The 55,638-nt window shown below is 63.1% G+C and carries 53 protein-coding genes (2 of these 53 cut by a window edge); 23 read left to right on the top strand and 30 right to left on the bottom strand.

Annotated elements, in window-relative coordinates; genetic code table 11:
- On the bottom strand, positions 1 to 261 hold the start of the coding sequence (locus tag K3136_RS09865) for a mechanosensitive ion channel family protein (protein ID WP_221430145.1). Its footprint begins 573 nt before the window's first position; only the first 261 of its 834 coding nucleotides appear in the window; the start codon lies at positions 259 to 261; its stop codon lies off the left edge, out of view.
- A 222-nt stretch (positions 262 to 483) separates the two neighbouring features.
- Here K3136_RS09865 and groES point away from each other — a divergent pair, with 222 nt between their 5' ends.
- The gene (groES, locus tag K3136_RS09860) at positions 484 to 771 is read left to right on the top strand and encodes a co-chaperone GroES (protein ID WP_221430144.1); all 288 of its coding nucleotides are present in this window, start codon (positions 484 to 486) and stop codon (positions 769 to 771) included.
- 54 nt (positions 772 to 825) lie between these two features.
- Positions 826 to 2,475, top strand: a complete 1,650-nt coding sequence (groL, locus tag K3136_RS09855; RefSeq protein WP_221430143.1) for a chaperonin GroEL — start codon at positions 826 to 828, stop codon at positions 2,473 to 2,475.
- 89 nt (positions 2,476 to 2,564) lie between these two features.
- Here the strand turns inward: groL and K3136_RS09850 are convergent, their stop codons facing one another.
- The 3 genes from K3136_RS09850 to K3136_RS09840 form a co-directional block, all read right to left on the bottom strand.
- Positions 2,565 to 4,769, bottom strand: coding sequence for a DUF305 domain-containing protein (locus K3136_RS09850; RefSeq protein WP_221430142.1), 2,205 nt, complete (start codon positions 4,767 to 4,769; stop codon positions 2,565 to 2,567).
- A 92-nt stretch (positions 4,770 to 4,861) separates the two neighbouring features.
- Positions 4,862 to 6,154: an acyl-CoA dehydrogenase family protein gene (locus K3136_RS09845; protein ID WP_221432291.1), complete on the bottom strand. Its 1,293-nt coding sequence runs from the start codon at positions 6,152 to 6,154 to the stop codon at positions 4,862 to 4,864.
- A complete protein-coding gene (locus tag K3136_RS09840; protein ID WP_221430141.1) occupies positions 6,154 to 7,518 on the bottom strand; it encodes a phosphotransferase in 1,365 nt (454 codons plus the stop codon). Before K3136_RS09840 ends, K3136_RS09845 begins: the two co-directional genes overlap by 1 nt.
- A 104-nt stretch (positions 7,519 to 7,622) precedes the next feature.
- Between K3136_RS09840 and K3136_RS09835 the strand changes: the two genes are divergently transcribed.
- Entirely contained in the window at positions 7,623 to 8,030 is a 408-nt protein-coding gene (locus K3136_RS09835; RefSeq protein WP_221430140.1) for a baeRF12 domain-containing protein, read from the top strand.
- Positions 8,031 to 8,162: 132 nt separating this feature from the next.
- Entirely contained in the window at positions 8,163 to 9,188 is a 1,026-nt protein-coding gene (locus tag K3136_RS09830; protein WP_221430139.1) for a serine hydrolase, read from the top strand.
- 108 nt (positions 9,189 to 9,296) lie between these two features.
- Here the strand turns inward: K3136_RS09830 and K3136_RS09825 are convergent, their stop codons facing one another.
- Positions 9,297 to 9,548, bottom strand: coding sequence for a hypothetical protein (locus K3136_RS09825; protein WP_221430138.1), 252 nt, complete (start codon positions 9,546 to 9,548; stop codon positions 9,297 to 9,299).
- Positions 9,549 to 9,793: 245 nt separating this feature from the next.
- On the opposite strand from K3136_RS09825, the gene polA reads away from it, so the two are divergent.
- From polA to K3136_RS09810, 3 genes are read left to right on the top strand one after another with little or no spacing between them, the layout of a single operon-like run.
- On the top strand, positions 9,794 to 12,628 hold the full coding sequence (gene polA / locus K3136_RS09820) for a DNA polymerase I (RefSeq protein WP_221430137.1): 2,835 nt from the start codon (positions 9,794 to 9,796) through the stop codon (positions 12,626 to 12,628).
- A 1-nt stretch (position 12,629) separates the two neighbouring features.
- Positions 12,630 to 13,931 (top strand): sensor histidine kinase, encoded by a 1,302-nt coding sequence (locus tag K3136_RS09815; protein WP_221430136.1) that lies wholly within the window; start codon positions 12,630 to 12,632, stop codon positions 13,929 to 13,931.
- Between the two features lie 12 nt (positions 13,932 to 13,943).
- Entirely contained in the window at positions 13,944 to 15,023 is a 1,080-nt protein-coding gene (locus K3136_RS09810; protein WP_221430135.1) for a mechanosensitive ion channel family protein, read from the top strand.
- Here K3136_RS09810 and K3136_RS09805 read toward each other — a convergent pair.
- Both K3136_RS09805 and K3136_RS09800 read right to left on the bottom strand, forming a co-directional pair.
- Complete coding sequence (locus tag K3136_RS09805) at positions 15,020 to 17,344, bottom strand: CDC48 family AAA ATPase (RefSeq protein ID WP_221430134.1); 2,325 nt, start codon at positions 17,342 to 17,344, stop codon at positions 15,020 to 15,022. The two genes, K3136_RS09810 and K3136_RS09805, sit on opposite strands and share 4 nt — an antisense overlap.
- A 293-nt stretch (positions 17,345 to 17,637) precedes the next feature.
- On the bottom strand, positions 17,638 to 18,096 hold the full coding sequence (locus tag K3136_RS09800; protein WP_221430133.1) for a hypothetical protein: 459 nt from the start codon (positions 18,094 to 18,096) through the stop codon (positions 17,638 to 17,640).
- Between the two features lie 73 nt (positions 18,097 to 18,169).
- Here K3136_RS09800 and K3136_RS09795 point away from each other — a divergent pair, with 73 nt between their 5' ends.
- Genes K3136_RS09795 through K3136_RS09780 form a run of 4 tightly spaced genes read left to right on the top strand, consistent with a single transcriptional unit; the run spans position 18,170 to position 21,614 of the window.
- Positions 18,170 to 18,892, top strand: a complete 723-nt coding sequence (locus K3136_RS09795; protein WP_221430132.1) for a CoA transferase subunit A — start codon at positions 18,170 to 18,172, stop codon at positions 18,890 to 18,892.
- Entirely contained in the window at positions 18,889 to 19,794 is a 906-nt protein-coding gene (locus tag K3136_RS09790) for a 5'-nucleotidase, lipoprotein e(P4) family (RefSeq protein WP_221430131.1), read from the top strand. Before K3136_RS09795 ends, K3136_RS09790 begins: the two co-directional genes overlap by 4 nt.
- Before the next feature lies 1 nt (position 19,795).
- Positions 19,796 to 20,461: a CoA transferase subunit B gene (locus K3136_RS09785; RefSeq protein WP_221430130.1), complete on the top strand. Its 666-nt coding sequence runs from the start codon at positions 19,796 to 19,798 to the stop codon at positions 20,459 to 20,461.
- A 4-nt stretch (positions 20,462 to 20,465) separates the two neighbouring features.
- Positions 20,466 to 21,614, top strand: a complete 1,149-nt coding sequence (locus K3136_RS09780; RefSeq protein WP_221430129.1) for a CaiB/BaiF CoA transferase family protein — start codon at positions 20,466 to 20,468, stop codon at positions 21,612 to 21,614.
- A 3-nt stretch (positions 21,615 to 21,617) separates the two neighbouring features.
- Here K3136_RS09780 and metK read toward each other — a convergent pair whose 3' ends face one another.
- From metK to hisS, 6 genes are all read right to left on the bottom strand, one after another.
- A complete protein-coding gene (gene metK, locus K3136_RS09775; protein WP_221430128.1) occupies positions 21,618 to 22,856 on the bottom strand; it encodes a methionine adenosyltransferase in 1,239 nt (412 codons plus the stop codon).
- A gap of 33 nt (positions 22,857 to 22,889) precedes the next feature.
- Positions 22,890 to 24,485 carry an apolipoprotein N-acyltransferase gene (lnt, locus tag K3136_RS09770; protein ID WP_221430127.1) on the bottom strand — a complete coding sequence of 532 codons (1,596 nt, stop codon included), beginning with the start codon at positions 24,483 to 24,485 and terminating at the stop codon, positions 22,890 to 22,892.
- Positions 24,486 to 24,547: 62 nt separating this feature from the next.
- Positions 24,548 to 25,213 carry a DUF4167 domain-containing protein gene (locus K3136_RS09765; RefSeq protein WP_221430126.1) on the bottom strand — a complete coding sequence of 222 codons (666 nt, stop codon included), beginning with the start codon at positions 25,211 to 25,213 and terminating at the stop codon, positions 24,548 to 24,550.
- Between the two features lie 239 nt (positions 25,214 to 25,452).
- Positions 25,453 to 26,289: a peptide chain release factor N(5)-glutamine methyltransferase gene (gene prmC, locus K3136_RS09760; RefSeq protein ID WP_221430125.1), complete on the bottom strand. Its 837-nt coding sequence runs from the start codon at positions 26,287 to 26,289 to the stop codon at positions 25,453 to 25,455.
- Complete coding sequence (gene prfA, locus K3136_RS09755) at positions 26,282 to 27,349, bottom strand: peptide chain release factor 1 (protein WP_221430124.1); 1,068 nt, start codon at positions 27,347 to 27,349, stop codon at positions 26,282 to 26,284. The genes prmC and prfA overlap by 8 nt, the downstream gene beginning before the upstream one ends.
- Positions 27,350 to 27,351: 2 nt before the next feature.
- Complete coding sequence (hisS, locus tag K3136_RS09750; protein ID WP_221430123.1) at positions 27,352 to 28,587, bottom strand: histidine--tRNA ligase; 1,236 nt, start codon at positions 28,585 to 28,587, stop codon at positions 27,352 to 27,354.
- Between the two features lie 222 nt (positions 28,588 to 28,809).
- Between hisS and ppa the strand changes: the two genes are divergently transcribed.
- Positions 28,810 to 29,346 carry an inorganic diphosphatase gene (gene ppa, locus K3136_RS09745; protein WP_221430122.1) on the top strand — a complete coding sequence of 179 codons (537 nt, stop codon included), beginning with the start codon at positions 28,810 to 28,812 and terminating at the stop codon, positions 29,344 to 29,346.
- 42 nt (positions 29,347 to 29,388) lie between these two features.
- On the opposite strand, the gene K3136_RS09740 is transcribed toward ppa, so the two are convergent.
- From K3136_RS09740 to K3136_RS09730, 3 genes are read right to left on the bottom strand one after another with little or no spacing between them, the layout of a single operon-like run.
- Positions 29,389 to 30,777: a mechanosensitive ion channel family protein gene (locus K3136_RS09740; protein WP_221430121.1), complete on the bottom strand. Its 1,389-nt coding sequence runs from the start codon at positions 30,775 to 30,777 to the stop codon at positions 29,389 to 29,391.
- Positions 30,774 to 32,120 (bottom strand): TldD/PmbA family protein, encoded by a 1,347-nt coding sequence (locus K3136_RS09735; protein ID WP_221430120.1) that lies wholly within the window; start codon positions 32,118 to 32,120, stop codon positions 30,774 to 30,776. The genes K3136_RS09740 and K3136_RS09735 overlap by 4 nt, the downstream gene beginning before the upstream one ends.
- 59 nt (positions 32,121 to 32,179) lie before the next feature.
- Positions 32,180 to 32,563, bottom strand: coding sequence for a hypothetical protein (locus tag K3136_RS09730; RefSeq protein ID WP_221430119.1), 384 nt, complete (start codon positions 32,561 to 32,563; stop codon positions 32,180 to 32,182).
- 178 nt (positions 32,564 to 32,741) lie between these two features.
- Here K3136_RS09730 and lptB point away from each other — a divergent pair, with 178 nt between their 5' ends.
- The 4 genes from lptB to K3136_RS09710 all read left to right on the top strand — a co-directional run bounded on the left by lptB (position 32,742) and on the right by K3136_RS09710 (position 36,517).
- Positions 32,742 to 33,527, top strand: a complete 786-nt coding sequence (gene lptB / locus K3136_RS09725) for an LPS export ABC transporter ATP-binding protein (protein WP_221430118.1) — start codon at positions 32,742 to 32,744, stop codon at positions 33,525 to 33,527.
- Positions 33,528 to 33,554: 27 nt separating this feature from the next.
- Positions 33,555 to 35,009: an RNA polymerase factor sigma-54 gene (gene rpoN / locus K3136_RS09720; RefSeq protein WP_221430117.1), complete on the top strand. Its 1,455-nt coding sequence runs from the start codon at positions 33,555 to 33,557 to the stop codon at positions 35,007 to 35,009.
- A gap of 145 nt (positions 35,010 to 35,154) precedes the next feature.
- Positions 35,155 to 35,850: a response regulator transcription factor CtrA gene (gene ctrA, locus K3136_RS09715; protein ID WP_090477376.1), complete on the top strand. Its 696-nt coding sequence runs from the start codon at positions 35,155 to 35,157 to the stop codon at positions 35,848 to 35,850.
- Positions 35,851 to 36,094: 244 nt separating this feature from the next.
- Entirely contained in the window at positions 36,095 to 36,517 is a 423-nt protein-coding gene (locus tag K3136_RS09710) for a response regulator (RefSeq protein ID WP_221430116.1), read from the top strand.
- Positions 36,518 to 36,523: 6 nt separating this feature from the next.
- On the opposite strand, the gene K3136_RS09705 is transcribed toward K3136_RS09710, so the two are convergent.
- Complete coding sequence (locus tag K3136_RS09705; protein WP_221430115.1) at positions 36,524 to 37,747, bottom strand: mechanosensitive ion channel family protein; 1,224 nt, start codon at positions 37,745 to 37,747, stop codon at positions 36,524 to 36,526.
- An 88-nt stretch (positions 37,748 to 37,835) separates the two neighbouring features.
- Between K3136_RS09705 and trmB the strand changes: the two genes are divergently transcribed.
- The 3 genes from trmB to K3136_RS09690 all read left to right on the top strand — a co-directional run bounded on the left by trmB (position 37,836) and on the right by K3136_RS09690 (position 40,834).
- Positions 37,836 to 38,537 (top strand): tRNA (guanine(46)-N(7))-methyltransferase TrmB, encoded by a 702-nt coding sequence (gene trmB / locus K3136_RS09700; protein ID WP_221430114.1) that lies wholly within the window; start codon positions 37,836 to 37,838, stop codon positions 38,535 to 38,537.
- 267 nt (positions 38,538 to 38,804) lie between these two features.
- Complete coding sequence (locus tag K3136_RS09695) at positions 38,805 to 40,172, top strand: NAD-dependent succinate-semialdehyde dehydrogenase (protein WP_247711326.1); 1,368 nt, start codon at positions 38,805 to 38,807, stop codon at positions 40,170 to 40,172.
- An 11-nt stretch (positions 40,173 to 40,183) separates the two neighbouring features.
- On the top strand, positions 40,184 to 40,834 hold the full coding sequence (locus K3136_RS09690; RefSeq protein WP_221430112.1) for an SDR family NAD(P)-dependent oxidoreductase: 651 nt from the start codon (positions 40,184 to 40,186) through the stop codon (positions 40,832 to 40,834).
- Positions 40,835 to 40,846: 12 nt separating this feature from the next.
- Here the strand turns inward: K3136_RS09690 and K3136_RS09685 are convergent, their stop codons facing one another.
- The 3 genes from K3136_RS09685 to K3136_RS09675 form a co-directional block, all read right to left on the bottom strand.
- Positions 40,847 to 41,452, bottom strand: coding sequence for an outer membrane protein (locus K3136_RS09685; RefSeq protein WP_221430111.1), 606 nt, complete (start codon positions 41,450 to 41,452; stop codon positions 40,847 to 40,849).
- A 114-nt stretch (positions 41,453 to 41,566) separates the two neighbouring features.
- On the bottom strand, positions 41,567 to 42,715 hold the full coding sequence (locus tag K3136_RS09680) for an acyltransferase family protein (RefSeq protein WP_221430110.1): 1,149 nt from the start codon (positions 42,713 to 42,715) through the stop codon (positions 41,567 to 41,569).
- A gap of 37 nt (positions 42,716 to 42,752) precedes the next feature.
- Positions 42,753 to 45,017, bottom strand: a complete 2,265-nt coding sequence (locus tag K3136_RS09675; protein ID WP_221430109.1) for an NADP-dependent malic enzyme — start codon at positions 45,015 to 45,017, stop codon at positions 42,753 to 42,755.
- Positions 45,018 to 45,130: 113 nt separating this feature from the next.
- Here K3136_RS09675 and mutS point away from each other — a divergent pair, with 113 nt between their 5' ends.
- From mutS to K3136_RS09660, 3 genes are read left to right on the top strand one after another with little or no spacing between them, the layout of a single operon-like run.
- Positions 45,131 to 47,755: a DNA mismatch repair protein MutS gene (gene mutS / locus K3136_RS09670; RefSeq protein WP_221430108.1), complete on the top strand. Its 2,625-nt coding sequence runs from the start codon at positions 45,131 to 45,133 to the stop codon at positions 47,753 to 47,755.
- A gap of 24 nt (positions 47,756 to 47,779) precedes the next feature.
- On the top strand, positions 47,780 to 48,184 hold the full coding sequence (locus K3136_RS09665; protein ID WP_221430107.1) for a hypothetical protein: 405 nt from the start codon (positions 47,780 to 47,782) through the stop codon (positions 48,182 to 48,184).
- 41 nt (positions 48,185 to 48,225) lie between these two features.
- Entirely contained in the window at positions 48,226 to 48,636 is a 411-nt protein-coding gene (locus K3136_RS09660) for a YidH family protein (protein WP_221430106.1), read from the top strand.
- On the opposite strand, the gene K3136_RS09655 is transcribed toward K3136_RS09660, so the two are convergent.
- The 5 genes from K3136_RS09655 to gluQRS form a co-directional block, all read right to left on the bottom strand.
- The gene (locus K3136_RS09655) at positions 48,637 to 48,984 is read right to left on the bottom strand and encodes a hypothetical protein (protein WP_221430105.1); all 348 of its coding nucleotides are present in this window, start codon (positions 48,982 to 48,984) and stop codon (positions 48,637 to 48,639) included. It abuts the gene before it with no gap.
- Positions 48,985 to 49,050: 66 nt separating this feature from the next.
- The gene (locus K3136_RS09650) at positions 49,051 to 49,923 is read right to left on the bottom strand and encodes a 3-hydroxyacyl-CoA dehydrogenase NAD-binding domain-containing protein (protein WP_221430104.1); all 873 of its coding nucleotides are present in this window, start codon (positions 49,921 to 49,923) and stop codon (positions 49,051 to 49,053) included.
- Positions 49,924 to 49,983: 60 nt separating this feature from the next.
- Positions 49,984 to 50,559, bottom strand: a complete 576-nt coding sequence (locus tag K3136_RS09645; protein ID WP_221430103.1) for a cob(I)yrinic acid a,c-diamide adenosyltransferase — start codon at positions 50,557 to 50,559, stop codon at positions 49,984 to 49,986.
- A gap of 13 nt (positions 50,560 to 50,572) precedes the next feature.
- Positions 50,573 to 50,803, bottom strand: coding sequence for an HIG1 domain-containing protein (locus K3136_RS09640; protein WP_221430102.1), 231 nt, complete (start codon positions 50,801 to 50,803; stop codon positions 50,573 to 50,575).
- A 9-nt stretch (positions 50,804 to 50,812) separates the two neighbouring features.
- Positions 50,813 to 51,643, bottom strand: coding sequence for a tRNA glutamyl-Q(34) synthetase GluQRS (gluQRS, locus tag K3136_RS09635; protein ID WP_221430101.1), 831 nt, complete (start codon positions 51,641 to 51,643; stop codon positions 50,813 to 50,815).
- Between the two features lie 127 nt (positions 51,644 to 51,770).
- On the opposite strand from gluQRS, the gene K3136_RS09630 reads away from it, so the two are divergent.
- Complete coding sequence (locus K3136_RS09630; protein WP_221430100.1) at positions 51,771 to 52,379, top strand: HNH endonuclease; 609 nt, start codon at positions 51,771 to 51,773, stop codon at positions 52,377 to 52,379.
- A 3-nt stretch (positions 52,380 to 52,382) separates the two neighbouring features.
- On the opposite strand, the gene K3136_RS09625 is transcribed toward K3136_RS09630, so the two are convergent.
- The 5 genes in view from K3136_RS09625 to K3136_RS09605 are tightly spaced (at most 36 nt apart) and all read right to left on the bottom strand, a layout consistent with a single transcriptional unit that may run on beyond the window.
- On the bottom strand, positions 52,383 to 52,832 hold the full coding sequence (locus tag K3136_RS09625) for a hypothetical protein (RefSeq protein ID WP_221430099.1): 450 nt from the start codon (positions 52,830 to 52,832) through the stop codon (positions 52,383 to 52,385).
- Positions 52,829 to 54,046, bottom strand: a complete 1,218-nt coding sequence (kynU, locus tag K3136_RS09620; RefSeq protein ID WP_221430098.1) for a kynureninase — start codon at positions 54,044 to 54,046, stop codon at positions 52,829 to 52,831. Before kynU ends, K3136_RS09625 begins: the two co-directional genes overlap by 4 nt.
- The gene (kynB, locus tag K3136_RS09615; RefSeq protein WP_221430097.1) at positions 54,039 to 54,686 is read right to left on the bottom strand and encodes an arylformamidase; all 648 of its coding nucleotides are present in this window, start codon (positions 54,684 to 54,686) and stop codon (positions 54,039 to 54,041) included. Before kynB ends, kynU begins: the two co-directional genes overlap by 8 nt.
- Positions 54,683 to 55,474 (bottom strand): tryptophan 2,3-dioxygenase, encoded by a 792-nt coding sequence (locus tag K3136_RS09610; protein ID WP_221430096.1) that lies wholly within the window; start codon positions 55,472 to 55,474, stop codon positions 54,683 to 54,685. The genes kynB and K3136_RS09610 overlap by 4 nt, the downstream gene beginning before the upstream one ends.
- 36 nt (positions 55,475 to 55,510) lie before the next feature.
- Positions 55,511 to 55,638, bottom strand: partial view of a DUF4112 domain-containing protein gene (locus K3136_RS09605; RefSeq protein ID WP_221430095.1) — the 3' end only. 343 nt of this gene lie beyond the right edge of the window; 128 of the gene's 471 nt are visible here — the last part of the coding sequence; its start codon lies off the right edge, out of view; it ends in the stop codon at positions 55,511 to 55,513.

Below are 55,638 nucleotides of genomic sequence, written 5' to 3'. Positions count from 1 at the left end.
CCCGAACTGGGTCAGTACGGTGACGATGACCATCGCCCAAAGAGCGTATTTGACGAGGTTCGAGAGGAAGTTGGCCACGGTCGCATCGAAACGGGGCGACCGGTTGAGTGCGCGCTCGACCCAGCCCGATATCAGCTTGGCCGCAAGCAGGCCGAAAATCAGGACGGCGAAGGCGCCCGCGATGTCCATCATGTTCAGTCGCAACCAGAGTACGGCCTGCTCTGGAATGGTCAGGGCCGAAACGGCCTTGTCGGTCTGCATGGAGTTAGCTCCTGTAATCTTCGCGAATTGGCGTGTTTGTGCGGCGCGATAGGGTGTCCGGCACGCTCTGGCCACCCCAGCGCACGGCTCGCCCCGGACGATGGAAATTTTTTGCACTCCCACCCGTTGACTCCGGGAAGGCGCATCAACATATCCGCGCCACTGGCACTCTCACCCCGGGAGTGCCAACGAACATTCAAACCCAGTAGAAAGGTCATCACTATGGCATTTCGTCCGTTGCACGACCGTGTGCTCGTGCGCCGCATTGAAGCAGAAGAAAAGACCGCCGGCGGGATCATCATTCCCGACAGCGCCAAGGAAAAGCCCAGCGAAGGCGAAGTCGTCGCTGTCGGTTCGGGCGCGAAGGCCGAAGACGGCACCGTCACCCCGCTCGACGTGAAGGCTGGCGACCGCGTATTGTTCGGCAAGTGGTCGGGCACCGAGATCAAGCTCGACGGCGAAGACCTGCTGATCATGAAGGAAAGCGACATCATGGGGATCATGGGCTGAGCCCGACCCGCATAACGCTTCCAATCACTCAATAGAATTCCAGGAGAAACACACATGGCAGCCAAGGACGTAAAGTTCGGCCGCGACGCGCGCGAAGGCATTCTGCGCGGCGTCGACACCCTCGCCAATGCCGTCAAGGTCACGCTCGGGCCCAAGGGCCGCAACGTCGTGATCGACAAGAGCTTCGGCGCACCCCGCATCACCAAGGACGGCGTTTCCGTCGCCAAGGAAATCGAACTCAAGGACAAGTTCGAGAACATGGGCGCGCAGATGCTCAAGGAAGTCGCTTCGAAGTCGAACGACGCCGCCGGTGACGGCACCACCACCGCAACCGTTCTTGCCCAGTCGATCGTGACCGAAGGCATGAAGTCGGTCGCAGCGGGCATGAACCCGATGGACCTCAAGCGCGGCATCGACCTCGCTGTCGAGAAGGTCGTCGCAGACCTCGCCGGCCGTTCGAAGGAAGTGTCGGGCAGCGAAGAAATCGCACAGGTCGGCATCATCTCGGCCAATGGCGACCGTGAAGTCGGCGAAAAGATCGCCGAAGCCATGGAAAAGGTCGGCAAGGAAGGCGTGATCACCGTCGACGAGAGCAAGGGTCTCGAATTCGAGCTCGAAACCGTCGAAGGCATGCAGTTCGACCGCGGCTACCTGTCGCCCTACTTCATCACCAACCCGGAAAAGATGACGGTCGAACTCGAAAACCCGTACATCCTGATCCACGAGAAGAAGCTCTCGAACCTGCAGGCGATGCTCCCGGTTCTCGAAGCGGCTGTCCAGTCGGGCCGTCCGCTGCTGATCATCGCGGAAGACATCGAAGGCGAAGCGCTGGCGACCCTCGTGGTCAACAAGCTGCGCGGCGGCCTCAAGGTTGCAGCGGTCAAGGCACCGGGCTTCGGCGATCGCCGCAAGGCTATGCTGCAGGACATCGCGATCCTCACTAAGGGCGAGATGATCAGCGAAGACCTCGGCATCAAGCTGGAAAACGTCACGCTGGGCATGCTCGGTGAAGCCAAGCGCGTCACGATCGACAAGGACAACACGACCATCGTCGACGGTGCCGGCTCGGAAGACGACATCAAGGCCCGCGTTTCGGAAATCCGTACGCAGATCGACAACACCTCGAGCGACTACGACCGCGAAAAGCTGCAGGAACGCCTTGCCAAGCTTGCTGGCGGCGTGGCCGTCATCAAGGTCGGCGGTGCGACCGAAGTCGAAGTGAAGGAACGCAAGGACCGCGTCGACGACGCGCTGCACGCAACCCGCGCAGCCGTTGAAGAAGGCATTGTCCCGGGCGGCGGTACGGCGCTCCTTTACGCCTCCAAGGCTCTCGACGGCCTGACCGGCGGCAACGACGACCAGACCCGCGGCATCGACATCGTCCGCCGCTCACTGACCGCTCCGGTCCGCCAGATCGCTGCGAACGCCGGCCACGACGGTGCGGTTGTTTCGGGCAAGCTGTTCGACAGCAATGACGAAACGCTCGGCTTCAACGCCGCAACCGACACCTACGAGAACCTCGTAGCTGCCGGCGTCATCGACCCGACCAAGGTCGTCCGCACCGCGCTGCAGAACGCCGCTTCGGTCGCCGGCCTGCTGATCACGACGGAAGCTGCCGTCGTCGACAAGCCGGAAGACAAGGGCGCCGCGCCTGCAATGCCCGATATGGGCGGCATGGGCGGTATGGGCGGCATGGGCTTCTAAGCTCGCGCCAACCAGCCGACAGGCTACACAGAAAGAGGCCCGGCGGGAGCGATCCTGCCGGGCCTTTTCTTTGCGTTCGCGCGAGCGGGTCAGCCGCCCTTACGGCTATCCTCGGCAGCACGGACCACTTCGTAAGGCCAGGTGACCTGCGTCTGTGTCTGCGGGTTGAAGAGATTGCCTTCGTACTGGGCCGCTTCCGCCGCAGCGATCTCCTCCGCGGTCAGGTACTCGCTCGGCTCGAGTGCGAAGACATCGAGGCCGCGCGCAATCTCGGTCGCGTAGATGCGGCCGTTGTACCAGTAGGCCGACCAGTAGCCGCCAGTGACCAGCTGGTCCTTGTCGACCGGGCCGCGGTCGAAATAGGCGATCTCGAACGGGTTCGCGGCATCGGTAAAGTCGATCACCGAGATGCCGCCCTGGTACCAGGCCTGCACGAAGATATCGCGGCCAGGCACCGGGATGATCGAACCGTTGTGCGCGACGCAGTTTTCCTTGTCGCCCTGCGGTGCGGGCAGCTTGTACATGCCGCGATAGGTCAGCTTGCCATCCTCGATCGCGTAGAATGCATCCGCGCCCCAGTTCTTCGGGTCGCCGGCCTGGCAACGCGGACGGCCGCCCCCGCCCCATTCGTCGGTAAACAGCACCTTGGTGCCGTCATTGTTGAAGGTGGCCGAGTGCCAGTAGGCGAAGCCCTTGTCGGTTACGTCGTCGATACGCACCGGCTTCATCGGGTCGGTGATGTCGAGGATGATGCCATTGCCCGAACACGCACCCGCGGCGAGGTTTTTCGCCGGGAATACCGTGATGTCGTGACACTGGTTCGTGACATATGTGCTCTGCGTGCCTTCGCCATGGTCGCCGCCACGCCACAGGCCGGCGATCTGGTCGCCGGTGGCAAAGACGCGCGGACTGTCAACGACGCGCGCAGCTGCCGGATTGGCGACCGGGATCTCGACCACGTCGATGCTGAATAGCGCAGTCTCGTCACCGGCAGTATCGAAACAGCCTTCCAGCTCCTCGTTGTCGCGCACATAGCTGGTGCCCGAATTGTAGACGATGATCGTCTCGTCATCCGCGCTTACGATCGAGTGCGTGTGGCTGCCGCGACAGGTCTGGACGAGGCCGACCTGCTTGGGACGAGTAATATCGGAGATGTCGAAGATGCGCAGGCCGCGGAAGCGTTCCTCGTTGACGCGTCCGGCAACGCCCTGGAGGCCGCAATCGATACGTGCGCGGCTGTCCTGCACGCTCATCACCAGCAGGTCGCCCACGATCGAGACGTCGCCCTGCCCGCCCGGGCAGACCGTGCTCGATACGAGCTGCGGTACGCCATCCTCGCCGAGGCGATAGGCGTTGAAGCCGTGGTAGCTGCCCGCCACCATGAGGTCGCCCGAGAAGGCGATATCGGTGTTGGCGAAGCTGAGCAGAGACCCGCGCTGGCCGAAGCGCGGCTTTTCTTCCTCTTCATCCTCGTTGGAAGTGTCTTTCTTCTTTTCCTCGCCCTCTTCTTCGTCCTTCTCGATCCGCGGCTGAAGCTGTGCGGGGTTGGCAGGGTCGAAGAAGCCGGTCGGCTTGGGCTGCGAGACGACGAGGCGCAGGTTCGAGATCGCTTCCTCGGCATCGCGGAAACCGGCAGCCAGCGTGGCGCGCGGGTCCTGCGACAGCTCTGCAAGGACGCTGTTCATCCGGTCGATCTCGGCCTGCTGGTCGCTGACCACCTCGTTGGTAAACTCGAACATCACCGGCTCGTAGGCACTGCCCGGCGAGCGATGCAGTTCGCGCACCATGTCGAGCGCCCCCTGGTGGTGCGCGATCATCAGCTGGAGGAATAGTTCGTCGAAGGCCGTGCCGTTGGCAGCGGCAAGCGCAGCCATCTGCTCCTTGCTCGCCATGCCCTTCATCGCGCCATGGCCCTCGTGGCCCATATGCATCGAGTGCGGCATTTCGACCTGTTCGCCGCGCGCCTCGAGCCATTCACGCATGAATTTCATCTCGTCCTTCTGGCCTGCCTCGATCCGATCGGCGGTCTTCAGGATCGCGTCGTTATTAGTGCGGGCCTTCACCAGCCGGGCCATTTCGACGGCCTGCTGGTGATGGACGATCATGCCCTGCATGAAGTTTACGTCGGCGGGCGAATAGCGCGTATCCGAAAGCGCGATGGCCTCGGCCTCGCCAATGACGCGAGGAGCCTCGCCCGGAGCGCCGGGAAGGACGATCGGAACTTCCTGCGCGATCGCGGCAGTAGAGGTCGAGATAAGCAGGCCCGCAGCGATTGCGCGCATCGAATGTGTCATGTTTTGAGTCCCCAAGAATTTGCAGCGTGATTGAGAATGTCGCGGTTCGTCAAGGTCAAGCACCTGTTCTGCGAACGACATGAGCGCAGGGACTAACCGGAAGCGAACTTGCCTTTTCGCGGACCGAGATAGCCGAACAGGTATGCACCCACCTTGCGCATCTGGATTTCCTCTGCCCCTTCGGTGATCCGGTAGCGGCGATGGTGGCGATAGATATGTTCGAAGGGTTTGTGCCGCGAATAGCCGATGCCGCCGTGCACCTGCATCGCGCGGTCGGCCGCTTCGCACACCAGCCGGTTCGCCCAGTAATTGCACATGGAGACCTTGTCGGAGATCGTCTTCTCGATCTCCTCATGCGGCATGTTGTCCATTTCCCAGGCTGTCTTGTAGATCAGCAGGCGCAGCATCTCGCACTGGGTGGCGAGCTCGACCAGCGGGAACTGGATGGCCTGGTTGCGGGCAAGTTCCTCGCCGAACGGCTTGCGCTCGCGAGCATAGCGCACGCTTTCCTCGACACAGAACTGCGCTGCGCCGAGCGAACTTGCAGCCTGCCGGATGCGGTTCTGGTGCACGAAGCTCTGCGCCAGCGCGAGGCCGAGGCCCTCGCGCCCAAGCATCGCGCTTTCGGGCACCCACACATCCTTCACCGAGAGGCGGGGATGATCGGTGGGCATGTTGAAGGTCCACATCCACTCCTCGATCTCCAGCCCCTCGGTCGGGTTGGGGACGAGCAGGCAGGTGATCCCGCGCGCATCGCCCGCGTCTCCCGACGTGCGGCAGAACATGGCGCAGTGCGTGGCGACATGCATGCCGGTGATCCACATCTTCTCGCCATTGATCAGCCAGCCGTCGACACCGTCGCGCGTTTCGCGCACCGCTGTAGTCTCCATGTGGGTGGCATCGGAGCCGTGGTTCGCTTCGGTCAGGCCGAAAGCGACGCGGCGCGTTCCCTCGAACCCGCCAAGGATGAACTCCTGCTTCTGCTCCTCGGTGCCCCATTGCTCGAACATGGCGACGAAGGGGAAATTGCCGACGATCGAATGTTCGTTCTGGAGATCGTTGTGGAGGCCCAGCCCGCGCTGCGCGAACCGGTCGCGGATCACCGCCATCCAGAGGTTCGAGCCATCCTTGCCGCCGTATTTCTTCGGCGCGGAGAAACGCCAGTGGCCCGCCTTGTCTGCCCCCTTGCGTGCCTGCCGCAGCAGGTCCTCCCACTCGTGATTGGGCAGGCCTCCACGCTCCCAGTCGGTCCGCGCATTTTCGCGGCGATGGTCAAAGAAGCGGATATTGTCGTCCCTGGCGACCAGCGGCTCGATCTCGGCCTCGATGAAGGAGACGAGTTCGGCGTAATAGTCTTCGAGGTCCTGCGGGATGGTGAAGTCCATCAGCTTTCCTCCTTCGGAATGGTCCATTTATCGAGCGCGACCTGCAGCGAGGAATACTTGGGCGAGTCGACTGTGATTTTTTCAAGCGCCGCCTGCCGGAGCCTGCCGATGACGCCGCGCTGGTCGAGCCGCTTTTCGCCCGCCATTATGTCCTGCGCCATTCGTTCGTTTGCGTGGAGATGCGGAAGGTAGCGGTCGTCCCTGATGGCAATCCCCAAAGCATTTCGAGCGACTGCGAGCTGGAACCTGTCATGTCCTTCGACGCGATCCTTCATGCTTGAGAGCCACTCCGAAATCGCAATGAGAATTTCCTCCATCGACGCGTCACCAATGTCCTCGTCCGGTCGCGGCTGCGCCTCCCAGCGCTGTTGCCTCTTGCAGTCTTCGGGAGCATCTTCTTCGAGAAGCAAGAGCAGGTCCACCTCCTGCTCGCTGGTCCGGCGCGAGATCACCACCCGCTCCAGCATCCGATCCTGTCCGTCGCGCCAGACCCTTGCATTCTTCAGGCAGCCAAGCGCCCACCAGACGGTGCGGTAGATGGTCCAGAAGCGGAAGCGCGACGGATCGACCTTTCGACCGCCCGCCGCTTCGTAGGCGGCGAAATAGTCCTCCAGCGACCCCAGCCCCAGCGCCGGCCTATCATAGGCCCCGAACCGCCAGACGGGCATGCAACCGAAAGCGAGGTCTTCGTGAGGATCGCCCAAATGGGCCAGCTCCCAGTCGAGCACGCCGGTAAGATGGCTGTCCTCGCACAGGATATTGCCCAGCCGATAGTCGCCGTGGTTGAGCACCGGATCGACCGGCTCCGGCAGATTGTCCATCAGCCAGCGCAGCCCAAGCGCGATGATCGGACGGTCGCCGCCCGCCTCCTCGAATTGCTCGCGAAGCTTCGCCACGCCCTCTGCATAATCGAGCGTCGGGACATCGCCGGGCAGGTCGGCAGGGGAAATCGCATGGATGCGGGCCAGATCTCGCGCTGCTTCGCCAAGAAGCTGGTCGGGCGACTCCATCGCAAGGATGGCGCGCGGGTCGGGTGTCCCGGGAAGCGCACGCATGACGAAGCCGCTGCCGATCCCGTCGGCCTTTTTCAGTTCCACGATAACCTCGGGTGCGGTGACGCCTGCGCGTCGCGCCACGCGGATCGCCTCGGCTTCGGTATCATGCCCGAATGGTCGGTCGTCGAGGAAGGCGAGGCTGGGTGCACGCCGCAACACGAAGGCGGCTCCTCCCGTTTCGAATCGCCAGCTCTCCATGGTTGCCCCGCCGGTCAGGCGGACGAGGTTTTCGGGCGCGCCCAGAGACACGCGGCCAAGGGCGCGTTCCAATCCGTCGTGCAGGCGGCTCGCGCCGTCGCTCTCTCCCATGGAAACACCCTGCCCGAGGCTTTCCGCGCGAGCAAGAGCCGGACCTCTCGGGCGCTTCGAACGTTGGTCTTGCAAGAACACGGAATAGAACAAGGAGACCCTTCATGAAGCTGCCGCACAAGGCCCACGTTGCCATCGTCGATGGCGAGCATTTCACCGTTATGCAGAACAGCGGCCAGCCCTTCGAGCCCAAGCTCGGCGGCGCGCAGAAGCCCGATCTCACCGCCACCAATTTCAGTGCCGGAGTGAAGCACCAGGACGATATCGGTCAGCGGCACGGATCCACCGATTTGAACGAACTGGCCCATGGCGCGGCGGCCGCCGAATGGCTCAACGCCAAGGCGATTGCGGGCGAAATTACCGATGTGCTGGTGATCGCCGATCCCAAGACACTCGGCGAGATGCGCCGCCACTACCATTCGGAGCTCGAAAAGCGTCTGGTTGGCGAAATCGACAAGACCGTGACCGGCGAGACTACATCGCAGATCGAAAAGGTGATTGCTTCGGCCTGACAGCCCTTAAGAAATTTCATTGCGCTAAAAGCATCGGGCGCGGGCGAGACACAATTTGTCGCGTCCGCGCTTGCGCATGATTCCGCAATCGCGTTAATGTTTGAACAACCATGAATTTGGTATGTGAGGGGCATGCGGATGAAGTCGATCGGAACATTGCTTGCAGCAGGCGCCATGGCGCTTGGCCTGCCGGGCGCGGCCCATGCACAGGCGCAGCAGTCGACATACCAGTCGCAATTCGACAGCCTTCTTGGCACCGAGATGCGTGCCCCGCAGGATTTCGATGCGGTTTACGACAACGAACTCGAAGAGCGCATCGCGCAGCTCGCCGAGGGTTCGCGCGGCCGCATCGGCGTTTATGCGCTCGATCTCACCAGCGGTCTCGAAATCGACGTCCTGGCCGACCAGCGTTTTCCGATGGCCAGCACCAGCAAGGTCGCGATTGCGGCGGTTTACCTGGCCGGTGTCGATGCAGGAAAATGGACGCTGACCAGCGAATGGCGCCTCCCGCGTCGCGGCGGGGCCTATCTGACCGCTCGCGAACATATCGACCTGATGATCAGCAAAAGCTGCAATGCCTGCACCGATGCGATCCTCAATGCAGTTGGCGGACCGGCCGTCGTCAATAAATGGATGCGTGATGCCGGGATCGAAGACTTCACGCTCACGCGCGATATCGCGACCCTGATCCGCGAAGACGGACGTGTCGACCCCGCATCCAGCGTCGACACAAGGGACAGCGCAACGCCCCGCGCCATGGGCAAGCTGCTCGCCGGCATCTACCAGGGCAAGTGGCTCAGCGCGTCCTCGCGCGCCGTGATCATGGACGCCATGCGCGCCACCACCACCGGCAAGAAGCGCATGCGCTCGGCACTGCCCGTCAGTGCGGGCCTGGCGCACAAGACCGGGACCCTCAGCCGGACTGCCAGCGACATCGGCATTTTCCATACGCCCGATGGCCGGGCCATCGCCGTGGCAATCTATGTCACGGGCCAGAGCCCCTCGATGGCCGTCGAGAACGGCAATCGCGGACGCAAGCTCGAGGCTCGCCAGATGCGCGATGCGCGGATTTCGACGATCACCGAAGCGCTCTATCGCGGCTTCACGCGGCCCGAGGACAATCGCCGAGTATGGGCCGACGCCGACTACGGCGGCTAAGAATTTCTCCCGGGTCGCACATCGGCGGCAGGCAAAGGAAAAGGGCGGCACCTCGCGGTGCCGCCCTTTGCTTTTTCGAAACGGTAGACCGTTGCGAAGCTAGCTGAATTAGTCAGCCTGTGCTTCTGCTTCGGTTTCGCCCTGGACCGAAGCTTCAACTTCAGCAGCAGCATCGTCAGCTTCAGCCGAGACTTCGTCACCAGCAGCTTCGACTTCAGCAGCAGCTTCGTCCATGTTGGTTTCAGCGTCAGCCATAGCTTCTTCAGCGGTTGCTTCAGCAGCGTCGCCGGTCGATTCCGAGCAAGCGGCGAGCGAGAGAGCGGCTGCCGAAGCGGCGGCGACGAGTGCGATCTTGCGCATAATGATAATCCTTAAACAGCGAGTTCTTGATGCGAAGGGAAAGTCTGGCTGTCCCCCCGCGCAAGGTCCGACAATTGGGCCTTACAGTGTCTAAATAGTGGCGGGATTGTGGCCTAGCAAGCGAATTCGCGACATTTTGCCATTATCTTGCCTCATTTCGCCGCAATTCCGCCATTTTTCAGCCCAACAAATTTAGAGCCCTTTCTGCTCCCCAAGGCCGCGACTCGCTGCTAACCCCACTGGCGATGGCCGATAAGAAGCACCTCTACCTCGTCGATGGCTCCGCCTATATTTTCAGGGCGTACCACCGCCTGCCGCCGCTGACCGATCCGGAAGGCACACCGGTCGGCGCGGTTTACGGGTACACCACCATGCTGTGGAAGCTGGCCGACGATCTCGACAAGGCCGACGGTCCGACCCATCTGGCCGTGGTACTCGACAAGTCGAGCAAGTCGTTCCGCAACGAAATCTACGACCAGTACAAGGCGAATCGCCCCGATCCGCCCGAGGACCTCGTGCCGCAGTTCCCCCTCATCCGCGATGCTACGCGCGCCTTCAGCCTGCCCTGCATCGAAGAGCCGGATGTCGAAGCGGACGACATGATCGCCTCTTATGCCCGCGCGGCACAGGCGGAAGGCTGGGATGTGACGATCGTGTCCTCCGACAAGGACCTGATGCAGCTCGTTGGCGAAGAGAACGGCGCGCGTATCGATATGCTCGACACGATGAAGAATGCGCGCATCTATATCGAGGAAGTCGAAGAGAAATTCGGTGTCCGGCCCGAGAAGGTCGGCGACGTGCTCGCGCTGATGGGCGATTCGGTCGACAACATCCCGGGCATCTTCGGGGTCGGCCCCAAGACCGCCAGCAAGCTGATAGCAGAGCATGGCGACCTCACCTCCGCGCTCGATGCCGCCGAGGACATGAAGAAGAGCAAGCTGAAGGAACGGCTGATCGAGCATCGCGCAGATGCCGAGCTGAGCCGCATCCTCGTAACGCTGAAAGAGGATTGCGGGCTTCCCGTCCCGCTCGAGGACATGAAGCTCGACGGCGTGCCGAGCGAGCCCCTTGCCGCGTTCCTAGAAAAGCACGGCTTCACCAGCCTGCGCCGACGTCTTGATGCGGGCACGGGCAGCCCCACGCGGGCCAACGATCTCAATCCTGCGAAACAGGAAACCAAGAGTGCCGAGGCAAGCAGCGAAGGCAACAGCCAGCCGCTTCCAGAGATGCCTGCGATCGACCGCGCAAAATATGAATGCGTCCAGTCGATGGACCGGCTGACGGAGTGGGTCGAACGAGCACAGGCGGCGCGCCTCGTCGCGGTCGATACAGAGACCGACAGCCTCGATTCCATCAAGGCTCGCCTCGTCGGGGTAAGCCTCGCGCTGGGCCCCAACGATGCTTGCTACATCCCGCTCGCCCATGGCGGCAGCGACATGTTTGCCGAAAAGCCGGAACAGGTGGACAAGGCCGAAGCGCTCGCTGCGCTGAAACCGCTGCTCGAGGACGAGGCGGTCCTCAAGGTTTTCCAGAACGGCAAATACGATCTCAACGTGCTTTCCGGCGAAGGGATCGCCGTTGCACCGATCGACGACACGATGATCATCAGCTTCGCACTCGACGCAGGGCGCGGTGAGGCAGGGATCGGCGGCGGACACGGAATGGACGAACTGGCGCAGCGCCATCTCGGCCATGTGTGCCTGAGCTACAAAGAAGTCTGCGGCACCGGCAAGAAGGCCATCCCCTTCGGCGAAGTCACGCTCGACAAGGCAACCGAATATGCCGCCGAGGATGCCGACGTGACCTGGCGCCTCCACGCCCATCTCAAGCCACGCCTCGCGATCGAGGGCGGCACTAAGATCTACCAGCGTGTCGATCGTCCGCTCGTCCCCGTCGTTGCGGGCATGGAGCGCGAGGGCATCAAGGTCGATCGCACGCGGCTTGCAAAACTGTCGGAGGAATTCGCCACCGAGACTTCGCGGCTGGAAAAGGAAATCCACGAAATCGCCGGTCAGGAATTCACCGTCGGCAGCCCGAAACAGCTCGGCGAGATCCTGTTCGACAAGATGGGATACAAGGGCGGCAAGAAGGGCAAGAGCGGCCAGTATTCGACCGACCAGTCGGTTCTCGAGCGGCTTTCCGGCGACGGCGCGGAGATTGCCGACAAGGTGCTCGAATGGCGCCAGCTGGCCAAGCTCAAGTCGACTTACACCGATGCGCTACAGGAAGCGATCAACCCCAAGACGGGACGCGTGCATACCAGCTACAGCCTGGTCGGTGCGCAGACCGGGCGCTTGTCCTCGACCGACCCGAACCTGCAGAACATCCCGATCCGGACCGAGATCGGCCGCCAGATCCGCGATGCCTTCGTGGCCGAGGAACGCAACGTTCTGCTGGCCGCCGACTATTCGCAGATCGAGCTGCGGCTGGCTGCGCACATGGCCGATGTCGCCCCGCTCAAGGAGGCGTTCGAGCATGGCGAGGACATTCATTCACGCACGGCGACCGAGATGTTCGGCGAGGTCAATCGCGATACCCGCGCCCGCGCCAAGACGATCAATTTCGCCATCCTCTACGGCATCTCGCGCTGGGGCCTTGCCGGTCGCCTCGGCGTCGAACCCGACGAAGCGCAGGAGATGATCGACACCTATTTCAAGCGTTTCCCGGGCATCCAGAAGTACATCCTCCACACGCTCGAGAGCGTGCGCGAGAAGGGCTATTCGGAAACGCTCTTCGGCCGCAAGACGTGGTTCCCGCGGATCAACTCGAAGAATCAGGCCGAGCGGCAGGGCAGCGAACGTGCGGCGATAAACGCGCCGATCCAGGGCACCAGCGCCGATATCATCAAGCGCGCCATGGTGCGCATGGTCCCGGCGCTGCGCGAGGCAGGTCTCGACAAGGTCCGCATGCTGCTGCAGGTGCACGACGAACTTGTGTTTGAATTGCCCGAGGGCGACGTCGCGAAGGCATCGGAAGTGATCGAGCGTGTAATGGCCGGCGCCGCGATGCCAGCCGTCGAACTCTCGGTCCCGCTCGGCGTGGAAATCGGCACGGGCAAGAGCTGGGGAGCAGCGCATTAAGATGGTCCTGAATCGCCTCCGCCTGCCCATGCGCTGGCCCAATGCGGTGCTGTTGCTGCTGATCGGCGGCGCGATGCTGGGGCTGATCTACCTGGTCTACCAGACTGTGGAGGCGGAACGTGCCGAGCGTGAGCAGGCGCAGCTAACCTCCGATATCCTCGAGGAATTGCAGCGTGTGCACACCGCTGCGCTCAATGGCGAAACAGGCCAGCGCGGATATCTGATCACTCTTGATCGCCGCTACCTTCGGCCATACCAGGAAGGCGAGGAGCAGATCGACCCGGCCCTGCGCCGTATGCGCGAACTGCTCGGCGACAACGCAACGACACGACAGGAAGAGCTGCTCGACGAGATCGACGCGCTGTCCCGCGCCAAGTTCGACGAGCTGGAAAGCTCGGTCATCCTGCTCGAGGACGGACGCCTGCTGGACGCGCGGCGCGCAATCCTGACCGACGAGGGGCAGGAAACGATGGAACGCCTGCGCCGTGCGCTGGCGGAAATGGAAGAGATCGAGCGGCGGATCCTTTCCCAGCAGGCGGAGGAGACGGCGCGTATCGAAGGCCGGGTCCTGCCGCTTCTCGGCGGCCTCATCATCCTGCTGCTGGTAGCGATTTTCCTGGGCTCGCGACTTGTAACCCGCGCTGCGAAAGCCGAGGTGGAAGCAGCCCAGGCGGGTGCCCTTGGCGAAGCTCGCGACCGCGCCGACCTGCTTGCCCGCGAACTCAATCACCGGGTGAAGAACCTCTTCGCCGTAGTGCTGGCGATCGTGCAGATGAGTGCGCGCGACAAGCCCGAAGCCAAGCCCGTAACCGATGCCATCGCCCAGCGTATTCGCGCCCTGCTCACCGCGCATGAGGTCAGCCAGGGCGAACTCGACCGCGAGCTGGCCTCGCTCGAGGCCCTGGTCGATACGTCGCTGGCGCCTTACCGCTCCTCCAAGCAGACCGCGACCATCGATGGTCCCGAAGTGCTGCTGCCGGCCAAACGGATAACGCCGCTTGGCCTAGTACTCCACGAACTCACCACCAATGCGGTGAAATATGGAGCATGGGCGACCGGCGGCACGATCGACGTCAGCTGGACCCGTGCCAATGACGTCGTCACCCTCGTCTGGCGCGAGAGCGGTGTAAATCTCGACGAGGAACCGGAACGCAAGGGCTTCGGCAGCCTCCTGATGGAAAGCGCCGCCCGCCAGTTCGGCGGCAGCGTGAAGCGCGACTTCACAGGCGATGGACTGGTGGTGACCATCACGCTTCCGGAAAGCGACCCTGCGAGCCTTGCCACCACCGCTGCGGCTTCATAGACAAGCGGTCGCATGCTGGACCGCTACGACCCGCGCAATTGGCCCATCTCCTATGACGGCCTGATCCACACGCTGATCACGCTCGGCGCGGCACTTGTCGTGGTGTTCCTGTTCCACTGGGTGGCCTTCGCGGTTCTGCGCCGCCTGGTACGCACATCGAGCAGCCAGCTGGACGATGTCGTCGTCGAGAAGGTGCGCAAGCCGGTTCGCTGGGCGCTGTTCGCCTTTGCGGTCTCCATCGCGGCGGAATACGATGCGCTGGTAGGCAGTGGCTGGGATAGGCTGGCCGATTTCCTGATTCCCGCAGCACTGGGCTGGGTCGCCTTTGCCTTGGTCAAAGGCCTTGCTGTTGGCTACGAACGCCAGCTCGAAGTCACAGGCGAGGAAGTTTCAACCCGCGGCTATCGCACCCGGATCGCGATCCTGTCGCGCACGGCCCGCGTGGCGATCATCATCATCACGATTTCGCTGATCATGTTCAATATTCCCGGTGTGCGCGATGTCGGGACCACGATGCTGGCTTCGGCCGGTCTTGCCGCCCTTGCGGTCGGTGCAGCCGCGCAGCCTGCGCTCAAGTCGTTGATCGCCGGGCTCCAGATGGCGCTGACCCAGCCCCTGCGGATCGGCGACCTCGTCAAGGTCGATGGCCAGGCGGGACGGGTCGAGGAAGTGCGCATGAGCTTCGTCACCGTGCGCACCTGGGACGAGCGCGTATTGGTCGTGCCCACCAGCCGTTTTCTGGATCAAAGCTTCGAGAACTGGTCGCGGGTCAGCGAAAAATTGACCGGTCCGGTCATGCTGCATCTCGATCCGATCGCCGAGATCGAACCGATCCGCGAAGAATTCGAGCGGTTCGTGAAAGCCCATTCGCTTTGGGACGGCCGCAATCTCGCGCTGTTGATGACCGAAGCCTATCCCGAGAGTATCGAGCTGCGCCTATCGATGAGTTCGGAAACCATCGGCGACCTGTTCACCCTGCGCTGCGATGTTCGCGAACACATGCTGGCGTGGCTGCGCCAGAGCCAGCCCGACGCGCTGATCCGCCACCGCCTCGAAGTGGAGGCGGCGAACCAGCGGGCGTCGGGCGGTTAGGCTTTCTCTGACCCGTGCTTTGCGTCGCGGGTCGATTCCACCATGCCTTCGTGAATGAAGCCGATCGGATGAACCTCGGCGGCGCGCTTCTTCAGCTCACCGCGCATCTTCTTGTATTCGGCTTCCATCTTGCTGGTCACCGTCGCACGGCTGTCCTTGAGCGCTTCGGTGAAGTCGGCGGCGGTTACTTCCTGCACGTCGCCGCCTGCACGCTGTAGCGCGTTGAGGCCGGCCCGGCGCACCACATCCTCGAGGTCCGCACCGGTGAACCGGGCGGTCTCGCTCGCCACCGCGGCGAGACTGACATCCTCTGCCAGAGGCATGTTCTTCGTGTGAATGCCGAGGATCTGCTCGCGCCCGGGCTCGTCGGGCGTACCGACATAGACCAGTTCATCGAACCGGCCCGGCCGCAGCAAGGCGGGGTCGACCAGCGTGGGACGGTTGGTCGCTCCGATCACGACGACCGATTGCAATTCTTCGAGACCGTCCATTTCGGCCAGGATCGTGTTCACGACTCGTCCGGTCACCTGTGGTTCGCCCTGCCCGCTGCCGCGCGCCGGGACGAGGCTGTCGATCTCGTCGATGAAGATGACGCAAGGTGCGACTGCGCGAGCGCGCTTGAACATGCGCGCGATCTGCTGCTCGCTTTCACCATACCATTTCGACAGGAGGTCGGAGCTCTTCATCGAAATGAAATTGGCCTTCGCTTCCTTGGCAACGGCCTTGGCCAGCAACGTCTTGCCGGTGCCGGGAGGGCCATAGAGCAGGAATCCCTTGGCCGCCCTGATCCCAAGCCGGTGGAAGGCATCGGGGTTCTTCATCGGAAGCTCGATACCCTCCTTCAGCTTTTCGATCGCATCGCCGACGCCGCCGATATTGTCCCAACCGACATTCGGCATCTGCACCATGACTTCGCGCATCGCGCTCGGCTGGACACGCTTCAGGGCGGAAAGGAAATCCTCGCGGGTGACGCAAAGCTCGTCGAGCACTTCGGGCGGGATCGTCCGCTCGTCGAGGTCGATCTTGGGCATGATGCGGCGGACGGCATCGATGGCCGCCTCGCGTGCGAGAGCCGCAATATCGGCACCGACGAAACCATAGGTCGCCTTGGCCAGTTCGGTCAGGTCGACCTTGTCGCCCAGCGGCATGCCGCGGGTATGGATGCCGAGGATTTCACGGCGACCCTTCTCGTCGGGAACGCCGATGACGATCTCGCGATCGAAACGGCCCGGCCTGCGCAGGGCTTCGTCGATGGCGTCGGGTCGATTGGTCGCCGCGATGACCACGAGGTTGGAGCGCGCCTCAAGCCCGTCCATGAGCGTGAGCAATTGCGCCACAAGGCGCTTTTCCGCCTCACCCGGCACCTTGTCGCGTTTCGGTGCGATGGAATCGATCTCGTCGATGAAGACAATCGCGGGCGCCGACCTCGTAGCCTCTTCGAAGACTTCGCGCAGGCGCTTTTCGCTTTCGCCATATCCCGAACCCATGATTTCGGGTCCGTTGATGGTGAAGAAATTGGCGTCGCTCTCATTCGCGACAGCCTGCGCGAGGCGTGTCTTGCCAGTACCCGGCGGGCCATGCAGCAGGACGCCCTTGGGCGGGTCCACCCCGAGACGGGTGAACAGTTCGGGGTAGCGCAGCGGGAGCTCGACCATCTCGCGAAGCTGCTGGATGGTGTCGTCGATACCGCCGACATCGTCGTAATTGACCACGGCGCGAGCATCGCGCGGCGCTTCGAATTCGGCGCGCAGCTCGACCTCGGTATCCTCGTCGATATGGACGATGCCCTTGGGCGTGGTCGAAACGACGGAAAGGCGGATCTGCGTCAGCGCATAGGCGGGCGAATTGAACATGCGGCGCACTTCGGGCGGCATGTTCTGCACCGGTTGCTGGCCCGTCGTCGCAACAAGGTCGCCGGCGGTCAGCGGCTTGCGGAAGAAGTTGCGTTTGAGCGCCTGCGCCGGACCTTGCAGCCGCATCTCGCGCTGCGCAGGAGCGAAAACGACGCGGGTTGCGGGGCGCGATTGGGCGGCCGTCACATGCACATGCTCGCCAGAGCCGACCTCGGCATTGCCGCGCTGGAGACCGTCGAGGCGGATCACATCGAGTGACTGGTCTTCGTCGTAGGCGGCCATGGCGATCGCCACAGTGGCGCGCTTGCCGGTGATTTCGACCGTGTCGCCTTCGGTAATGCCGAGCGCCTGGAAAGCGGATCGCGGCATACGGGCGATGCCCTGCCCACTTTCTTCCTGGCGTGCCGCCGCGACCTGCAGCCTTACCGTTCTCTCGTCTGCCGCCGTCGCAGTGTCAGCATCGGCCATATGGGCAAGCTCCCTTGTAGTTCTTCAATTCGCTGGCTCCCAATTGGGGGCGCATTCAGAAACTACAATGAGGGAGCGGCCCGAGAGGTCCAGCGGCAGACCGCACAGGGCAAGAAAAAAGCCCGGCGGACGAACCACCGGGCTAGAAAAGTCTTGGGAGAGGATGCCTGAAAGGCAGGTCGACATATGCTTGTCAGACGGAAATTGTGCAAGTGCGAAAAGAACAAGGTTTGTTGAGCGAAGCGCAACTGACTCTTGTAAGGTATTGAAATTCCGTAATCCAGAGTAAGCGCTTATCTCGCTGGTGCAGCACAAGCACGGATGGCACGCGGATTCGCTGCGGTCCCGAGCCAAGCGGTATGTCGGGTCTTCTCTCCCGAAAATTCGCTCGTGCAGGGTCCGGGCTCGATCGTCAGGACGAACGGCGCCTCGCCCGGGATGGCACCCTCACTGCCGCGAAAGACATAGGCGTCTCCGTCCCTCGCCCGTTCGACATCGACCACGCGGTAACGCGCGCCGGAATAGGCCTGGCTGATGGCCATTTTCGAACCACGGTTCTCGAACTTGATGAATGGCTCGCCGAAGTTCGCCTTGAAGTCGCCAGGCGAAGCTGCGCCTGCCAAGTGATCGCTGCGATCGACTTCGGCCCTCAAGATTACCGGATCAGGCTCGCGCGGCTCAGGCTGGGGTGCCGGTTCGGCCTCGCAGGCAGCAAGGATCGGCAAGAGTGCCAGCAATGGTATCGCGCGCATCGATCATCTCCTTGTCCGGGGGGTGACTTATCATAAACTCGGCGCTAGCAGCCACGCTTGTAACGGAGGTCCGATGAACAAGCTCTTTCCTGATGCCGCTTCCGCCCTCGAAGGGCTCCTGCATGACGACATGCTTATCGCCAGCGGAGGCTTCGGCCTTTGCGGCATTCCCGAAAGACTGCTCGAGGCGATCCGCGAAAGCGGCGTGAAAGGCCTGACTTTCGCCAGCAACAATGCGGGGATCGACAATGAAGGCATCGGCATGCTGCTGCGCACGCAGCAGGTGAAGAAGATGATCTCCTCCTATGTCGGCGAGAATAAGGAATTCGAGCGGCAATTCCTTTCGGGCGAACTCGAAGTGGAGTTCTGCCCGCAGGGTACGCTGGCAGAACGCATGCGCGCTGGCGGGGCCGGCATCCCCGGCTTCTATACCAAGACCGGCGTCGGCACGCAGGTGGCAGAGGGTAAGGAAGTGAAGAGCTTCCCGAATCGCGACGGGCAGGAGGAAGACTACATCCTCGAACGCGGCATCTTCGCCGATCTCGCCATCGTGAAAGCGTGGAAGGCGGACGAGACGGGCAACCTCGTGTTCCGCAAGACCGCGCGCAATTTCAACCAGCCCGCCGCGACCTGCGGCAAGGTCTGCGTGGTCGAAGTCGAAGAGATCGTGCCCACCGGCAGCCTCGATCCCGACTGCATCCACCTGCCCGGCGTTTACGTCCAGCGTATGATCGTGGGCGCGCCCTACGACAAGAAGATCGAGTTCGTGACGACGCGCGAAAGGGCAACGGCATGATGCGCGCCGGACTGGTTTCATGCGCCGCACTGGCTCTGGCTGCCTGCCAGACTGTGCCAGCGGCAGAAGCACCCGTAGCCTCGGCGGACGCACCCGATACCATGCAGTGGCTCTATGGCTCTGGCGAAGCTGCCGGCGCCTCGATCCAGGCGTGGCGGAACATCGCCGATTACGCGATCGCCCGCAGCCGCGAGCGCCGTGTACCGCAGTCGGTCACCATGGGTATCGACGGCGCGATTGCCGAGCCCGCAAGCTGCGCCAAGGGCGACAGCTGGAAGCCGCTCGCCGTAGTCTTCGATGTCGACGAGACGGTGATCCTCAACCAGGGCTATGAATACTGGGCCACCACCACCGGCGCCAGCTTCTCCAAGGAGACCTGGGAGAAGTGGGAAAAGACCGGCGCGAGCTACGTCCGCCCGGTTCCCGGTGCCGTGACCGGCATCCGCCGCCTGCGCGAGGCGGGTATCACTCCCGTTTTCAACACGAACCGCGAATTCAGCCCCGAAGGCGCTGCGCGGGCGATTGCCGCCGCCGGACTTGGCGAGGCGATCCACCGCGACACGCTCTTCCTGCGCGGCGATGACGGCGTGAACAGCGGCGACAAGGACGGCCGCCGTGCCCTGATCGCAGAGCATTACTGTGTGGTCGCGCTCGCCGGCGACAATCTCGGTGACTTCGCCGACATCTTCAACGACGATACGCGAACCCCGCTCGAGCGCCGCGAACTGGCTGCTCGCGGGGAGCTTGCGCAGCTTTGGGGGAATGGCTGGTTCGTCCTGCCCAACCCCGTCTACGGCTATTCGCTGAAAGGCACGGTGGAAGAGGTCTTCCCCGAAGGCACCCGCTGGTCGCCCGAAACTGCACCTGCCGATGCGCCCGCAATCATGAACGAAGGCAATTGAGATGACCGACACGCAAGCACGCACCGGTTGGGACCGCAACCAGATGGCCGCCCGCGCGGCCCAGGAGCTGGAAGACGGCTATTACGTCAATCTCGGCATCGGCATCCCGACACTTGTCGCCAACCACATTCCCGAAGGCATGCACGTCACGCTGCAGAGCGAGAACGGCATGCTCGGCATCGGCCCCTTCCCCTATGAGGGCGAGGAAGACGCCGACCTGATCAATGCCGGCAAGCAGACGATCAGCGAACTCCCGCATTCCGCCTATTTCGACAGCTCGCAGAGCTTCGCGATGATCCGCGGCGGGCATATCGACCTGACCGTGCTGGGCGCGATGGAAGTGGCTGAAAACGGCGACATCGCGAACTGGATGATCCCGGGCAAGATGATCAAGGGCATGGGCGGCGCGATGGATCTCGTCGCCGGCGTAAAGAAGATCATCGTGGTGATGGACCACACGGCCAAGGACGGCAGCGCGAAGTTCATCCCCGCCTGCACCCTGCCTCTGACCGGGCAGAACGTGGTCGACATGATTATCACCAATCTCGGCGTGTTCCGCCGCAAGGACCACGACAGCACTTTCGAGCTGATCGAACTGGCCCCGGGCGTGACCGAAGAGGATATCGCGGTCAGCACGACTGCGAAGTACGAGGTCGCTCTCGGCTGAGACGATGGCCGACTGGCTCGACAAACCGCGCAATGAGAATGCCCCGCTTGCCGGGCTGAAAGTGCTCGAACTGGCGCGCGTGCTGGCCGGGCCATGGGCGGGCCAGATCCTCGCCGATCTGGGTGCCGACGTGATCAAGGTCGAAAGTCCGGAAGGCGACAATACGCGCATCTGGGGCCCGCCCTGGGTCGAGCATGGCGGCGAGACGACCAGCGCCTATTACCACGCCTGCAACCGCGGAAAGCGCGGTATCGTGGCCGACTTTCGCGATGCTGACGACCTTGAGCGCGTTGCCGGGCTGGCGCGCGGCGCCGACGTCGTGCTGGAGAATTTCAAGCCGGGCGGCCTCGCCAAGTTCGGGCTCGATTACGAGACGCTGGCGAAGGCCAATCCGGCGCTGGTCTACTGCTCGATTACCGGCTTCGGCCAGACCGGCCCGCGGCGCGACGAGCCTGGGTATGATTTCGTCATTCAGGCGATGAGCGGATTCATGGCGTTGACCGGCGAGCCGGATGGCGATCCCATGAAGATGGGCGTCTCGATCAGCGACCTGTCCACCGGCCTGTGGGCCGCCAATGCCGTTCAGGCGGCGCTGCTGATGCGCCACCGGACCGGCAAGGGACAGTGGATCGACATGAGCTTGCTCGATTGTTCGGTCGGGCTGCTCGCGAACCAGGCGATGAGCTACCTTGCGACCGGCGAAAACCCTCCGCGCATGGGCAATGCGCATGCTCAGGTTAGCGCCTATGGTGTCTTCCCCACGAGTGACGGCAAGGTCGTGCTCGCGCCGGCGAACGATGCGCTGTTCCGCAAGCTGCTGACGGTCCTCGGGCGAGACGACCTGCTCGACGATGCACGCTTCTCGAGCAATGCGTCGCGGGTGGAACATCGCGCCGAAGTCGATGCGCTGATTGCCCAAGCCACGCAGGAATGGTCGCGCGACGACCTGCTCGCGGCTTGCGCGAAAGCGGCCATCCCTGCCGGGCCGATCAACGATATCGACGAGGTGTTCGCCGATCCGCAGACGCAGGCGCGGGGCATGCGGCTGGACATCGACGGAATGCCGTCGGTGCGCAGCCCCTTTGCGTTCTCAGATGCCGAACTGGCGCTGGAGGCCGCCTCCCCCGCCAAGGGGCAGGACGACCCCGACTAAACCTCAACCAAGCGCGGCCTTGAGGTCGTCCACCAGGTCGGTGCGCTCCCACGGGAAGTCGTCGCCATTGGCCTGACGGCCGAAATGGCCATATGCCGCGCTCTTGCGATAGATCGGCTTGTTGAGGCCGAGGTGCATGCGGATACCGCGCGGCGTGAGACCACCGAGCTTTTCGATGTTGCCAATCGCATTCTCGAGCGCCTCGTCGGTAATTCCCTCGGCGCAGGTGCCGTGTGTGTCGACATAGAGCGACAGCGGCTTGGACACGCCGATCGCATAGGACAGCTGGATCGTGCAGCGCTTGGCCAGCCCTGCTGCGACGATATTCTTCGCCAGGTAGCGCGTGATATAGGCGGCCGAACGGTCGACCTTGGTCGGGTCCTTGCCGCTGAACGCGCCGCCGCCATGGGGGGCCGCGCCGCCATAGGTGTCGACGATGATCTTGCGGCCGGTGAGACCCGCGTCGCCATCGGGCCCGCCGATTTCGAAAGCGCCCGTGGGGTTGATGTGCCACTCGGTCTCGTCGGACAGCCAGCCTTCGGGCAGGATCTCGCTGACGACCCCCTTCACATAGGCCTTGAGCTCGGCCTCCTTTTCGCCCTCGTGATAGCCCTTGCCGTGCTGGGTCGAGACGACGACCGCGGTGCAGGCCACCGGCTTGCCATGCTCGTAACGCAGCGAAAGCTGGCTCTTGGCATCGGGTTCGAGGAAGGGCGCGGCGCCGCTCTTGCGGTCGGCAGCCAGCCGCTCGAGGATCTTGTGCGAATAATCGAGCGTCGCGGGCATGAGATCGGGCGTCTCGTCGCAGGCGAAACCGAACATGATGCCCTGGTCGCCCGCGCCTTCGTCCTTGTTGCCGCTGGCATCGACGCCCTGTGCGATCTCGCTGGACTGGCCGTGGAGGTGGTTTTCGAAGGTCAGCGTCTTCCAGTGGAAGCCGTCCTGCTCATATCCGATTTCGCGCACGGTACGACGGACCGCCCGCTCGATCTCGTCCTTCGCGCCGGGAGCCCAGCCGCCATTTACCGCCCATTCGGGATTGTTCATGTCGTACATCGGCGCACAGCGGATTTCGCCGGACAGGATCACGCGCTGCGTGGTCGTCATGGTCTCGCAGGCGACGCGCGATTCGGGATCTTTGGAAAGCATGAGGTCGACAATGGCATCGCTGATCTGGTCGGACACCTTGTCGGGGTGACCCTCCGAAACGCTTTCGGAAGTGAACAGGTAATTGGTGCGCATGAAGGACCCCGACTGAGAGATATAAAGATAGCTTTATGTGCTGCGCGACACGTAACGCTGGTGAAGGCGCATGGCAACCAGCGATCCGGCTAATAGGAGCATCCCCCAAAGGAGGGTCAGCCAGTGCCCCCACCGGGAAAACGGGGTGGGATCACCTGCTGGCGGCACATGGGTGTCGATGCGATCCGCGCGGCCGCGTCCGATGTGATTGCGCACGATGCCCTGCGCATCGATGACCGCGCTGATACCCGTGGTGGTGGAGCGCAGGACCGGCAGCCCTTCCTCGATCGCGCGCATGCGCGCCTGGGCAAGATGCTGCGGGGGTCCCCACTGGCCGAACCAGCCATCGTTCGACGGATTGAAGATGTAGTCGGGTCGCGCGTCGGGCTGGACGACCTCGCCGGAGAAGACGATCTCGTAGCAGATCTGCATCCCGGCCTTGCCGTGCGGACCGAAGTCGAATGTCTGCGGCCCCGGGCCCGGAATGAAGTCGATCGAGCCGGCAACGAGCCGCGACAGGCCGAGCGGTTCGAGCAGGGCACGCATCGGCAGGTATTCGCCATAAGGGACAAGGTGGGCCTTGGAATAGCGCGGACCAAGCGTGCCCTCGGCGTCGATCGGAGTGATCGCATTATAGGCGCCGACAGCTTTTTCACGGCCGTCTACTTCGCCGATTTCCAGGTCGACCGCGCCGGTCAGCAGGAGGCTGCCCTCGCCGATCGTCTGCCCGATCCGGTAGCGTGCAAAGGCCGGGTCGCCGCCCGCCGTCATCTGCACGTAGTAACGCTGCGGATAGCCTTCGCGCAGGTAATCCGGAACGCCGCTTTCGGGCCACAGGACAAGCCGCCTGCTCAAGGGCCGCAGCGGCTTGCTGAGCGAAGCGATCCGCTGGAATTGCTCTTCGAACTTGGTCGGATCGTCGAGTTCGTCCTGGCGCAGGTTCGGCTGCACCAGCGTCAATGGGAGGTAGCCGCCGACAGGTTCGGGTGCGGGCGAGTACATGCCAGCGATCAGGGCGGCACCCGCTATGGCAAGCCCCGGCCAACGGCGCGTCGTAACCAGCCAGGCCATAAGTCCGGAGATTGCGACCGCGATGCCCGAAAGTGCGTAGGTGCCGGTGAAACCGAGCACTGCCGCTATACCGGGCCGTGACCAGTCTCCCAGGAAAGCCATGGAGAACGGCCCCCAGGCATATCCCGTGAAGACCCAGCTACGCAGCCATTCGGCGAGCACCCAGAGGGCGCCGAAAGCCAGCGCGAAGGCAGGCAGGCCCTGCTTTCGTGCTATCATCCAGGCCGCCAGGGCAGCCAGTCCGGGCCAGACGGCGAGATAGAGCGAAAGGAGCGGGACGGCAGCCCAGCCGAGCGCGGCGGGCATCTCCGCCTGATAGGTGAAGGCGGTGGCGATCCAGTTGTTGGTCAGCGTGAAATGCGCAACGCCGAACAGCCACCCGGTGAGGAATGCGCTGCCCTTGCCCGGTTGCTTTGGCACCAGCCAGACGAACGCGCCCATCGCGGCAAGAGCCAGCGCCCAGAGGTGCAGGGGTTGGAAGCCCGTGGCCGAAACGAGGCCGAGCAGCAGCGCCGTCCAATACGGATGCCGCAATGAAAATGCGGAGATACGATCCATCGCCTCCGCCTGTTAGGGCCGCCTACGATATTGGCAAGGGAAAGCGGAAGGGTGAAGCGCGATCAGCCGACCGCGCTTACATCCTCGTCTTCACCTTCCTTGCGACGGCGGCGGCGCGGAGCCGGCTTATCGCCGTCTCCACCGATCGCCGGCGGAAGGACTGCGACGTCGATTTCGCCCTCGTTGCCGGGAGCGCCTTCTTCGTCCTTCTTGGCCTTGCGCGGAGCGCGGCGCTTTTTCGGAGCGACCTCTTCATCGTCGTCCTTGCGCGTGAAGGGGTTTTCCGAAGGCTCGTAATCGCCGCCCTCTTCATCCGAGCCATTGCCGCGCTGCTTGCGGGAGCGGCCTTCCTTCTTCTGGCCCTGGTCATCATCGCGGCGCGAGCGCGAGCGGCGATTGTTGCGGCGATCGTCACCATCGTCGTCCGAATCGTTATCATCGTCCGACTGGTTGCTGCCGCGATCGTCATTGCGCTTGGCTTTCGCCTCTTCCTGGCGCGCCTTGTTGTCGGCGATCACGCGGAAATAGTGGTCGGCGAACTGCAGGTAGTACTCTGCCTGCACGCGGTCGCCGTTGTGCTGGGCGTCCTGCGCAAGCTTCTTGTACTTGTCGAGCAGCTGGGGCGCGTTGCCGCGTGCCCGGCTATCGATCCGGTTTGCCGAATTGCCGCCGCCCTGATTGCGGTTGTTGTTGCGACCGCGACGGCGGTTATTGCGATTATTGTTCAAGGAATACTCGTCCTTTTCATGGCGCGGCGCGAACCCTCGGTTCGCCTCTGGCCGCGTAATCCATCGAACATGCTGCGCCCTCTCGCAACATGTGCGCTCCTGTCTGTGCACGGTATGCAAGGCCCGAAGCCTTGCACCAGAACTGCCATGTCGGAGCTTGGTACCAGCGGGTGGGAAACAACCACACACCACTGGCCTGTGGCCAGAGTTAAAGCCTCGAATCGGCTTTGCCAACCCCTTTATGTCAAAATCAGGGCGCGCGGCCTGTCTGCAAGGTCGCGGCGCAGCTCGACCGTGAACCCCGCAGCCTGCGCAATTTCGCTCACGCTTGCCGATTGTTCGTGTCCGATTTCGAGAATCACCCTGCCGCCATCGGTCAGCAAATTTCGCAATTGGGGAATGATGACGCGATAGTCGTCGAGCCCTTCGGGACCGGCGAAGAGCGCGCCATGCGGCTCGAAACCGCGCACATCGGGCTCAAGCGTGGCGGATTCCTCGACATAGGGCGGGTTGCACAGGATCAGGTCGAACTGGCCCAGTTCGTCTGCCCAGCCCTCCTTGTGCCAGTCGAGGAGGTAGAAGCGTGCGCGGTCTTCCACACCCAGCCGGTCCGCATTGTCGTGAGCCACTGCGAGGGCAGCCGCCGAACGATCGGTCCCGACGCCCTTCGCCGATGTTTCGGCGAGCACGCTCAGCAAGAGCGCGCCCGTTCCCGTGCCGAGGTCGAGCACGCGCGATGGCGCAGGCTTCATCTCGAGGGCACAAGCAACAAGCAATTCGCTATCCCCGCGCGGGATCAGCGTGTCGGCGGTGACGAGGAGTTCACGACCATAGAACTCCTGGTGGCCGAGGATATGGGCCACCGGCTCGCAATTGGCACGGCGGTCGACCAGCGCGGCAAATCCTTCGGGCGCATCGCTCCGCATGGCACGGATCAGCATGTCGGAGCGCTTCATGCCGAGCGCGTCCGCCATCAGCAGTTCCGCATCCAGCCGCGCGGTCGGACTGGTTTCTTCGAGCCGGCTAGCGGCGGCCCGGATGGCGTCGCCGACTGTCGATGTCGTGACCTTAGTCATTGAGCGCGGCGAGCCGCTTCGCCTCGTCCTCTGCAATCAGCGCGTCGACCATTTCGCCAAGACCCGGCCCGGCGATGATCTCGGGCAATTTGTGCAGGGTGAGGCCGATCCGGTGATCGGTCACGCGGCCTTGCGGATAATTATAGGTGCGGATGCGCTCGGACCGGTCGCCGCTGCCGACCATGGCCTTGCGCGCTTCGGCCTCGGCGCCCTGCGCTTCGTCGCGCATTTTCTCGTAGAGGCGCGCGCGCAGGACCTGCATCGCCTTCACGCGGTTCTTCTGCTGGCTGCGTTCGTCCTGGCAGGTCACCACGAGACCGCTCGGTTCATGGGTGATGCGCACTGCGCTGTCGGTCGTGTTGACGTGCTGCCCGCCCGCCCCGCTGGCGCGATAGGTGTCGATCTTGAGGTCGCCCGGAGCGATGTCGATATCGACCTCGTCGGGCTGCGGGAGCACCGCCACGGTCGCCGCCGAGGTGTGGATACGCCCGCCGCTTTCGGTCTCCGGCACGCGCTGGACGCGGTGGACGCCGCTTTCGAACTTCAGCTTGGCGAACACGCCGGTGCCGGTGACATTCGCGACGATTTCCTTGAAGCCGCCGACCTCGCTCGCGTTCATGCTGACAGGTTCGACCTTCCAGCCCTGTTCGGCGGCATAGCGTTCGTACATGCGATAAAGATCGCCCGCGAAGAGCGCGGCTTCGTCACCCCCGGTACCAGCCCGGATTTCGAGCATGGCCGGCTTGTTGTCGGCGCTGTCACGCGGAAGCATGGCGATGGCGAGCTGGCGTTCGGCTTCGGGCAGGCGCTTGCGCAGTTCGGCAAGCTCTTCTTCCGCCATGGCCTTCATTTCCGGATCGGCCAGCATCTCTTCAAGGCTGGCAATCTCCTCGCGCGAAGCCTTCACCTCGGCCGCGACCTTCGCCACCGGTTCCAGCTCCGCATAATCGCGGCTGGCCTTGACGAATTCGTCGCCCTCGAGCGTACCCGATGCCATGCGCGCCTCGAGTTCGGCGAAGCGATTGGCGATCTGGTCGAGGCGTTCGGCAGGAACCTGCATGATCAGCCCAGAAGCTGCTCGATGGAGCCGCGCGCATGATCGTCCGCCTTGATGCGCACGTGTTCGGCCCCGTCGCGAATATCGAAGGCCACGATCTTTTCTGCGCCGGCTTTGACTGCCTTGTCGAAGCGCTTGCGCGGACTGCCCGAGGCCATCAGCTCCGCCGAGTGCCCGGCAGCGCGGATCTTGCCGATCGCGGCAATCGCACGATCGACAAGCTCGTCGTTCTCGACGACGACGATCACGTCTGCCTTGGGTTCGCTCTTGTCGCCCACCAGCATCGCAAGCCGCTCGATTCCCGCGGCCCAGCCCACGGCAGGCGTCGCTGCCCCGCCGAGGCTTTCCATAAGGCCATCGTAGCGTCCGCCACCAAGAATGGTGCTCTGGCTACCCAGCTTGCCAGCGGCTTCGCTGCCCTCGTCGGGAATGAATTCGAAGGCGGTGTGGCGGTAATAATCGAGCCCGCGCACGAGGCTTTCCGCCCGCTGCCATTTCACGCCTGCCGCATCGAGACCGCTGGTGACCGCGTCGAAGAACGCACGCGCATCGTCGGACAGGAACTGGTCGATCTTCGGCGCGTCGGCGACGAAGCGCTGGTCGCGGCGATCCTTGCTGTCGAGAATGCGAAGCGGGTTCTTTTCCAGCCGCTCCTGCGAATCCTCGGACAATTCGTCCTTCACCGCGCGGAAGTGCTCGACCAGCGCAGCCCGCCATGCTTCGCGGCTGTCGCCATCGCCCAGCGTGTTGAGGTGCAGCGTCACGCCGGTGATGTCGAGTTCCTTGAGGAGCTGGTCCGCCATGGCGAGCAGTTCCACATCGGCCTGCGGTTCGGCGGCACCGATGATTTCCGCGTCGATCTGGTGGAACTGGCGATAGCGACCCTTCTGAGGGCGTTCGTAACGGAACAGCGGTCCATGCGTCGCAAGCTTGACCGGCGCGTGCTGCTGCCAGCCGTTCGACAGATAGGCACGCGCGATCCCGGCAGTGAATTCCGGCCGCAGCGTCAGCGATTCGCCGCCGCGGTCCTCGAAAGAGTACATTTCCTTCGAAACAATATCGGTCGTCTCGCCGATCGAACGGGCGAAGACTTCGGTCTTTTCGAATACCGGCATCTCTGCCCGGCGGAAGCGGTAGAGCTTGCGCACGCGCTCGAAGGTCTCGACGACGAAAGCGAAGGCTTCGGCGTCGTGCCCGAAGATGTCCTGTGTGCCACGGATGGCTTGCGGTGTCTTTGGCATGGTGTGCGCGATTAGTGGCAACTGCCCCCTTCCGCAATCCTCACCCTTTCGCTAGGGCGCCCCGCGAAGTCTTTCCGGGGGGAGGGGCCGTCTTGTTTCCGCTTCACGGCGGAACGGTGCCGGCCCGTTCCCCCTCCCAGCCACCCGATGCACTATCAGGGCATGATCGGGTGGCTGGGAGGGGGCGCGGGCTGGAGCCGCCAACCATTAGAGTGAGCATACATGCGCATCGACATGATCCCCGTGGGCGACAATCCGCCCGAAAGCCTGAACGTCATCATCGAAGTCCCCACCGGGGGCGAACCGGTGAAATATGAGTTCGACAAGGAAAGCGGCGCGCTGTTCGTCGACCGCATCCTGCACACGCCGATGCGCTATCCGGCCAACTATGGGTTCATCCCGCACACGCTTTCGGACGATGGCGACCCGCTCGACGCGCTGGTAATCTCGCGCTCGCCCTTCATCCCGGGCTGCGTGGTCCGTGCCCGTCCGATCGGCGTGCTCAACCTCGAAGACGAGCATGGCGGCGACGAAAAGCTGATCTGCGTGCCGGTCGACACGACCTTCCCCTATTACTCCGACGTCGGCCAGACGAAGGACCTGCCCTCGATCATCTTCCAGCAGATCGAGCACTTCTTCACCCACTACAAGGACCTCGAGGCCGAGAAGTGGGTGCGCATCGGTAACTGGGGCGATGCGGACGATGCACGGCGCATCGTGCTCGAATGCATCGAGCGCTACGAAAACAGCAAGAAGTAATACGAAGGGGCGCCACAGAGCGCCCCTTTTTCTGCGCTGCGCCTATTCGACCGGGCGCGAGGAATCGAGCAGGTCCTTGTCCTGCTCTCCTCCGGTCTCGCGGCGCTCGCGCTCGACCATATCGGCGATCTCGTTGACAGGGCGCACGTCCTCTTCAGTCTCGGTAACAGTGATCTGCTGGACCGTTTTCTTCGCCGGCGGCTTGGCTTCCTGCGCGGGAGTTGCGGCCGCACCCTGCTGGAAGGGAACACTGGCGCTGCGCGGATCGAAGCGCAGGCGGTAGATCGGTTCGGGCAGCCCGAAGCCCGCGTCTTCGAGCGCTTCCTTCACTGCGGGAATCGCCTGGCTTTGTGCTTTCCACCAGTCGGTCTTTTCCTGGTTGATCCAGCCCAGGAAACGAATCACGACATTCGAATCGCCCACTTCCATGATCCGTGCTTCGGGTGCCGGATCGTCGAGGACGAAGTCGAGGCTCGCCAAGGTTTCGCGCCCCAGTTGCCGCGCCGCACGCGCATCGTCATCGGCATCGACGCCCAGCTCGAACTCGAAGCGACGCTGGGGATTGCGCGTAAAATTCGTGATGACCGCGCGGAAGACCTGCCCGTTGGGAATGCGCAGGTGGTTGCCATCGAGCGTCATCAGCACGGTTGCCCTGCTGGTCAGGCGGATCACACGGCCTTCCAGATCATCGATCTTCACCCAATCGTTCGCGCGGAAGGGCTGGCGCAGGCTGAGCATGAGCGATGCCAGATAGTTCTCGATCGTCTCGCGCAAGGCGAAGCCCAGCGCCAGGCCGATGACGCCTGCCCCGCCAAGCACCGCGCCCAGCAGTGCCCCTGCCCCGAGAATATCGAGCGCGACGACGAGGCCGCCGACGACGAAGATGAAGCGGATGGCGCTGGCGATCAGCTCGGCAAGGAAGCTGTTGGGTGCGAGCCGGTGCCACAGCGATCCGAGCCCCGCGATCAGGTAACCGATCAGCGAAATCACCGCCCAGACCAGCAATGCCAGCCCGATCAGGGGCAGCATGTCGACGAAGCCCGACCATTTGTCTGCAAGAGCGGCGATGCCGGTCCCTTCGGCACTGATCGACAGGTCGCGCTCAAGGCTGTTCTCGACCGTCACCACCCCCGAAACACGCGAGGCGATCGCTTCGGCGCGGGCGATGTCTTCCTGCTTCGGGACGAGGCCGGAGAGCGATACGACGCCTTGGCTGACCTCTACCGAAACATTCTCGAATGATGGCAGCTCGGCGAAGATACCTTGGATACGCTCGGTAATCCGGTCGTCCGCGCCGACATCGAGCGTATCGTCGATTTGCGGGCCTGCAGCCTCGACTTCAGCGGGTGCTTCGGTGGCAGGCGCCGCAGGCAGGAGCGCTGCCGCTGGCGCAGCCATCAGGAGGGCGAAGGCTGCCAGCAGCCGCTTCATTCGCCAGCCACCGTCATACCGTCGATCCGCAGGGTCGGGACATTGACCGAGCGGTACATCTCGAGATCGTTCGCGGGAGTAAGGCCGCGGAACATATCGGTCAGATGGCCGGCAATGGTGATTTCGGAAACGGCACCTGCAAATTCGCCATTCCTGATCCGGAAACCGGTCGCGCCGCGGCTATAGTCGCCTGTCACCATATTGACCCCCTGCCCATACAGGCCCGTTACGTAGAGGCCGTCTTCTATGTCCGCCATGAGCTCCTCCGGCGTCACGCTGCCCGCTTCGAGGTGGACGTTGCTCGCACTGACCCCGGGCGAACCGCCCGAAGACCGTGCGGCATGCCCGGTCAGGCCGAGGCCGAGCTGGTCGGCGGAAGCGACATTGGTGAGCCAGCCGGTCAATCGTCCACCGTCGATGATCGCCCGCGATGTGCAGGCCACGCCTTCACCGTCGAAGGGACGCGAACGCGCACCGCGCTTGCGCAGCGGTTCTTCGAGAATGCGGATCGAGGGGTCGAACAGTTCATCTTCTTCGCGACCGAGCAGGAAGGTCGACTTGCGAGCGACGGCAGGCGCCCCGATCGCCCCGAGCAAATGGCCGATGAGCCCGCCGCCGATGCGGGGATCGAAGACCACCGGATACTTGCCGCTCGGCATGGACCCGGGATTGAGCCGTGCGACGGCGCGTCGGCCCGCCTCTTCACCGATCTCGGCTTCGCTGGGCAGGTCCGCACGGAAGCGCGCCCCGCGCGAGGCATAGTCTGTCTCCATCGCCCCGCCCTCGCCTGCGACAACGCTTGCCGAAAGCATATGGCCGCTGCCCGAATAGGCGCGGCCGAAACCGTTCGACGTGGCAAGCGCGACCACCGAACGGTCGAACCCGGCACTACCGCCATTGCTGTTGGTGATACCCTCGACAGCTCGCGCGGCTTCCTCGGTGGCGAGTGCCGCTTCGCGCAGCGACTGCGGCTCGGGCCGTTCGGGGTCATCGAGATCGAGATCTGGCAGCTCTCCCGAAAAGAGCGCCTCGGCAGGCGCGAGGCCGGCATGCTGGTCTTCGGGTGCGTGGCCCGCCATTTCCACGGCACGCTGCGCCAGCGCCTTGAGACCCTCTGGCGCGAAATCGCTGGTGTTGATCGACGCGGACCGTTTGCCGACGAACACGCGCAGGCCGATTTCCTCGCTTTCCGAACGCTCGACCTCTTCCAGCTTGCCGAGGCGCATCGACACGCTTTCCGAAGAGTTGGCGCGCGCTATCGCATCCGCGGCATCAGCACCCATTTGCTGCGCCAGCGCGACGAGGTCCTGACAATGCGCCAGTGCTGTCTTGCTATCGATCATATCTTACTGAAACTCCGAAACCCGTTTGCGGGTCCGGGTAGGTAGGCTTGGGCAGTTGCTCAAGCGGTCAATGCGAAAATGGCCTTGGCGATCGCCGTCAGCAGGAAAGGCAGCCCGATGGCGATGATCCAGAGGAAAATCTGGTCGCGGCGGTAAGCACCGGACAGCGCCTCGTCATGCGCATCTTCTTCGGACAGGTTGACCCAGCGGCGTTCGAACCAGCGGCAGGCGGGAATGATCGCGGCGACCAGGAACACGAGCGCAAAATAGGGAAGTGTCGAAGAGACGCCTTGCTTGATCGCATTGACGGTCACGAAAATCTGGAGCCCGGTGTAGACGATCAGCGCGAGTGCGACATTGTCGCTCATCGCCTTGCGCCAGTCATGCAGGTGGCCGCTGTTGCCGTCACCGCTCTCATGCGTGTTGTCGATCGCCTCACCCATCGATCTACTCCCCGTGTTTCTCTCCAAGCACCCAACCTTTCAAAAATGCGGGCTTCTGGCAAGCGATGAGGCGATTCATGCGCAGATTCATGCAGTCCATGCACGAATCCTGCCAAGTTGGTCGAATTCATCGGTCTCGGGGGTTTTCCTCAAGGTCCGGCATGCTATGGCGCTGGCCATGGCCGAAGATCTCCTGAGCGCGGACAACGAAGCTGTCCATGATGCCGCACCCCCCATCCCGCAGGGTGGGCTCGAGGTAATCTCCATCGCCAAGAGCTACGACAAGCGGCAGGTCCTGACCGATATCTCGCTGACCGTGGGCAAGGGCGAAGTGCTCGGCCTGCTAGGACCCAACGGCGCCGGGAAGACGACCTGCTTCTATTCGATCATGGGTCTTGTCCGTCCGGACTCGGGCCGTATCCTCATGGATGGCGAGGATGTGACCAAGCTGCCGATGTATCGCCGCGCGATCCTGGGCCTCGGCTACCTTCCTCAGGAAACCAGCATTTTCCGCGGCATGACGGTCGAGCAGAATATCAACTGCGTGCTCGAAATGGTCGAACCCGATGCCGAGACGCGTGCGGCAGAGCTTGACCGCCTGCTCGACGAATTCGGCCTGACGCGGCTGCGCGAAAGCCCGGCCATGGCGCTGTCGGGCGGCGAACGACGCCGTGCGGAAATTGCCCGCGCGCTGGCAGCGAAGCCTTCGATCATGCTGCTGGATGAACCCTTCGCCGGTATTGACCCGCTTTCGATCAGCGACATCCGCGATCTCGTGAAGGACCTCAAGACGCGCGGCATCGGCGTGCTGATCACCGACCACAACGTCCGCGAGACGCTCGAGATCGTGGACCGCGCATGCATCATCTATGGCGGGCAGGTGCTGTTCGCCGGAACGCCCGAGGCACTGGTCGCCGACGAAAACGTCAAGCGACTCTACCTTGGCGAAAACTTCACGCTGTGATGACGGCGCGCGCCCGGAGTTGAAGGCATGGCGCTTGGTCCGAGGCTAGACCTACGGCAGACCCAGTCGCTGGTGATGACGCCGCAATTGCAGCAGGCGATCAAGCTGCTGGCGCTGTCCAACCTCGAAATCGAGACTTTCGTATCCGAAGCGCTCGAGAGCAATCCGCTGCTCGAAGTGGGCGAAGTGACCCGCGAAAAGGGTGAGGATTCAGGCGACGCTCCGACCGGCGAACACGAGGCCACGCCCGATTTCGACGGCGAGGGCGCGCTGGATATCGCCAATTATGCGCAAGACACCGAGGCCGCACCCGGCGACCGCGGAGACTGGTCCGAGACCGCCGGCGCGGGCCTGTCGAGGGAGGCGCTCCCGGATCTGGAAAACAGGTCGAATGACAGCATCAGCCTGACGGAACACCTGAGCGGCCAGATCGGCTCGCTTTCCTACAATCCACAGGAAGCGCTGATCGCGACGCGGATTATTCACGAACTCGACGAAGCGGGTTACCTGCACACCTCCCTGCGTGACCTGGCCGACGAACTGGGCGCCCCGCTGGTCGAGGTGGAGGACGCGCTCGAGCTGGTCCAGTCGCTCGATCCGACCGGCGTTGGCGCGCGGAACCTTGGCGAATGCCTCGCCCTCCAGGCGAAGGAAGCCGATCGCTTCGATCCCTGCATGCAGCGGCTGATCGAGAACCTCGACCTCCTGGCTTCAGGCGACATCGCCCGCTTGCGCCGCCTGTGCGAAGTCGATGACGAGGACTTCGCCGATATGCTGGCGGAGCTCAGGAGCTACGACCCCAAGCCCGGCTGCCGATATGGCGGCGAGGCCGAGGCGGCTATCGTACCCGACGTGCTGGTGACGCCCGGTTCAGGCGGCGGCTGGCAGATCCGCATCAACGAGGCCAGCCTGCCGCGCCTCGTCGTGAACCGCGAATATTTCGTCGAGCTCGAAGCAGGTGCGCGCGACAAGGCCTCGCGCGCATGGCTCAATGAGCAGCTGGGCGAAGCCGACTGGCTGATCCGCGCCCTCGACCAGCGGCAAAAGACCATCCTCAAGACGGCGAGCGAGATCGTGACGCTTCAGGAAGGCTTCTTTCGCGAAGGCGTGTCTGCGATGCGCCCGCTGACCCTGCGCGAGGTCGCAGAGCGAATCGACATGCACGAATCCACCGTCAGCCGCGTGACGAGTAACAAATACCTGTCCTGCCCGCGCGGAACCTTCGAGATGAAGTATTTCTTCTCCAGCGGAGTTGCGGCGGCCGACGGCGAAGGCGCCAGCAGCGAGGCGATCAAGGCACGTATCAGGGCGCTATGCGATGCGGAGGACCCGAAGAAAGTCCTGTCCGACCAGAAGCTTGCCGACCTCCTGAACGAGGAAGGCTTCGACCTCGCGCGGCGCACCGTGGCAAAATATCGCGAGGCCATAGGCATCGGATCGAGCGCGCAGCGCCGCCGCGAGAAGAAGCTTCGCAACATTTGATAAAGCGACTGGTGCAGCCCCGTCACAGTCGAAAAAGTTAACGGCTTTTACCTCACGTTAACCTTTTCCATTCACACCCATATTGGTTAACGAATGACATCGCCCCTCATCGGGGCTGGGGAAACAGGGCTAGGGGGACTATCCCATGCGTGTACTGCTGATCGAAGACGAGCCGACAACCGCCAAGGCGATCGAGCTCATGCTCACTACCGAAGGCTTCAACGTCTACTCGACCGATCTGGGCGAAGAAGGCCTCGATCTGGGCAAGCTGTATGATTACGATATCATCCTGCTCGACCTGAACCTTCCGGACATGCACGGCTATGACGTGCTCAAGAAGCTCCGCGTCGCCAAGGTGCAGACGCCGGTCCTTATCCTCTCGGGCATTGCCGAGATGGATTCGAAGATCCGCAGCTTCGGTTTCGGCGCCGACGATTACGTCACCAAGCCGTTCCACCGCGAAGAACTCATCGCTCGTATCCACGCCGTGGTGCGCCGCTCGAAGGGCCACAGCCAGTCGATCATCCGCACCGGCAAGCTCGCCGTGAACCTCGATGCGAAGACCGTCGAAGTCGACGGTGCCCGCGTCCACCTGACCGGCAAGGAATATGCGATGCTGGAGCTGCTTTCGCTCCGCAAGGGCACCACGCTGACCAAGGAAATGTTCCTGAACCACCTTTACGGCGGCATGGACGAACCCGAGCTCAAGATCATCGACGTCTTCATCTGCAAGCTGCGCAAGAAGCTCAGCCATGCATGCGGCGGCGAGAACTACATCGAAACCGTCTGGGGCCGCGGATATGTTCTCCGCGATCCGAACGAAGAGGCCGAGGCCGCCTGAGAACAAAGTCGCTTTTCGCGACGGGAGGAGGCCCCGGTCACCCAAATGGGTGCCGGGGCTTTACCTTTAAATATGAACAGATCGCCGATTTTCTGTTTATCGGGAACGACTTGCGCTAGGGGTTGTTACGTAATTCAGCTATGTGATTTGCATCACCAAGCGTTTTTATCAGGGGGAGTTTTAGTCGGGCGCAAGGGGGCTGCGCATGCGACGTGTTTGCCGGACACCGGCGGAGGATTTCGCAATGCCTGCACTTGGTCAACCGAAGGTAGCGATCGTCGAGGACGACGAGATTCTCGCCTTCATGCTCGATGAAACCTGCAAATCCGCCGGATGCCAGGTCGTCGGCCGCGCGGGCAACGCCCGCGACGCGCTGCGGCTCCTGCGCGATGCGCCGCCCGATTTCCTCATTCTCGATTTCGCCCTCGACGGAGAGCATGACGGCCTTGAAGTGCTAGAAGCGGTCAAGCAGGCCAGCCCGGACATGTTCACCATCCTGGTGACGGGATGGGACCTCAACGACATCGCCGCACGCCTGGACGGGATCGAACCCGATCGCATCCTGCGCAAACCGGTGATGCCGCATGTCCTCACCAGCCTCATCGAAACCAGCTTCGCCGCGAAGCAGGACCGCCGCGACGAAGCCGGGCGCCACACCACGCACTAGGCCGATCTAGTCGCGCGAATTGCCTTTCAGCCCGTTCGCGAGATCAAGCCCGCTCGGCTCCTGGAAGATGCGCAGGCCGAACTGCGGCAGGATCGCGAGCATGTGGTCGAAGATGTCGGCCTGGATGGCCTCGTAATCGCCCCAGTCCACAGTATCGGTAAAGCAGTAGATCTCCAGCGGCAGGCCTTGCGGTCCGGGCGGGAGCTGGCGGACAAGCAGGGTGAAACCCTCGCCCGCAATCCGCGGATGGCTTTTCAGATAGGCAATCACATAGGCGCGCAGCGTCCCGATATTGGTAATCCGCCGCGCGTTGATCTCGTCGATGCCGCTGGCCAGCTCGTGCCGGTTCCATTCGGCGATCTCTTCCTCCTTGCGGGCAAGGTAGGCATCGAGCAGCTTGAAGCGCTTGAGACCGGCGAGCTCCTCATCGCCTAGGAAGCGGACGGAATTCTGGTCGATCACTAGGCTGCGCTTGATCCGCCGCCCGCCGCTTTCGCTCATCCCGCGCCAGTTGCGGTAGCTGTCCGAAATAAGCCGGTGCGTGGGGATGGTGGTGATGGTCTTGTCGAAGTTCTGGACCTTCACCGTGTGCAGCGCGATATCGATCACGTCGCCATCCGCACTCATGCTGGGCATTTCGATCCAGTCGCCGACCCGCAGCATGTCGTTGCTGGTCAGTTGGACACTGGCAACTAGGCTCAGGATCGTGTCCTTGAAGACCAGCAGCAGGACCGCTGCCATTGCGCCGAGGCCCGACAGCAGCAGCAAGGGCGACTGTTCGATCAGCACTGCGATCATGAGGATCGCCGCGCCGCAGAAGACCGCGATCTTCAGGACCTGCACATAACCCTTGATCGGGCGGCTGCGTGCCTCGGGCCTGCGCGCATAAAGCTCGTTGGCGTAGTTAAGAGCCCAGTTGATCCCCATCGCCACCGAAAACACGATGAACGCCTGCGCGACATTCACCGTTACTGTCACCACCTCTTCGGGCAGGTTCGGCACCGCCTGAATACCGCGCGATACGATGAGCAGCGGGATGACCGTTGCCAGCCACGCAGCCGACTTGTCCGCCGTCAGGCTGCGCGTATCGAGATAGGGTGCGGCCATGCGCAGCAGCACGCGCTTGATGATCCAGTTCACCAGCAGCGCGACCAGCGCGAGCCCCGTCAGGGCAATCAGCGATTGCAGCCAGAGCGCGAGTTCGAAGTAGTCGTAGAGCAAGTCTTCCATATGCCTGCTGCGCCTAGCGAAAGGCCCCTGCCCGCCTCAACCCCGAATTGCTGGACAATCCGCGCCAAAATCGCCTAGCGGGCACGCCATGTCAGCATTCAAGGAAGGCGATCCGACCACGCTCAACCGGCTTTATGGCCGCAGCCAGGGCAAGCCCCTGCGCGCCGGCCAGCAAGAGCTGGTGGACAAGCTCCTGCCGCAGATCGCCGTGCCTGCAAAAGGTCCGGTGACGTCGGAAACGCTGTTCGGTTTCGACCGACCGCTCCATTTCGAAATCGGCTTCGGTGGCGGCGAGCACATGGCCTATCGCGCGGATCTGCTGCCCGATCACGGTTTCATCGGTGCAGAGCCCTTCCTCAACGGCGTCGCACAGGCGCTGACGCATGTGCACGAGGGGACCCTGGCGAATGTTCGCATTCACCATGGCGATGCGCTCGATGCCCTCGCCCGCGTGCCCGACGGCGCGCTCACCATGCTTTACCTGCTTCATCCCGACCCCTGGCCGAAGAACAAGCATGCCAAGCGCCGGATGATGAACGATGGCCCGGTGCGCATGTTCGCAGACAAGCTGAAGCCCGGCGGCGAATTCCGTTTCGGCACCGACCATCCGGTCTATTTGCGCCACGCGCTCATGGTGATGCGGCGCTTTACCGACGTGTTCGAATGGGTCGTGGAAGATCGCCACAGCTGGGAAAACCGGCCATCTGGCTGGTGCGAGACGCGCTACGAGCACAAGGCCCGCACCACCTACGGCCACGAGGTCTGGTACTTCCGTTTTCGCCGCAAGTAACGCGGTTCAGAGCACCTCGCGCAAGGAAGCCATCAGCGCGGCTGCATCGCACCTTCGACCATGGCCTTCGAAACACCATCGGACAAAGGCGCCATATAGGCACAGTTGAGATAGTGGACGTCGTCCGGGATGGCGAAGCGGTGGCGCTGGCTGTCGATCGACTTGATGTGGGATAGCTAGCCCGCCGCGGTGCGATTGCGAAGCGGCTTTGCGGAACGCGCTCGCCTCGTACCCATTATGTGGGAAAGAGACCCGAGGAGCTTCCGCTTGATTACCACTACCAATCCCGCGACCGGCGAGACCATCGCCGAATACGAAACGCTCGACGAAAACGGCATCGACCGGAAACTGGAACAGGCGTCGCGCGCCTACAGCGATTGGAAGCATTCGCCGATGGAACGGCGCACCGAGCTGCTAAACGCGCTCGGCGACCTGTACGAAGACAACGAGGAAGAACTTGCGCGGCTCGCCGTCACCGAGATGGGCAAGCCGATCACGCAGGCCCGTGGCGAAGTCGGGAAATGCGCAAGCCTGTTTCGCTATTATGCGAAAGAAGGCCCGCCGATGCTGGATTCCAGATTCTGGGACCTGTCCGACGGCGGAAGGGCCGAGGCGCGGTGGCTGCCACAGGGCCCGGTCCTGGCGGTCATGCCGTGGAACTTCCCCTATTGGCAGGTCGTACGCTTCCTCGCGCCGACCATCCTTGCCGGGAATGTCGGAGTGCTCAAACATGCGAGCATCGTGCAGGGCGTTGCGAAGCGGATGGAGGAACTGGTCCTCGAAGCAGGCGGCCCCGAAGGCTTGTTCCAGAACCTGTGTGTTTCATCCGATCCGATCGGAAAGGTCATCGACGACCCGCGCATCGTGGCCGCCACGTTGACCGGCAGCGAGGGCGCCGGAAGCGCCGTGGCCGAAAGGGCGGGCAAGAACCTCAAGAAGGTGGTGCTCGAACTGGGCGGGACCGATCCCTTCATCGTGATGCCTTCCGCCGATCTCGACCAGGCCGTGAAGGACGCGGTCTTCGCCCGCATCCAGAACAATGGCCAATCCTGCATCTGCGGCAAGCGCACGATCGTGCACGCGGATATCTACGAGGAATTCTCGGACCGGTTCATCACCGCGCTGAAGGATGTGAAACTGGGCGATCCGATGAACGACGATACCGAGCTCGGCCCGCTTTCCAGCGAAGGCCAGCGCGATACCGTCCTCGATCAGGTGAAGAAGGCGCAGGAGGAAGGTTGCACACTGGTCTTCGGCGGCGAGAAGATCGACCGGCCCGGCGCCTGGATGACCGCCGGCCTGCTCACCGATGTGCCGCTTGCCAGCGATACCGGGACCGACGAAATCTTCGGCCCCGTCGGACAGCTCTACAAGGCAAAGGATATCGACGAGGCGACCACCATCGCCAACGCCATTCCCTATGGCCTCGGCTCGGCCGTCTGGACCAATGACGAGGACGAGAAAGAGCATTTCGCCAACGCCATCGAGGCTGGCATGACGACGTTCAACGCAGTCAACGGATCGAGGATCGAAGCGCCCTTCGGCGGCATCAAGCGGTCGGGACATGGCCGCGAACTGGCCGATTTCGGCCTGCATGAATTCATGAACCTGAAAACGCTGGTCCATCCGGCCTAGGAGACACCACAATGACCAAACACGTCCTCATCGTCGGCGCCTCGCGCGGCATTGGCCTCGGCCTTGCAGAAGAGTTCAAATCGCGCGGCTGGGATGTCACCGGCACCGAGCGCTCGAAAAGCGAAGACCTGCACGCGCTCGAAGGTGTGGCGGTCGAGACGCTGGACGTCACCGACCCTTCGACTTTCGGCAATGTAGCGGGCGAATTCGACGCGGTGATCGTCAATGCAGGCATCACCGGCGCCAAGCACCAGTCGAGCGAGCAGGCGACGCCGGACGAGGTTGCCGAAGTGATGATGACCAACGCCTTCGGCCCCGCGCATCTCGGCAAGAAGCTGCTGCCCCAGATCAAGCAGGGCGGCTCGCTGTCCTTCATGAGTTCGCTCATGGGTTCGATCGAGGACAGCTCTGGCGGATACGAGCTCTACCGGACGAGCAAGACCGCGCAGAACATGCTCGCGAAGGGCATCGCCGAGCAGGATGCGTCGGAGCGCGACGTAGCCGTTCTCTCGCTGCATCCCGGCTGGGTGCAGACCGACATGGGCGGGCCCAATGCCCACATCACTGTCGAGGAAAGTGCAAAGGGCCTCGCCGATGTCATCGAGAATGCGAGCGGTGGTTACGCATATGTCGACTACACCGGCAAGGCCCTGCCGTTCTGATCGAGATCTAGCTTAGAAGCGCAGGCCGATCCCGGCGACGATCTGGTCGGTCGTCGCCTCACCCTGGTCGATATCGGCGAGGTCGTTGTACTGCGAACGACGATACTCGATGCGCGCTTCGAGTGCGGAAGGCAGCTCGATCTGGATGCCCGCACCATAGCGGATGCCGTCGGTATTCTCTTCGAGATCCGACAGCGATCCGCTCGATGTGAACGCGGTCGTGTCGAGCGAGGTGTAGCCGACCTTGCCATAGGCGGCGATGCCGGGCGTCAGGGCGAAGCCTGCACGGGCACCGAGATAATACTGGCCGCTGGTTTCCAGCCCTTCGCGAGCGCCAGCAAAGCTGCCCGGGAAGCTGGTCGAACCGTCGCTGGTCGACAGCTCGCCCTCGACGCCGACGAATGCGCCGCCGAGGCTGAGGTCATAACCGGCATTGATACCGTAGACTGCAGAATCGGCGGTCGCCGTGGCGGTGCCGTCGGTCGATTCAACATTGACCCCTTCATAGCCGCCCAGAGCACCGATGTAGAAGCCGCCGGGGGCTTCCGTATCATCTGCCATTGCGGGGGTTGCAGCAAATCCAGCGCCGATGACGGCGAGTGCGATAATCTTTTTCATTTGCGATCCTTTCACATGCGATCCCTTGCACGTGAAAGGATGCAGAGCGCCGTCGCGCTTGCGAAAGGATGAACGGTCGGACGGGCCGCACCAACTTTGCGACCAGCCGGACAATCAGGGGACCTGGACGTCCTTGATCCGCGGATCGGCTACCTTGCCGTGGGTCAGGTCGCGTACCTTGTCACGCAGGCGCTGGACCGGCTGTTCGACGAAACGGACCACCAGCATGGCGAGGATATAGACCAGCGGGATGGCGACGAGCGAATGCCACAGCACGCGCTCCGGCCCCTGCCCGCCTGTTCCGCCAAGGAGGCCGGTGACCATGATCAGCATGGCGAAATGGAGCAGGAAGACGGGATAGGACAATTCGCCGAGATAATCCGAAACCCTGGCGAGCTTCGATCCTGTCAGCACGGAGCTATCGTCGACCCGCACCGCGAGCGTCGCCCACATGGCGAAGGCGGCAAAGGGCAGAGTGCCGTAGAAAATCCAGATGGAATCGAGCGGCAACACGCGCGCGATTTCGTCCATCGAACGCGTCTCGAGATAGATGTATATCCCGATCGGCTCCTGCCAGAAGACATAGGCCAGCAGCAGGGCAATCGCTGCGATCGCCGTCTTGGGCGAGCCCTTGGTGGCGATGAGCGAGAACACCTTGTCGAACCATTCGCCGAAGTGGTGGAGCGCTGCGCCAATGGCGAAAACCAGCGTGATGTAGAGATAGGAGAAATAGGCTTCGTCGAGGCCGAGATTCCCGATCGCGTAGGTCATCGTACCGATACCGAAGACGAGCCAGAGCGCGGTCGCGATTTTGGAGCGGCCAAGGACGGTGGCGATCAGCAGATAATAGACGAGCTCGACCGACAAGCTCCAGCCGACCGAGATCCAGCCGACCGGTGCCCGCCCTTCGGGGCCCAGCTGGCCGAAGATCAGGATCTGCTTGGCGATCTCGCCGATGTCCGATGTCAGCACCATGCGCGGGTTGGTATTGGCCGCAACGGTGGGGAAAAGGGCAATCGCTGCGAAAGCGAAGGCGAGGCAGACCCAGAAGGTCGGATAGATTCTCAGCGCACGGTTGAGCACGAAGATACCGAAACCGCGCAACCCGTCGGAATAGCGCCCGTTCACGATCCGGGTAACGAGGAAGCCGGACAACATGAAGAAACCGGCCACCGCCGCCTTCCCCACGTCCGCGACGTTGGGAAGCAGGTGCGCATAGACGACCATCGATGCGAGGATGAAACGGTACAGGCCCTGATACATTCGTTCGCCCTAGTGGCTTCGTCCCTGGTAAGGAACCCTAACCCACCACGCCAGCACTGGCGAGCACCGCCAGCGTCAGCACGTCTGGCGCAATCGCGGTCATCGGAGCGATCTGGACCGGCTTTTCCATGCCGACCATCATCGGGCCGATCGTGGTCTCGCCGCCCAGCTCGCGAAGCAGCTTGGCCGACAGGTTTGCCGATTGCAGGCCTGGCATGATCAGCACATTCGCCGGTCCCGACAGGCGGCTGAACGGATAAAGTTCCATCACCTTGGAATTCAGCGCAGCGTCGGGCGCCATTTCGCCTTCATATTCGAAGTTCACGCCCTCGTCGGCGTCGAGCAGCGCCACGGCATCGCGGATATTGCCGAGCCACTGGCCCGATGGATTGCCGAAGGTTGAATAGGAGAGGAAGGCAACCCGCGGCTCGTGACCCATGCGCCGTGCAACGGCGGCGGTTTCCTTGGCGATATGCGCCAGTTCGGCCGCACTCGGACGCTCGTTGATCGTCGTGTCGGCAAGGAAGGTGGTGTGGTTCTTGCCGACCATCATGTGAATGCCGAACGGGGTCGCACCGGGCTTCGGGTCGAGCACCCGTGCCACTTCGCGCGCCGTCTGGCTGAAGGTGCGGGTAAGGCCGGAAATCATCGCCTCGCCGTGGCCGAGGGCGACCAGCAAGGCGGCAAAGACGTTACGCTCCTGGTTCACCATGCGAGCAACGTCGCGCTCGGTGTAACCGCGGCGCTGCAGCCGCTTGTAGAGGTAATCGACCATCGCCGGCACCTTGTCCGACAGGTTCGAGTTCTCGATGATCCAGTCGTCCGGATCATCGACACCCAGTTCCTCCAACTTGGCGAGAACCTTGTCGGTTCGCCCGACGAGGATCGGCTCGCCGTAACCGTAATCGCGGAACTGGATGGCAGCGCGCAGCGCCACGTCTTCTTCCGCCTCGGCGAATACGACCCGCTTGGGGTTGGCCTTGGCCTGCTCGTAGATATTCGTCAGCGCGCCTGTGGTCGGGTTGAGGCGGACCTTGAGCGCGTGGCGATAGGCTTCGAAATCCTCGATCGGAGCCTTGGCGACACCGCTGTCCATCGCAGCCTTGGCGACTGCCGAGGAAACGACCTCCATGAGGCGCGGATCGAACGGTGCAGGAATGATGTATTCCTCGCCGAACTGGTGGCTCACGCCGTAGGCTGCGGCAACTTCCTCGGGCACGCGCTCGCGGGCGAGTTCGGCAATTGCCTGTGCCGCGGCGATCTTCATCTCTTCATTGATCGAAGTCGCCTGCACGTCCAGCGCGCCGCGGAAGATGAAGGGGAAGCCGAGGACGTTGTTCACCTGGTTCGGATAATCCGAGCGGCCGGTGGCGATAATTGCATCGGGGCGCACCGCCTTCGCCTCTTCGGGCATGATTTCAGGCGTCGGATTGGCCATCGCGAAGATGATCGGCTTGTCGGCCATCTTCTCGACCCATTCGGGCTTCAGCGCGCCGGCTGCCGAAAGGCCGAGGAAAACGTCTGCCCCTTCGAGCGCTTCTTCCAGGCTGCGCGCTTCGGTCTCGACCGCATGCGCGCTCTTCCACTGGTCGACATTCTCGCGGCCCGGGTAGATCGGGCCGGTGCGATCGCACACGATCACGTTTTCGTGCCGGACGCCCATCGCCTTGATCAGCGCGGTACAAGCGAGCGCCGAGGCGCCTGCGCCATTGACCACCATCTTGACCTTGTCGAGATCGCGGCCGGTCAGGTGGCAGGCATTGATCAGGCCGGCAGCAGAGATGATGGCAGTGCCATGCTGGTCATCATGCATCACCGGGATGTTCATCTTCTCGCGCAGGGCCTGCTCGATGATGAAGCATTCGGGTGCGGCGATGTCTTCGAGGTTGATGCCGCCGAAGCTCGGCTCCATCAGCGCGACGGCGTTGATGAACGCTTCGGGGTCTTCGGTGTCGAGTTCGAGGTCGATCGAATCCACGTCGGCGAAGCGCTTGAACAGCACCGCCTTGCCTTCCATCACAGGCTTCGATGCCAAAGCGCCGAGATTGCCGAGGCCGAGGATCGCGGTGCCGTTCGAAATCACCGCGACGAGGTTAGAGCGCGCGGTGTAACGCGCGGCATTCTGCGGGTCTTCGGCAATCGCTTCGACCGGCGCCGCGACACCGGGCGAATAGGCAAGCGCGAGGTCGCGCTGGGTCGCCATGGGCTTGGAGGCAATGATCTCGATCTTACCGGGGCGAATGGTCTCGTGGTAAAAGAGCGCCTCGCGAGTGGTGAAACCGGTCTGCTTTTCTTCAGCCATCTGTGTCCTCTGATATCTTGCGCACAGCCCCTAAGAGGATTTTGCGCGAAGTCATAGGGGAAAGGGCGTTTGGCCGACTCCCGAATCGCCTTCTCCCTCGCTAGGCCGGGGGCATGGCCGACAAACCCACACCGATGATGCAGCAGTATCTCGCGCTCAAGCGCGAGGCGGGCGATGCCTTGCTGTTTTATCGCATGGGCGACTTCTTCGAGCTGTTCTTCGAAGACGCGAAGGTAGCGTCTCAGGTCCTCGACATCGCACTCACCACGCGCGGCGAACATGGCGGGGAGCCGGTGCCGATGTGCGGAGTGCCGGTCCATTCTGCCGAAGGCTATCTTGCGCGGCTGATCAAGGGCGGGTGCCGGGTCGCGATTGCCGAACAGACCGAGACACCCGACGAAGCCAAGGAGCGCGCCAAGCGCGAGGGCAAACCCGTGTCGAAGGCACTGGTCGCCCGCGATATCGTGCGGCTTGTTACTGCCGGGACGCTGACGGAAGAGGCACTCCTCGAACCGCGCCGCGCGAACTTGCTTGTCGCCGTCGCGCCCGTTCGCGACGGGATCGGAATTGCTGCGTGCGACATTTCTACCGGCCGGATGGAGCTGGAAGACTGCGCGCCCGACCGGATCGATGCCGCGCTTGCCCGCCTCGGGGCGAGCGAAATCGTGGCTCCTGACGACTGGGACGAGGTTGCAGAGGGCATCATTACCCGTCCGCGCCACGATTTCCGCAGTGAAGACGGCGAAGCCCGGCTCAAGGACATCCACGGGCTGGCAACCCTTGACGGCCTTGGCGATTTTTCGCGCCCGATGCTGGCTGCTGCCGCCGGGCTGATCGCCTATCTCGATCATGCAGGCCGCGGCAAACTGCCCTTCCTCCTGCCTCCTGTCGCGCGCGGCAGCAAAGCGCATCTGGCGATGGACGCAGCGACCCGTTCGAGCCTCGAAATCCTCGCAGCGCAAAACGGCGGGCGCGAAGGGAGCCTGATCGCCTGTCTCGATCGCTGCGCGACCGGCGCGGGTGCGCGCCAGCTGGCCGAAGACCTTTCGGCCCCGCTCGCCGATCTGTCCGCAGTAGAAGCGCGTCTCGCGAGTGTGCAGCATTTCCACGCGGACCCGCTGCTCCGGGCAGACCTGCGCGCGGTCCTGCGGCAGGCGCCCGATATCGGCCGCGCGCTCGGCAGGCTGGTCGCCGGTCGCGGGAGCCCACGCGATCTCGGCCAGATCCGCGATGGCCTCGCCGAGGCACGGCGAGTCCGCGACATGCTCGGCGCGAGCGCCGACCTGCCGCCACTGCTGTCGGGAATGATCTCTGCGCTTGGCGGCCATGCGGCACTGGTGGACCATCTTGCCCGGGCGCTGGTCCCCTCACCGCCGACGGAGCGCAGCCAGGGCGGCTTCATTGCCAGCGGTTACGATCATGCGCTCGATGCGCTGCGCGAAACTTCCGGAAATGCCCGCAAGGCGATTGCCGCGCTGGAGGCAAAGTACCGCTCGGAAACCGACACAGCCTCGCTCAAGATCAAGCACAACAAGGTGCTCGGCTATTTCATCGAAGTGCCCGCCAGGCACGGCGACAAGCTGATGGCGCAGGACAGCGGTTTCACCCATCGCCAGACGATGGCAGGCGCGGTCCGGTTCAATTCGGTCGGCCTGCACGAGGAAGCCAGCCGGATTGCCGAGGCAGGCGCGCATGCCCTCGCCGCCGAAGAGGCCCATTTCGAAGAACTGGTCGGCGAAGTCTTTGCCGCCCGTGAAGCCATCGCTGCAACCGCTGCCGCCCTGGCGCGGATCGACGTCTGCGCTGCGCTTGCCGAACGGGCCGTGGAAGGCGACTGGTCGCGCCCCGAAATGCTGGACGAGTCCTGCCTCGAAATCATCGGGGGGCGTCACCCGGTCGTGGAGCAGGCGCTCGCCAAGACCGGCGAACGTTTCGTGGCGAACGACTGCACGCTTGGCCCCGACGACCGGCTGTGGCTCATCGGCGGCCCGAACATGGGCGGTAAATCGACTTTCCTGCGTCAGAATGCGCTGATCATCCTGCTCGCGCAGGCCGGAAGCTTCGTGCCCGCAACATCCGCGCGCATCGGCCTTGCAGACAGGCTGTTCAGCCGTGTCGGCGCGTCGGACAATCTCGCCCGGGGGCGCTCGACCTTCATGGTCGAAATGGTCGAGACAGCGGCGATCCTGAGCCAGGCGACCGACCGCAGCTTCGTCATCCTCGACGAGGTCGGGCGCGGCACCTCGACCTATGACGGCATGGCGCTTGCTTGGGCGGTGGTAGAGGCGGTGCACGAGCAACTGGCATGCCGCTGCCTGTTCGCAACGCATTATCACGAGCTCTCCCGCCTCGCGGAGACCTGCGACGCCCTGAGCCTCCACCATGTCCGCGCGCGCGAATGGAAGGGCGACCTCGTCCTCCTGCACGAACTTGCAAAAGGCGCCGCCGACCGCAGCTATGGCCTGTCGGTCGCCAAGCTGGCCGGCCTTCCCAGGCCGGTGATCAAGCGGGCCAAGGCCGTGCTCGACAAGCTGGAAAAGGGTCGCGAGCAGACCGGCGGGCTTGCCGCAGGGCTCGGCGATTTGCCGCTTTTCGCAGTCACCGCGCAGGCCGAAGAAGAGCAGTGCGATGCGCTTCGCGACGCGATCGAGGCACTCGACGTCGATGCCTTGTCCCCGCGCGAAGCGCTCGAGGAATTGTACCGGCTCAAGGCGGAAGCGGCGAAAAGCGCAAATTAACCAATCGGCGCTAATTACGCGGGCATGTCCTTACGCACGACATTCATCGGACTCGGGGTCATTGTCGGCCTGTGCGCCGCGATGCTCTACGGCATTTCGAGCTATTTCAGTCGGGAAGCCGGCATGCGCGATGCCGAAATGGCGTTCCAGGACAAGCACGGGACCAAGACTCTGGCCCCCTCGCGGCAGATGCAATCCGGCACCGGCTCTTCGTCCAGAAGCACGAGACCGGAAGGCCAGCCGCCCGCAGAAGAAGAGCTCGATCTCGAAAGCTGGTATGCGGAAAGCGGCACCGAGGGCGAAGCGCCGAGCCTCGACAGCTGGTACGCTGCGGCAGGATCCAATGACGGCCCGGCGGACACGACGCCGCCCGACAATAGCTACCTCATCAACGATACCGAGCCTTTCTCCACGACCGACCCGCTGTAAACGGTCAGGAACCCATCAAGGCCTTATCCGCTTGAAAGGGCATGGCCCAGGACGATCCGCCGGAAGGTAAAGACAAAAGCACCGAGTGGGCGGAGTTCCGCACCGATCTCGCCGAGGACCGCAACATCATGGCGATGGAGCGGACCTTTGCAGGCTGGATGCGTACCGCCTTTGCGGCAATCGGCATCGGATTGGGCTTTCGGGCCGTATTCGGTGAATTCGAGCCACCCTGGCTCGCAAAAGCCATCGCGACGATGTTCATCGTCGGCGGTGCCTGGTTGGCGGTAACCGCAGAACGGCGAGCCTGCAGGACGCTGCAAAGGCTCAATCCGCACGAGTTCGAGGCCATCCCGACCCCCAATTTCAAGATCATGGCCTACGCCGTGGCCACAGGCGCCGCGATCCTTACCGCGGGCCTGTGGCTCCTCAACGATGGCGATATCGCCGGCTGATCAGTCGTTCTCGTTCGGAAGGTCCGGATCGACTTCGTTGCTCTTGCCGTATTTGCCTTCGTTATCGTCGTGGTTGGGCTCGCCGCGATAGGCGTCCATGTCGATCCGGCCCGAGCTTTCCATGTCGCGCATGTGATCGATCGTGTCCTGCGTGGAATCGCCCATCAGGCCGGACTTGTTGTCGCCCTTGATGCTTTCGGTCGGCGATCCGGTTTCGCTGGTCAGCTGCTGCGCCTGTTCGGCGACTTCCTGTGCCTGCGACCTGTGATCGTCCTGCTCGTCATTATGCGTCTCGGGCGCGAGGCCCGACTGACGCATTTCCTGGCTTTCTACCTTGCGGTCGGTCATGCAAATTCTCCTTTGCACAACCAACGGGCGGCAACCCGTCCCAGTTCCTCGCGAGTGGGCCAGTTCCTACCGGGTGGGTTTCGGTTCTTCGCCCGAGTAATCGTAGAAGCCGCGACCGGTCTTGCGGCCAAGCCACCCGGCCTCGACATATTTCACCAGCAGCGGCGCCGGCCGGTACTTGGTGTCGCGTGTGGTCTTGTAGAGCACCATCAGGATATCGAGGCAGGTATCGAGCCCGACGAAGTCCGCCAGCTGGAGCGGCCCCATCGGGTGGTTGAGGCCAAGACGGCAGCCCTTGTCGATATCCTCGATCCCGGCCGTCGACTGGCCGAGCACGAAGACGGACTCGTTGATCATCGGCAACAGGATACGATTGACCACGAAACCGGGTTCATCCTGGCTTAGCACCACTTCCTTGCCCAGTGCCTCGGCGAAAGCCTTGGTGCGGTCGGTGGTCGTGGCCGAAGTCGCAAGGCCCGGGATGACCTCGATCAGGCCCATCACCGGTACGGGGTTGAAGAAATGCAGGCCGATGAAGCGCGCCGGATCGGGCGAATAGTTCGCCATGCGCGTGATCGGGATGGAGCTGGTGTTCGAAGCCATGATCGCATCGGGGGCGAGCATTTCGCCAGCCTTCTGGAAAATGACTTTCTTGATCTCTTCCTTCTCGGTGGCGGCCTCGATGATCAGTTCGGCCTCGCCCATGCGGCTGTAGTCGCCGACCGGCGTGATGCGCTTCATGGCGGCTTCCGCCTCGGCGATCTCGATCTTGCCGCGGCCGACCAGCTTGCCGAACGCCTTGTCGATGCCCGCCACGGATTTCTCGGCGACGTCGAGGCTGACGTCTGCCAGCAACACGTCCATTCCGTGCTGGGCAATAGTCTGGGCGATACCCGAACCCATCTGTCCGGCGCCGATGATGGCGATCGTCTTGCTCATCGAAAAATCCCTTCGCATGTGCAGCAAAGCGCGCGGCTTAGCGAAGGCTGGGGAGGCTGGCTAGCGATTAGCGCCCGGAATCCACTTCACGTCGCCCTTGCCGCCGTCATTGGCCACACGGGCGAGGACGAAGAGGTAATCGGACAGGCGATTGATATAGGCCAGCGCTTGCGGATTGGTCGGCTCGGCGTCCGCCATGGCGGTCATCGCGCGTTCGGCACGGCGAGCACTCGCCCTTGCCACATGGAGCCGCGCGGCCTGCTCGCTTCCGCCCGGCAGCACGAAGCTGGTGAGCGGCTCGAGATTATCGTTGAGCGCATCGATGGCCTTTTCCAGCAATTCGACCTGCGCAGGCACGATCCGCAAGACCATCTCCGAAGGGGCGAAGTCGCCATCTTCTGCGGGCGTCGCAAGGTCGGCACCGAGATCGAACAGGTCGTTCTGGATGCGGTAGATTGCGTCCGCATGGTCGCCCTCGCCCAGCGCTACGGCAGCAAGGCCGAGCGCACTGTTGGCTTCGTCCACCGCGCCGATGGCTTCCATCCGGGCGGCATGCTTGGGCAGGCGCGAGCCATCGACCAGCCCGGTCGTGCCGTCATCGCCCGTGCGGGTATAAATTTTGTTGAGCTTTACCACCTGCGGCGGGTCGTCAGTTTGCGACGGCCATCATGATGGCCAGCACGACGATCGCCACCGCCTGCCATTTCACGCGCGCCATCATCGCCTTGTTCTGCTTCAGCTGCATCTCGGTCGCATCGACTTGCTGGCCGCTTTCGAGGTCGACCTTCGTGCTTTTCAGGAATGCGACCACTCCCCGGACGAGCGAGACAACGACCATGACCATGGCCGCGAGCAGGACGATGACGAATACAGTGTTCATGCCGCCTACTTAGGCACTCGCCAGCGTAATTCCAGTGGGCAATTCCCCTGCCCTGAGGCGGGCCGCAAGCTCCTTGCCATCCTCGCCTTGCTTGCGGCGATCGGCGAGACTGGGCGAATTGCGGCGCTTGGCGAGTTTCTCTCCGGTGTCATCGAGCAGGATCGGATGGTGGTGCCACGTCGGCACGGGCAGGTGCAGCAGTTCCTGCAGGACCCGGTGGATATGCGTCACGGCGAACAGGTCCTGCCCCCGCGTGACCAGCGTGACGCCATCGGCTGCATCGTCGAGCGTCGCAGCGAGGTGATAGCTGGCGGGCGCATCCTTGCGCACCAGGACGACATCCCCGAACACCCGCGGATCAGCGATCTGCGTCCCGCCGACCTCGTCCTCCCAGAACGGTTCGCCGACCTCCGCCATGGCACGATCCGCATCGAGGCGCAGGGCAGCGGGCTTGTCCGGATCGAGCAGGCGGCCCTTGCAGGTCCCGGGATAGATCGCCCCTTCCGGTCCCATGCGTGGCTTGAGCGCCATGATCTGCTTGCGGGTGCAGCTGCACGGATAGAGCAATCCGCGGCCCAAGAGGTCGCGGGCGACCTGCTCATAGCTTTCGAGCCGGGTCGATTGCGCCGGCACCTCTTCCCAGTCCAGCCCGAGCCAGGCGAGGTCTTCGCGAAATTCCTCTGCCTTCTCGGGAAGCGATCGCTCGCCATCGATATCCTCGACGCGGAGCAGGAAACGACCACCCCGTTCCCTGGCCAGATCGTGGGCGACAATGGCCGAATAGGCATGGCCGAGATGCAGCGAGCCATTCGGGCTTGGGGCGAAGCGGGTAACGGTCATTGGCCCCTTTCTAGCGGCCCGCCGGTGCATCGGCACGGGATAAGCCTGTGGATAGCTGGTGTGTAACAGTCTTGACGCTTGAATCTGCGCATGGATGTATCGGCGCAGTCAGGGAGGGACGCAAGAAGTGTTCAAAGCCGAACTGATCGAGAGAGCCGCAAGGTTCCGCTCCGCAGCGGAGGATCCGACCCGCAACCTCCAGTCCTGCCCGTCGCTGGTACTGAACGCGGACTATACGCCGCTGTCCTATTACCCGCTCAGCCTGTGGCCCTGGCAGACTGCGATCAAGGCGATCTTCCTCGATCGGGTGGACGTCATCGCGACCTACGACCGCGAGGTGCATTCGCCCAATCTCGACATGAAGATTCCCAGCGTGATCGCGCTGAAGCAATATGTGAAACCGAGCGAATTTCCCGCCTTCACGCGCTTCAACCTGTTCCTGCGCGACCGGTTTTCCTGCCAGTTCTGCGGCGACCAGAGCAATCTGACCTTCGACCACGTCGTCCCGCGCCGGCTGGGCGGCAAGACCACGTGGGAAAACATCGCCACCGCCTGCGCACCCTGCAACATGAAAAAGGGCGGCCGCACGCCGAAACAGGCGGGCATGCAACTCTACGCCGAGCCTATCCGTCCGACCCACTGGCAATTGCAACAGCACGGCAAGATGTTCCCGCCGAACTACCTCCACGAGACATGGCGCGACTGGCTCTATTGGGACATCGAGCTGGAGGAGTGAGGCTCAGTCCAGCTCTAGCGAATAGGCGTAATCAAAGATCAAACGACCTTTGAAGACTGGGTAAATTATCTCGATGCCGGACGCGAAGTTAAGTTCGTCACGCTCGTCAAGAAACTTGGCGCGAGCTTTCTGCCAAGCCATGAGTTTCTCGCGCACTATCAACCGACTTTGCGCCGTCAAATCTGTCTTGCGCTTCTGGACGAAGGATTTGCCGAAGGTTCGACCCGGGACCCCGGTCTCGCTGACGTAGGTCAAGTTTCCCTTATTCCACTTGTCGATTAGCACCGCGACAAGGGTGGGAGACAGCGCGTCTCTAAAGCGCTTTTCTTCGGATCGAGCATCCAACGTGATTAGCGCTTCATCATTGCGGGCCAGATCTTCCGGAACCGCTCGTTCGAGTTGACTGAGAATCTCTTTCTCGAATTCCGGCATGAGATAGCTGGCGGTCGTCACGTAACCGCTGCCCTCTGACGGAACTCTTCGCGTTGCCACTCGCCATTCTCCAAGACTTCAACCAGATGCCGCGCAGCTTCCGCCATGTCTTCGAAGCGCAGGTAGGCTGGCGCGAAGCCGAAGCGGAGGATGTCGGGGTCGCGGAAGTCGCCGATGACGCCGCGGGCGATGAGGGCTTGGCAGATGGCGTAGGCCTCTGCGTGGCGGAAGGAGAGCTGGCTGCCGCGGCTTGCCGGGTCGGTGGGGCTGACGAGTTCGAGCTCCACACCGCTCTCGCTAAGGCACTGGCGGAAAAATTCCGACAGTTTCTGCGACTTGGCGTAGAGCCGCTCGACCCCGATTTCGGCGATGATGTCCACGCCCACTTCCAGCGCGGATAGACCGAGGATGCCGGGCGTGCCGCACAGCAGGCGTTCGATCCCCGGCGCGGGTGTGTAGTCGTCGCTGAAGGCGAAGGGTTTGGCGTGGCCCATCCAGCCGGACAGCGGCTGCTGCGTGTCCGCAAGATGCCGCTCGGCCACGAAGGCGTAGGCCGGGGCGCCGGGGCCGCCGTTCAGATACTTATAGCCGCAGCCAACCGCGAAATCGGCCTCGCAGGCGTTCAGATCGACCGGCAGCGCGCCGCCCGAATGCGAGAGGTCCCACAGCACCAGCGCGCCTGCCTCATGCGCGGCGCGGGTCAGCGCCCCCATGTCGAACAGCTCACCGGTCTTGTAATGCGCATGAGTGAGGAGGAGCAGCGCCACGTCCTCGTCCAGCGCCTCGAGCAGCTTGCCGCGCTCGGAGAGCCGGCGCTCGGCAAGGCCCTGCTTTTCCAGCCCTTCGATCATGTAGATGTCGGTCGGGAAATTGCCCGGCTCGCTGAGCACCACCTTGCGTCCGGGACGCATGGCGAGCGCGGCGGAAATCAGCTTGAACAGGTTCACCGATACGCTGTCAGCGACGATGACCTCATGGGGCTTTGCCCCGATAAGCGGCGCAATCTTGCCGCCGACCTTTGCGGGCAGGTCGATCCAGCCCGCCGTGTTCCAGCTGCGGATGAGGTCACGGCCCCATTCCTCGCGCACGACCTCTTCCAGCCGCGCAGGGGTCGCCCTGGGCAGGCAGCCGAGGGAATTGCCGTCGAGATAGATGACGCCCTCAGGCACGTCGAACCGCTCGCGATATTCGGCCAGCGGGTCGCCCGCGTCGAGTTGCCTTGCGCGCTCAATCATCGCCCAGCTCCCGCAGGATCGCGCGGCACAGGCCTGCATCGCCTCCGCCCACCTTCAGCGGGAGGGCGATCAATTCGTAGCGCCCTTCTTCGACATCATCGAGCACCAGCCCTTCCACGATGCGCATGTCATGTTTCAGCACTGCCTTGTGCGCGTCCATGGTCTTGCTGTCCTGTGGATCGACGCTCGGCGCGTCGGTGCCGATCAGCTTCACCCCCTGCAACGCAAGCCATTCGATGGTTTCATCGGCGATGGGCAGCCAGTCGCTGCGCCATTCGTCATGCGGAAATTCGTCCCAGGTGCGGAAGAGGACGCGGTCGACGCTGTCGATCTGGGGAAGGTCGGCGACATCGATCCGCCTCGTCACTTTTCGCGCATCCACCACCAGGCACGTTCCGATGTAGGGGTCGAGCTCCATGCTGGCGGCATCGAGCCCGTCCTCCGCATAATGCAGCGGCGCATCGGCGTGGGTGCCCGAATGCGTGCTCATTGTCATCCGGCCGACGTTTACCGGCGAGCCTTCGTCCATCCGCCATGTCCGCTCGAACGAGAATTCGGTATCGCCCGGCCAGACCGGCAGGCCCGGACGCAGGACCTGGCTGATGTCCCAGATGCGGCGCGTGCTCTTGTACGAGCTCACAGTGCAGTCCTGACGCTGAGCAGTTCGGGGAAGAATGCTGCCTTCAGCACTCCAGCGAGGTAGGGCACACCGGGCGTGCCGCCGGTCCCCTTCTTAAAGCCGATGATGCGTTCGACCGTCTTGAGATGGCCGAAACGCCAGCGCTGGAAATGGTATTCGAGATCGACCAGCTTTTCTGCCAGCTCGTAAAGGTCCCAATATTCCTTGGGGTCGCGGTAGACTTCCGCCCATGCCGCCTCGACCGCGGGCGAGTGCTCCCACGTGGCTGCGTGATCGCGTTCGAGAACTTCTTCCGGAATATCGAAACCGCGCCGCGCCAGGAGGGCGATGGCCTCGGCATAAATGCTCTTGCGGGTGAGTTCTTCGCGCAGGGCTTGGGCCACCTCGGGCGTTGCCTCGTGCATGGTGATCATGTCCGGATTGCGCCCGCCGAGGAGGAATTCCATCATCCGGTACTGCGCGCTCTGGAAGCCGCTCGACCCGCCCAGATGCGGGCGGATGGTCGAATAGTCATGCGGGGTCATCGTGCTGAGCACGTCCCAGCTCTGGATCAGCTGGCCCTGCGCACGCGCGACACGCGCAAGCATCTTAAAGGAAGGCCTCAGCCGGTCCTCGCGGATACACTCGCGCGCCTCGAGCAGTTCGTGGAGGCAGAGCTTGAGCCAGAGTTCGCTGGCCTGGTGGACGATGATGAACAGCATCTCGTCATGCGCATCGCTCGACGGGTGCTGCGCAGACAGGATACGGTCGAGGTCGAGATAGCTCGAATAGGTGACGTCTGAACTCATGCCCGCTGCCCTAGCGCGCATTCGTCACCGATGAAACTACTGGTCGATGACGCGGGTGTGCGGATGGTGCTTGTCGAGGTGCTTCTTGACCGTCTTCAGGTTCTTGGAATTCGACCGGTATACAAGATCGAAGGCATCGCCCACGATCGGAACCGCACCGAGAG

This window comes from Qipengyuania gelatinilytica, assembly GCF_019711315.1.
Taxonomy (GTDB): Bacteria; Pseudomonadota; Alphaproteobacteria; order Sphingomonadales; family Sphingomonadaceae; genus Qipengyuania; species Qipengyuania gelatinilytica.
Note: the sequence above shows the minus strand (reverse complement) of the source record. Positions and strands in the feature narration are given on the sequence as shown.

What these genes read in the sequence shown, in the direction of transcription:
- K3136_RS09825 (WP_221430138.1), bottom strand. Translation starts at nt 9,548, where the DNA reads ATGCGCAAGATCGCACTCGTCGCCGCCGCTTCGGCAGCCGCTCTCTCG.
- K3136_RS09795 (WP_221430132.1), top strand. Translation starts at nt 18,170, where the DNA reads ATGAACAAGCTCTTTCCTGATGCCGCTTCCGCCCTCGAAGGGCTCCTG.
- K3136_RS09840 (WP_221430141.1), bottom strand. Translation starts at nt 7,518, where the DNA reads ATGGGAGAGAGCGACGGCGCGAGCCGCCTGCACGACGGATTGGAACGC.
- K3136_RS09660 (WP_221430106.1), top strand. Translation starts at nt 48,226, where the DNA reads ATGGCCCAGGACGATCCGCCGGAAGGTAAAGACAAAAGCACCGAGTGG.
- K3136_RS09680 (WP_221430110.1), bottom strand. Translation starts at nt 42,715, where the DNA reads ATGTATCAGGGCCTGTACCGTTTCATCCTCGCATCGATGGTCGTCTAT.
- gluQRS (WP_221430101.1), bottom strand. Translation starts at nt 51,643, where the DNA reads ATGACCGTTACCCGCTTCGCCCCAAGCCCGAATGGCTCGCTGCATCTC.
- lnt (WP_221430127.1), bottom strand. Translation starts at nt 24,485, where the DNA reads ATGGATCGTATCTCCGCATTTTCATTGCGGCATCCGTATTGGACGGCG.
- groL (WP_221430143.1), top strand. Translation starts at nt 826, where the DNA reads ATGGCAGCCAAGGACGTAAAGTTCGGCCGCGACGCGCGCGAAGGCATT.
- K3136_RS09805 (WP_221430134.1), bottom strand. Translation starts at nt 17,344, where the DNA reads ATGGCCGATGCTGACACTGCGACGGCGGCAGACGAGAGAACGGTAAGG.
- K3136_RS09690 (WP_221430112.1), top strand. Translation starts at nt 40,184, where the DNA reads ATGACCAAACACGTCCTCATCGTCGGCGCCTCGCGCGGCATTGGCCTC.
- K3136_RS09830 (WP_221430139.1), top strand. Translation starts at nt 8,163, where the DNA reads ATGCGGATGAAGTCGATCGGAACATTGCTTGCAGCAGGCGCCATGGCG.
- hisS (WP_221430123.1), bottom strand. Translation starts at nt 28,587, where the DNA reads ATGCCAAAGACACCGCAAGCCATCCGTGGCACACAGGACATCTTCGGG.
- K3136_RS09665 (WP_221430107.1), top strand. Translation starts at nt 47,780, where the DNA reads ATGTCCTTACGCACGACATTCATCGGACTCGGGGTCATTGTCGGCCTG.
- K3136_RS09655 (WP_221430105.1), bottom strand. Translation starts at nt 48,984, where the DNA reads ATGACCGACCGCAAGGTAGAAAGCCAGGAAATGCGTCAGTCGGGCCTC.
- K3136_RS09735 (WP_221430120.1), bottom strand. Translation starts at nt 32,120, where the DNA reads ATGATCGATAGCAAGACAGCACTGGCGCATTGTCAGGACCTCGTCGCG.
- trmB (WP_221430114.1), top strand. Translation starts at nt 37,836, where the DNA reads ATGTCAGCATTCAAGGAAGGCGATCCGACCACGCTCAACCGGCTTTAT.
- K3136_RS09835 (WP_221430140.1), top strand. Translation starts at nt 7,623, where the DNA reads ATGAAGCTGCCGCACAAGGCCCACGTTGCCATCGTCGATGGCGAGCAT.
- K3136_RS09730 (WP_221430119.1), bottom strand. Translation starts at nt 32,563, where the DNA reads ATGGGTGAGGCGATCGACAACACGCATGAGAGCGGTGACGGCAACAGC.
- K3136_RS09785 (WP_221430130.1), top strand. Translation starts at nt 19,796, where the DNA reads ATGACCGACACGCAAGCACGCACCGGTTGGGACCGCAACCAGATGGCC.
- K3136_RS09815 (WP_221430136.1), top strand. Translation starts at nt 12,630, where the DNA reads ATGGTCCTGAATCGCCTCCGCCTGCCCATGCGCTGGCCCAATGCGGTG.
- K3136_RS09800 (WP_221430133.1), bottom strand. Translation starts at nt 18,096, where the DNA reads ATGCGCGCGATACCATTGCTGGCACTCTTGCCGATCCTTGCTGCCTGC.
- K3136_RS09705 (WP_221430115.1), bottom strand. Translation starts at nt 37,747, where the DNA reads ATGGAAGACTTGCTCTACGACTACTTCGAACTCGCGCTCTGGCTGCAA.
- K3136_RS09740 (WP_221430121.1), bottom strand. Translation starts at nt 30,777, where the DNA reads ATGAAGCGGCTGCTGGCAGCCTTCGCCCTCCTGATGGCTGCGCCAGCG.
- K3136_RS09780 (WP_221430129.1), top strand. Translation starts at nt 20,466, where the DNA reads ATGGCCGACTGGCTCGACAAACCGCGCAATGAGAATGCCCCGCTTGCC.
- K3136_RS09685 (WP_221430111.1), bottom strand. Translation starts at nt 41,452, where the DNA reads ATGAAAAAGATTATCGCACTCGCCGTCATCGGCGCTGGATTTGCTGCA.
- K3136_RS09850 (WP_221430142.1), bottom strand. Translation starts at nt 4,769, where the DNA reads ATGACACATTCGATGCGCGCAATCGCTGCGGGCCTGCTTATCTCGACC.
- K3136_RS09610 (WP_221430096.1), bottom strand. Translation starts at nt 55,474, where the DNA reads ATGAGTTCAGACGTCACCTATTCGAGCTATCTCGACCTCGACCGTATC.
- K3136_RS09845 (WP_221432291.1), bottom strand. Translation starts at nt 6,154, where the DNA reads ATGGACTTCACCATCCCGCAGGACCTCGAAGACTATTACGCCGAACTC.
- K3136_RS09790 (WP_221430131.1), top strand. Translation starts at nt 18,889, where the DNA reads ATGATGCGCGCCGGACTGGTTTCATGCGCCGCACTGGCTCTGGCTGCC.
- lptB (WP_221430118.1), top strand. Translation starts at nt 32,742, where the DNA reads ATGGCCGAAGATCTCCTGAGCGCGGACAACGAAGCTGTCCATGATGCC.
- ppa (WP_221430122.1), top strand. Translation starts at nt 28,810, where the DNA reads ATGCGCATCGACATGATCCCCGTGGGCGACAATCCGCCCGAAAGCCTG.
- mutS (WP_221430108.1), top strand. Translation starts at nt 45,131, where the DNA reads ATGGCCGACAAACCCACACCGATGATGCAGCAGTATCTCGCGCTCAAG.
- prmC (WP_221430125.1), bottom strand. Translation starts at nt 26,289, where the DNA reads ATGACTAAGGTCACGACATCGACAGTCGGCGACGCCATCCGGGCCGCC.
- ctrA (WP_090477376.1), top strand. Translation starts at nt 35,155, where the DNA reads ATGCGTGTACTGCTGATCGAAGACGAGCCGACAACCGCCAAGGCGATC.
- groES (WP_221430144.1), top strand. Translation starts at nt 484, where the DNA reads ATGGCATTTCGTCCGTTGCACGACCGTGTGCTCGTGCGCCGCATTGAA.
- metK (WP_221430128.1), bottom strand. Translation starts at nt 22,856, where the DNA reads ATGCGCACCAATTACCTGTTCACTTCCGAAAGCGTTTCGGAGGGTCAC.
- K3136_RS09675 (WP_221430109.1), bottom strand. Translation starts at nt 45,017, where the DNA reads ATGGCTGAAGAAAAGCAGACCGGTTTCACCACTCGCGAGGCGCTCTTT.
- prfA (WP_221430124.1), bottom strand. Translation starts at nt 27,349, where the DNA reads ATGCAGGTTCCTGCCGAACGCCTCGACCAGATCGCCAATCGCTTCGCC.
- K3136_RS09650 (WP_221430104.1), bottom strand. Translation starts at nt 49,923, where the DNA reads ATGAGCAAGACGATCGCCATCATCGGCGCCGGACAGATGGGTTCGGGT.
- rpoN (WP_221430117.1), top strand. Translation starts at nt 33,555, where the DNA reads ATGGCGCTTGGTCCGAGGCTAGACCTACGGCAGACCCAGTCGCTGGTG.
- polA (WP_221430137.1), top strand. Translation starts at nt 9,794, where the DNA reads ATGGCCGATAAGAAGCACCTCTACCTCGTCGATGGCTCCGCCTATATT.
- K3136_RS09710 (WP_221430116.1), top strand. Translation starts at nt 36,095, where the DNA reads ATGCCTGCACTTGGTCAACCGAAGGTAGCGATCGTCGAGGACGACGAG.
- K3136_RS09810 (WP_221430135.1), top strand. Translation starts at nt 13,944, where the DNA reads ATGCTGGACCGCTACGACCCGCGCAATTGGCCCATCTCCTATGACGGC.
- K3136_RS09640 (WP_221430102.1), bottom strand. Translation starts at nt 50,803, where the DNA reads ATGAACACTGTATTCGTCATCGTCCTGCTCGCGGCCATGGTCATGGTC.
- kynU (WP_221430098.1), bottom strand. Translation starts at nt 54,046, where the DNA reads ATGATTGAGCGCGCAAGGCAACTCGACGCGGGCGACCCGCTGGCCGAA.